Raw genomic sequence first — 47,901 nt, forward strand, 5'->3', positions numbered from 1 at the left:
GTGCCGGAGACCGCCTGACCGGAGCGGGCGATCACCCGGCTGCTGAACCCGCCCGCCCTTGAATGCCGGGGCGCGGGGCGCCCCCACACCCCCGCCGGACGCGGCAGCTTCGCGCCGCGGCCCATCGCCCACGGAGGCGTCCTGTGAGTCGGCCCGGCTTCGAGCCGTCCGTCGAGGCCGCCCGGGCCACGGACGCGATCCTCGACGACACGCTGCACGGTTCCCACCGCGGCGTCGTCGTGGACTCGCCGCCCGGGGCCGGGAAGTCCACGCTCGTCGTGCACGCCGCGCGGGAACTCGCCGCCGCCGGCCGGCCGTTGATGGTCATCGCGCAGACCAACGCCCAGGTCGACGACCTCGTCGTCCGGCTCGCCGAGAAGGAGCCCGCACTGGCGGTCGGGCGACTGCACAGCAATGAGCCCGATCCGTACGACAAGGCCCTCGACGAGCTGGACAACGTCCGCAAGTCCGCCAAGGCCGGAGATCTCGCCGGGCTGGAAATCGTCATTTCGACCGCCGCGAAGTGGGCGCATGTCCAAGGCGTCGAGCCCTGGCGGCACGCCATCGTCGACGAGGCCTACCAGATGCGCTCCGACGCGCTGCTCGCGGTCGCCGGACTCTTCGAGGCTGCGCTGTTCGTGGGTGACCCCGGTCAGCTGGACCCGTTCTCGATCGTCGGCGCGGACCAGTGGGCCGGGCTGTCGTACGACCCCTCCGCCAGCGCCGTCTCCACGCTGCTGGCCCACAATCCGGAGCTGCCGCAGCACCGGCTGCCCGTCTCCTGGCGGCTCCCGGCCTCCGCCGCGCCGCTCGTCTCCGACGCGTTCTACCCGTACACCCCCTTCCGCAGCGGCACCGGCCCCGGCGACCGGCGGCTCGCCTTCGGGCTGCCCTCGGACGGCTCGGGCCCCGACAGGGTGCTCGACGAGGCGGCCGATTCGGGCTGGGGCCTGCTGGAGCTGCCCGCGCGCCACACGCCTCGTACGGACCCCGAGGCGGTACGGGCGGTGGCCCTGGTCGTCCGTCGGCTACTGGACCGCGGGGGCGTGGCGACCAGCGAGCGGTCCGAGGAGCCCGTCCCGGTGACCGCCGACCGGATCGCCGTCGGCACGGCCCACCGCGACCAGGCGGCTGCCGTGCGGGCGGCGCTCGCCGAGCTGGGCGTCGCGGACGTGACCGTGGACACGGCGAACCGCCTCCAGGGCCGCGAGTTCGATGTCACCGTCGTCCTCCACCCGCTCTCCGGCCGCCCGGACGCGACCGCGTTCCACCTGGAGACGGGCCGGCTGTGCGTGCTGGCCTCCCGCCACCGGCACGCATGCATCGTGGTGTGCCGCGCGGGCGTCACCGACCTGCTGGACGAACACCCGTCCACGGAGCCGGTCCAGCTCGGCGTCACCGCCAAGTTTCCCAACTCGCCGAACTATCAACCAAGTGCCGATGGGTGGGAAGCCAACCACGCGGTACTAGAGCACCTGACCCCGCACCGTGTGCCGTGGCGGCTGTAGCAGTGCTCAAACTCGCCTGCTGCGTGATCACACACCGGCAAGTCCCCTCACTGAGCTGTTGACAGCAACGTCTCGTTGCTGTGTGTGACGAGAGGAGTGTCCGCCCCGGGGCCGATGCTGTCCCTACGAAGATTCCCGTTGACTGGTTTCTGCCGGGGAGGCGGGCGTGGCGCTCAGGGACAGGAGCTGGGGGCGTTTTGCGGTGCGGCCCTCGCCGGAGGACTGACCGCGCAGACGGCGTCCGAGCCAGGGGCCGAGGAATGCGGCCGCCCAGCGCAGTTCGGCTCCTGCGGCTTGCCAGCCTGCGGGTACCGCCTGTGGCGGCAGGGGGAGCGTCCAGGCGTCGTCGCTTCCGGGCAGGTGGATGGCTTGCGCGACGGCTGCGGCGATCCGCTCGTGGCCGAGGGGGCTGGCGTGGAGTCGGTCCGCGCTCCACAGCCGTGTGTCGGTGGCGACGGCCTGCTGGGCGGTTTCGGCGACCGCGACCCCGTGACGGGCGGCCGCAGCGCGGATGTGAGTGTTGAGGTCGAACACGCGGGACCTGATGGGCCGGGCAAGGGGCGCGATCTTCCCCACGTCAGGGAAGGTCAGGGTCACTACGTGGGCCCCTGCGGCCGTGAGCGCGGCGAACATCTCTTCCAGGTGCCCGGCCACCTCTGCGGCGTTGAACCGGGGCCGGAGCAGGTCGTTGACCCCGGCGACGACGGTGGCCAGGTCGGGGCGCAGGGCCAGGGCGGGCCCCAGCTGTTCCGTGCGGACCTGGCCGGCGACACGTCCTCGGACGGCCAGATTGGCGTACCGAAGCCCGAGGTTGACGGCGGCGAGGTGCTCGGCGAGCCGGTCGGCCCAGCCCCGTAGGCCGACGGTGTCGTCCCCATCGCCCAGCCCTTCGGTCTGACTGTCGCCCAGGGCGACGTAGCGCAGGTACTCACCGCTCGGCATGAGTCGTCTGCCTTTCCCGCAGGACCGCTGCGATCCGCAGGCACCAGTCCCGGTGGTCCTGCTCGAAGGACAGGCCGCGCAGGCACGTCAGGTACGGCCCGATCCGATCGCCTCGGCGGAGGAACTCCTCCTCGTCCGTATCGCCGCGCAGCTGCCGCAGCAGCTTGCCGAGAAGCTCGATCTTGGCCTCGGCTGCGGACGCTCGCTCTTCGAGCTGCTCGATCACCGGCACAGTGCCGATGCGGTCGGCGGCCTGGACCTTGACGAGCAGATCGTCGCGGATGAACGAGGGCTTCGATACAGCTGCGGCGAACTTCTCCAGCTCGGCGCGACCGGCGTCGGTGACCCGGAACAGCCGCTTGTTGGGCCGGCCCTCCTGGACCACCTGCCGACCCGCGACCAGCCCTTCCTTCTCCAGCTTGGCCAGCTCGGCGTACAGCTGCTGAGGCAGGGCATGCCAGAAGTTCGCGACGCCGACGTCGAACGCCTTCGCCAGCTGGTATCCGCTGTACTCGCCGTCCAGCAGCGCCGCCAGCACGGCATGTCGCAAGGCCATCGAAAGCAGCCCCTTCCCTAACCTCGTCCACCACACTGCACCATACGCAAGAAAATGACTAGTCACATCGTTGAGTATGAGGAGGGGCTGCGAGTTCGTTACGCCTACGCTGCCGTTACGATCTCTCCCCCTACCCACACGGCGGTCTTGTCTTTGGCGAGGGCCGCGTGGACGTCTTCGGGCACGTTCAGCGCCCTAGTGATCCCGTCCGCTCCCAAGTCGGCACGGATTCCGGCGGCTTTCGCCATTCCGGCGATGTCTCCAAAGTCCAGGAAGAAGGAGTACCGAGCCCAGGGCGCCAGATCGCGAAAGACCTTTACCGTAGCGCCGTGCAACTTCAAGAGGAGTTGCTTCTCTTCATCATTCTTCCCTTCCCAGAGGTCGCGCCACGTCTGCCCAGTCGCGCGGTACTCGTTCTCCCTCGCTTCGTATTCCTCCGCCGCAGCCTTCAAGCTGTCGCGCTTGCGGGTGAGCGTTGTGCGCATCTGCCAATATTCCACTTGGTCTTCCGCCGAGTCATACCGGCCCGCCGTGTAGTCCGCGTTAAGGCGCCTCAGCCGCGCCTTAACGGCTTCAAGTTCCTTCCTCGGGTCAATCATCTGGTCATTGACAAGCTCCATTACCTTGTGGTCGCCAAGAACGCTGAGGAAGGATTCGTTCACGAAGTCTTCGACCAGTGCGCCCGGTACGTTCAGCGGCCCCTGGCCGCACACCCCGGATGTGAGCGCCCTCGCGCACCGATACGTCTTGTACTCGTAGACTTTTCCGGCACTCGGACCGGTCCTCTTCGTGATGGTCTTGTACGCCTTATGGACGCCTCCGCCGCATCCGCCGCACTTTCCCACGCCAACGAGCATCGCGACACTCTTAGAGGGCGTTTAAGTAGTTTTGGCCCGATAAGAAACCTTTGCCTCTGCCTGCCTTTGGGGGGATTGCCCTGTAGACGCAGATCGTCACCACCGGGCTCATGCGCGTCGCCGTCCGTCTCATCCAAGTTCGGCATCAGAAGTCCGTCTGGTTTGAGAACACCGCAGAATCGCCCAAGGCTCAGCGGAACCGAATCCTCCGGCTCGTTCGTGCTCACGCTGTGCCGTGAGCACGCGAAAGCCGTACCCCAGCGACCTGTCCGACGCCCGGTGGGCCTTGATCGAGCCGACGCTGACGGCCTGGAGGAAAGCCCGGCTCGACCGCAGGCCCACCGGCCAGCCTGCCAAAGTCGAATTACGCGAGGCGTTTAACTCAATCCTCTACGTCAACCGTACGGGAATCCCCTGGAAATACCTCCCGCACGACTTCCCGAACCACGGCACCGTCTACGCCTACTACGCCGCTTGGCGCGACGAGGGAATCTTCGCCCAGCTCAACTATGACCTGACCGGTCTGGCACGCGTCAAGGAGGGGCGCAAGCCCGAACCGACAGCATCCGTGATCGACACCCAGAGCGTGAAGACCTCCACCAACGTGCCCCTGACCAGCCAGGGAACGGACGCCGCGAAGAAGATCGTCGGCCGCAAGCGGGGCATCCTCACCGACACGATCGGGCTGATCCTCGCCGTGATCGTCACCGCAGCGAGCCTCTCGGAAAACGCCGTGGGAATACAACTCCTCGACCAGGCCCAGAAGACCTACCCGACCATCTCCAAAAGCTGGGTCGACACCGGCTTCAAGAAAACCGTCATCGAGCACGGGGCCAACCTCGGAATCGACGTCGAAGTCGTTGCCAGAAAGCCGGGAGTCCCCGGCTTTCACGTCGTCAAAAGACGTTGGGTCGTCGAACGAAGCCTCGGATGGATCATGATGCGCCGGCGCCTCGCCCGCGACTACGAGACCCTGCCCGCCAGCTCCGAGGCCATGATCTACATCGCCTCGATCGACAGTCTCACCAAGCGCATAACGGACGAGACCACGCCTACCTGGCGAGGAACTTACTAGGGCATAAAGGTCAATTCCCCTACGTCAAACGCCCTCTTAGTGGTTCGCACCGGACCCTGGTTTTTTTCTAGCTTCTCGACCACGGAATACCACATGGGACGGTCGAGGATAGGCTGAGCCGTTACCATCACCGGCTCGCCATTCATGTCCTCCATTACTTCACCCTTGTAGGTGAACAGCCCAGCAATTCTAGGGTTCTTGAGAACTTCCCGAATCGAATCGGCAGTCCAGCGGGTCCCCCGGGCCGGTTTTCCGGCCATCACAGATACGGTGTCCTGCCACGTCATGACACCTTGCTCGTTCAGCTTCTTCGCCATGGATCGAAGAGAGCGCCCATTCATAACGGCTTGGGCGAACCCTCGGGCCAGCTCCGCATACTCCGGATGCTGGACCAGCCATTTCCCCTTATTCTCGCCGAGCCGTTCGAGTGTATAACCGAAAGAGGGAAGCCCGGCAATCCACCATCCTTTATCAAGCCGCCTGTTCTTCGCGTCCTCGATCCGGAGTTTGATGGTGTCAAGCTCGCCTTCGGCGAATACGGCGAGGATCTGAGCGAACATCTTCCCCATCGGGGTAGACATGTCAATTCCCTCGCTAACCGAGACAACCGATTTTCCGTGCTCTTGCGCCCAATGGAGCACTTCGGAGAAGTGGGCCACTCGCCGACTAAGCCGGTCGATTTTCAGGAATGCGAGGGTGTCCCACTTGTCCGCCCTCTCATCGGTCAGCCAACTACCGAGTACAGGCCGCTTGAACGGACTGAGGCCGCCGGACACTCCGGGATCATCGGCCCAGGCAACGACCCGCGCGTTCCGCAGGGGCGATGCCGCCCAATGGTCAATGCCCTCTTGCTGCCGCTCGATGCTGGTGGAGCCGTCCGCCTGCTGACTGAGGCGCAGAACGCCTAGTACGCGCTCAAGGCGCGGCCTGTCGGTCATGAGACGGCATGCTAGCGGTAGTTGGCATATATTTTGCGGAGTTTCTAGATAGTTGGGAGGCCAACCCCCTCCTGGCGCACCTGGCGGAACACCGGGTGAGCCGGCAGACGCAGGCACACTTGCGTAGGCCGCGACAATGGAAGGCGGCGATTGGTACGCGATGGACACGAGGTCAACCGAGGGCGGCCCGGGAAGGGGCTCGCACCTGGGCGAGGAGGAGAACCACATGGCGGAACCCGAGCGGAGCGAGCGGAAGCTGCGACCGGCCCCGCTGCTCTTCGAGCCGTCGGAGGCTGCCGCCGACCCCGAGCACTTCTTCGACCTGGAGTCGATCGAGGACCCGCGGGAGCTGCTGGCGCGGTCGACGGAACTGACCCTGGCGTTCCGCGCGGCCACCGACCGCGCCGTGGAGTTCCAGGCGCTCGCGGCCGCCCAGCTCGCCGACCCGCGCCGGTTCGACCGGCTGACCCCCGCGGACATCGCCCAGCGGGCGGAGTGGACCGAGGACTACGCCAAGAAGATGATCGAGTTCGGCCGCGATCTCCTCCGCAACACCACGCCTTAGCCCGCCGCCCCGGTGCGCCGGCCACGCCGACGGGCGGCGTCCGGCACAGCGGCCCGAAGCCGTGAGAGGCGCACGCCCCAACTTCGCGTCTGGCATATGGCCGGGGCACAAGATACACCTCCCGCCCCGCCCTGTCCTCATTTCCGCCAACCCTCAGAGATCGACTCGTCACTCCGGGTAAGTCTTGTTCCATGAGTGCATGGCTGCAAGACGACTCCTTGCTGACCTCCGGCTCCGGTGACGACGAGCGCCGGACCGACACCTTCGCCCTCCTGCGCGACGAGGGCAGGCACCACGTCGCCCAGGTCACACCGCCCGGCGCCAGCTGGCTCGTCTCTGCCGTCGGCCATCCGCGCTCGATGCTCGCCCTCTGGGAGACCCACCCGCACGCCCCCGCCGTACTCCCCTGCGGCTCCGTCTTCGACGTCGTGAACGTGCCCGCGATCTTCGGCCGCCGCCTCCTCGACCGGCTCTGGGAGGAGGGACCGGGATCCGGCCCCGTCGCCATGCACCGCGGCCGGATGCTGCTCTTCGCCGCCCCCGGCACCGCGCACCGGTTGCCGTCTCTGCTCGGCTGGGAGGAGTGGGGCGACTCCGTACCGCCGATGCTGTGCCACGGCGCAGGCGACGCGGTCACCGTTCCACCGCTGGCCCAGGGCCGCGCCGCGACGAGCAGCCCGCGCTGGCTGGTGGCCCCCGACACCCCGCACCCGTGGCTGCCGGGGCCCGAGGTGGTGCTCTGGGCGTGTGTGCGGGCGGTCCGCGCGGCCTCGGCCCCCAGCGTCCGTATATCGATTTTTCCTGGCGCCGATCAGGATGCTAAGGTCTACGACGTCAGCAGGCGCCGCTAGCTCAGTTGGTTAGAGCAGCTGACTCTTAATCAGCGGGTCCGGGGTTCGAGTCCCTGGCGGCGCACAGACGGGAGAAGCCCCTCGTGAGAGCGAGGGGCTTTTTCGTGCGCCAGGACGACCGGACGCCGGACGGACGACCGCGCCCCGCCGGCCGACGGACCTGCGCCCGCCACGGACGCCCGCCACCCCGCCCCGGCACCGCAGGACCCGCACCCCCGCGGCGCACCGCTACATCGCGGTGATCTTGACCGTCCACGCGCCCGACCGTGTACGGTCCGCCACCTCCACCCTCGCTCGCTCCCCCCGCGCCCCCGGCGTCGTGAACGTCTCACCGACGCCCAGCGGCGCATCCGCCAGCGGCGGGTACACCGACGTGTCCCAGCACGCCGCGCTGTCCGGGTGGGTGTCGACGACCTCCGCCGGGCCACCGCCCGAAGCCGTCTCGGCGTGCACGCGATACAGCAGCACCCCCTCCCTGCAGGTCGCCTCGTCGTTGCCCGTCGAGCCGCGCACCTCGATCGCAAGGGCCGTGTCCGCGCCGGTCCGCACTACCGCAAGCCGCGTGCCGAGGCTCCCGCCCCGGGCCGGCGCGGCCGCGATCGGCTCCAGCGTGATCCACTGGGCCTTCGTCACACACCGCACGGCCCGCCTGTCCAGCCAGCCGAGCTTCCACTTGTGCCAGCCGAAGAGATCCGGGGCAAGACCGAACTGGCTGCCCATCACATCCCAGTCGCCGACGTACGTGTCCCAGTCGCCCTTGCCGTCCGTCGGCCGGTGGTAGAGGTCAGGCAGGTCGAAGACATGCCCGGTCTCGTGGGCCAGCACATTGCGGTCCGGCGGGTGGCGCTCGAAGACGGTGACGACCCGTTCGACGTCTGTGCCGTCGGCGTGCACGGGTTCCTCGATGTTCACGACCTTCGTCGCGTCGGAGTCGACGCCGGGCGCGTCCGGGTCGGCGACCAGGTAGACGATGTCGTAGCGGGAGAAGTCGACCGTCGGGTCGGCCGCGGTGATCGCGTCGTGCAGATACCCGGCGCGCTGCCCGGCGTCCCAGTCACGCCTTATCCCGTACGCCGTCGAGGCCTTCGGCATCGCGACCCACTGGCGCTGCGAGTGCGGGCGCAGCACGAACTTCCCGTACGAGGCGCGCGCGAAGAATGTGCTGGTCGCCGGGAAGTGGTCGGCCGCGAGTTCGTTCGGCGCGGCCAGCGGCACGGAGTCCGGGAACGACAGGAAGATCATGACCGCGTCCAGCTGCCGGACCGGGCGCGGGTAGTCGGCGTTCCAGGTGTCCACACCCAGGGAGTGGTGCGCGGCCGTGCGGGGCAACGCGCACGGCCCCAACGCCGTCTTGGCCACCGCGGGGCCGGCCACGAGCGAGGTGGCGGCGATCGCCATGAGGGAGGTGAGGACGGCGGCGGCGCTGCGCAGGCGCACGGGTTCCACTCCCTCGGGTGTTCCCTCGGACGACTGCTGACCCTCCACGTGGACCTCCGGCTGCGGAATGGGCGACACCTCCCCCACCTTGTGATGGTTTTTGGCGATACGCCCTGTTCCGCTGCCCCACCCGGGTGACCGACCTGACACCGGCTCGACACCGACCCGAGACCCGACGACACTCCGATGGCTCACGGAACGTCACATTCGGTCGTCGTGGATCGACTCCGGTTCAGACCTGTGCAGAAACGATCGGCCGAAGGCCGTGAATGCGCTGCCTCACGGCGGCGTAGCTGGAACGGCCCAGGGCCAGCCTCTATGATCGGCAGACTTTCCCGGCCACTTCCCTACTTGTCGCCGGAATTCTTGCCGGATTTCTTGCTGATCACATCGGCACGACCCTGTACGACACGACTGCACTGCGGGAGCGAGCGGTGAGCGGAACCTCCGAAGGAACAGGGCCCGCGGGAGTCGCAGTCCCCGCCAAAACACGGCTGCCGCTCACGGAGCGTAATCTCCCGGGCCGGACCGTCGCCGAACTGCGCGACTACCGGGCCGCGTTCAACGCCGCGCACCTCGCGATGGCGGTCGTCGACCACGAGGGCCTCGTCGTCACCGCCAATGCGGCCCTCGCCGCGCTGCTGGGCACCGAACCCGAGACCCTGCAGGAACAGTTCGCGGCGGACCTCGTCGACCTCGCATCGGACCGCCGCACCTGGCACGCGTACCGCGAAGTGCTGCGCGGCCGCCGGTCCCGGTTCCGCTGTGCGCGCCGCCTCAAGCACCCCGACGGGCGCACGCTGTGGGCGGAGGTGACCGTCGCGCCGGTGCCCGACAGCCGCAATGCGCTGCTCTCCATCGCGGACATCAGCGACCGGCGCGAGCTGCACGCCCGGCTGCGCCATCTCCAGATGCACGACCCGGTGACCCGGTTGCCCAACCGCACGCTGTTCTTCGAGCGATTGTCGGCGGCGCTCGAGTCATCGGCGTACGACCATGGCTCGACCGGCCGGATCGGCCTCTGCTATCTCGACCTCGACGGCTTCAAGGCGGTCAACGACACGCTCGGGCACCGGGTCGGCGACCGGCTGCTGGCCGCGGTCGCCTCGCGGCTCACCGAGTGCTCGGACAGCTACGGCTACACGTGCAGCGGCGGGCACCTGGTGGCGCGGCTCGGCGGCGACGAGTTCGCGATCCTGGTCGAGGACTCCATCGGTACGGAGCAGCTCGCCGATCTCGCCGGGGCAGTACTGGCCGCGCTGCAGCAGCCGTTCGACCTGGCCGGGCAGCGCCTTTCGGTCTCGGCGTCGATCGGGGTGGTGGAGCGGACGGTGTCCGGGACGACCGCCACCGGGCTGATGCAGGCCGCGGACACGACTCTGTACTGGGCGAAGGCGGACGGCAAGGCCCGCTGGACGCTCTTCGACCCCGAGCGCAACGCGCACCGGATGACCCGTCAGGCGCTGTCCTCGATGCTCCGCCCGGCCGTGGAGCGCGGGGAATTCACGCTGGAGTACCAGCCGCTGGTGGGGATGGCTGACGGGGTGACGCGGGGCGTGGAGGCGCTGGTGCGCTGGAACCACCCGCAGTTCGGCACGCTCGCGCCGAATCGGTTCATCGGCATCGCGGAGGAGGACGGCTCGATCGTCCAGCTCGGGCGGTGGGTGCTGCGTACGGCGTGCCTCCAGGCCCGCCAGTGGCAGAAGGACCACCCGGACGCGCCGCCGCTGTTCGTGAGCGTCAATGTCGCCGTACGCCAGGTCTGGGACTCCGACCTGGTGGCGGACGTGGCGGGGATCCTGGCGGAGACGGGACTCGCGCCGCATCTGCTGCAGCTGGAGCTGACGGAGTCGGCGGTGATGGGCTCGGCGGGCCGCCCGCTCCAGGCGTTGCAGGCGCTCAGCGACATGGGCGTGCGGATCGCGATCGACGACTTCGGGACGGGGTACTCGAACCTGGCGTATCTGAGCCGGCTGCCGGTATCCGTACTGAAGCTCGACGGATCGTTTGTCCGCGGCTTCCAGGACGAGGCGCATCCGAACCCGGCCGACGAGACGATCGTCGAGGCGATGGTGCAACTGGCGCACCGGCTGGGCCTGACGGTCACGGCGGAATGCGTGGAAACGGCGGGCCAGGCGTCACGACTGCGGCGGATCGGCTGTGACACGGGCCAGGGCTGGCTCTACTCGCGGGCCGTGGCGCCGGAGCAGATCGCGGAGCTGATCGGCGTCGGCGCGCTGTCGGTCTGACGCCGGACCCGGGCGACTGGGTGGGACACCGACCGCCTCCGGCCGATTGGTCATGCCGGGCGGGGGCGGCGGCCTGTGGGGGGATCGTGGATCAGCGAGTCAGCAGGCGCCCAGGTCCTGCCAGACGCCCCAGTCGCCCGTCGTGCCCGGCTCTTCGCCCTGGGTCCACCACTTCGCCTTCCAGAGGTGGCCCTTGTGGGAGACACCTGCGTACCGCCGGTGTACGCCGGCGTGTTGGACCAGGGCGCGGCCGTGCAGCCCGTCGGCGGGTCGGTCGGGGTCGGGCAGGAGGGCGACGGGGTCGGGTCCGACGGGGACGGGTCAGGGTTCGGGGAGCCGCCGACCGCCGTCACGATGTCGTTGAACAGCGTCGCGTTCGCGTCCAGGCCGAGCAGCGAGTACATCATCGCGCCCGCCAGGCCCGGGTGTGCGCGTCGTCCGCGTTACTCGGATCCCGGCAAGTCGTAGGCGTCCGCGATCAGTTCGTAGGAGCGCAGCCGCGCATCCCCGCCGTGCGCATTCGCCGTGATCATCAACTCGTCCGCGCCGGTGCGCTTCTGGAGGTCGTCAAGACCCGTCCGTACCGCGTCCGAAGTGCCGTGGACGACGTTCGTCAGCCAGCTGTCCACGAACTCCCGCTCCATGGGGCTGAATTCGTACGCCGCCGCCTCATCGGGCGTGGGGATCAGCCCGGGACGGCCGGTGCGCAGCCGGACCATGGACAGCGCGCCGGTCAGGACCTGGCGGCGGGCCTCGTTCTCGTCGTCCGCGGCAAGGGCCGAGACACCGATCAGCGCGTACGGGGCGTCCAGCACCGCGGACGGCCGGAAGGACTCGCGGTACAGGTCGAGTGCCGGGATGGTGTTCTGCGCCGAGAAGTGGTGGGCGAAGGCGAAGGGCAGTCCGAGCACGCCGGCCAGCCGGGCGCTGAAGCCGGAGGAGCCGAGCAGCCAGATCGGCGGGCGGGCGCAGCGCCCCTGAACCGGTCCTGGCACCGCGTGGATGCGGGCGTACGGATGCCCGTCCGGGAAGTCGTCGTCCAGGAAGCGGGTCAGCTCGGCAAGTTGCTGCGGAAAGTCGTCGGCGCCCTCTCCCCTGGCCTCCGGCATGGGGGACCCCGGCCTGTCGGTGCGTCGCAGGGCCGCGGCGGTCGGGCCGTCGGTGCCGGGCGCCCGCCCGAGGCCCAGGTCGACGCGGCCCGGCGCGAGCGCCTCCAGCGTGCCGAACTGCTCGGCTATGACGAGCGGCGCGTGGTTCGGGAGCATCACGCCGCCCGAGCCGAGGCGGATGCGCTCGGTGTGGGCGGCGAGGTGGGCGAGGATCACGGCCGGGGACGAGGAGGCGACGCCCGGCATCGAGTGGTGCTCGGCGACCCAGTGGCGGTTGAAGCCGCGGCTCTCGGCGAGCCGCGCGATGTCCACGCTGGTGCGCAGGGCGTCGGTCGCGGTGCTCCCGCTGCCGACCGTCACCAGGTCCAGTACGGACAGGGGCACCGGTGCCGTTCCGTTCGCCGTGCCTCGAATCGCGTCACGCGAAATCGCGTCACCCTGAATGGCGTCGTCCACCGGTGCAGCCCTCCTGCGCATGGAAATACGTACAGCAAGACCTAACAGGAGGTCCTCTCCGCTTTATTCCGCCCGGTCACTGCGGATTCATTCCGGCTTCGCGAACAGCGTGCCGAGCCTCGGCCCGAACACCCACGCCTTGCGCTCCGCCAGCCGCAGGCCCTCCCACACCGTCACCTGGTTCGCCGTGAGGACCGGCTTGCCGAGCAGGTCCTCCAGATCGGGGAGGTACGCCGCGGTATGCAGGGCCGTGTCCGGCAGCAGCACCACCTCCGCGTCGGGGTGGTCGCCCGCCCTCGCCAGTTCCAGCACCTCGTCCCGGCCCCAGGTGCCGACCTCGGCCGCGGTGACGATCCCGCTCGCCCGGTCGGAGACCACCTCGGCCCCGGACGCCTTGAGGAAGGCGGTGAAGAGGGCCGTGACGTCCTGCGGGTAGGTCGCGGCGACCGCGACGCGCACGGCTCCCAGCGCCCGTACCGCATGGGCGAAGGCGAAGGACGTGCTCGACGCCGGGAGCCCCGCGGCCAGCGCCAGCGAGCGGATCTGCTCGCGCGCGCCCTCCCAGCCATACACAAAGCTTCCGCTGGTGCACGCCCACACCACCGACTCCGCACCCTCCAGCCGGAGCTCCTCCACACCCGCGGCGAGCCGCTCCGCCGACCCCATCCGCAGCAGCGCGTCGACGCGGTGGGCGTCCTCGCCGATGTCGGTGTGGACGACGGGCAGTCTGATGTCGCTGTCGAGCAGCGTCTCGAACCGGGGGTAGTCGTCCTCGGCGGAGTGACCGGGGTAGAGAAGTCCGACCGTCGTCATGTCCAGCCTTCCTGTTCTTCGGGCTCGGTCGTCGGCGCGGTGGTCTGCCCAGCCGGCGGCTCGGGGTCCAGCAGGAGCGCCTGGTACGGACCGACCGCGTGCACCCCGATCCGGCGCAGCGCGGCCCACATCGTCACCTGGTTCGCGGAGAGCACCGGCATCCTCAGTTCGGCCTCCAGCTGCGGGATCGCGTCGTACGTCGGCAGGTTGGTGCAGCTGATGAAGAGCGCGTCCGCCGCGCCCACCACCGCCTGCCGCGCCATGTCCACCACCGACCGGTACGGCACCTTCCAGATGTGCCGGGTCAGTCCCAGAAAAGCGCGGCCCGTGACCGTTACCCCAGCTTCTCCCAGATACACCTCCAGTGCCTGGGTCACCGACTCCGTATAAGGCGTGACCAGGGCGATACGGCTGGCGCCCAGCTCCTCGAGCGCTTCGAGCAGAGCGCCGGAGGTGGTCACCGAGTCGACTTCCCCCGCCGAGGTCATCGCCTCGCACATGGCCCGCTCACCGGCGAGACCGCCGACGAAACTGCCCGACGTGCAGGCGTAGGCGACCACCTCGGGCTCGGACACGCTCAGCGCCTGGACCGCCTCGCGAAGTGTCTCGTGCTCGCTCACCAGGCGGGCGAGGTCGAGGGAGACCTCGACGGGCACATAGGGCGTACGGGTCAGGCGCAGCGATACATCGTCGGGGACCCAGCGCCACAGTTCACGGTCCAGCGCAAAGTCGAACGGAGCGACCACCCCGACCCCGCGCTGGGGCTGTGGTCCACCGAGAAAGGAGACATCCATCGCAGGCCCCCATAACGTGTTGTTGACGACGGTAGGTTCGGGTGCGAGCGTGGTCAATCCGTACATGTCAGACGTTACGAAACGGCTTCCGCTTGATGTCCGAACCCACTCTTCTCGTGCTGACCGCAGACCCGCCGCCCCGTCTCGGGCGGCTGGCCGGACGGGTCCACGTCCAGTACGCCGACGAGCAGACGCTCGCCGCCCGACTCCCGTACGCAGACGTCCTGCTGGTGTGGGACTTCCTCTCTGAGGCGGTGCGTGCCGCCTGGCCGGGCGAGGGGCCGCGCCCGCGCTGGGTGCACACCCCGAGCGCGGGGGTCGACCGGCTGCTCTGCCCCGAGCTGATCGCTTCCGACACGGTGGTCACCAATGCCCGGGGGGTCTTCGAGGAGCCCATCGCCGAGTACGTCGCCGGTCTGGTCCTTGCCATGGCGAAGGACCTGCCCGGCACCCTGGAGCTCCAGCGGCAGCGGCGCTGGCGCCATCGTGAGGGCCTGCGGGTGGCGGGCACCCGGGCGGCGGTGGTGGGCGCGGGCCCGATCGGCCGGGCCGTGGCCGGCACTCTGGAGGCCCTCGGCGTCACCGTGGCGGTCGTGGGCCGCACCGAGCGGCCCGGCATCCATGGCGCGCAGGACCTCGATCCGCTGCTCGCGCGCGCCGACTGGGTGGTGTGCGCGGCGCCGCTCACCGATGCGACGTGCGGGATGTTCGGCGCGCGGCGCTTCGGTCTGATGCAGCCCTCGGCCCGGTTCATCAATGTGGGGCGCGGTCAGCTGGTCGTCGAGAACGATCTGGTTGCCGCGCTCAACAAACGGTGGATCGCGGGCGCGGCCCTCGATGTCTTCAGCTCCGAGCCGCTCCCGCCCGACAGCCCGCTGTGGGACGTGCCCGGGCTGATCGTCTCCCCGCACATGAGCGGCGACACGGTCGGCTGGCGCGACCGGCTCGGCGAGCAGTTCGTCGAGTTGTACGAACTGTGGGAGGCCGGAAAGCCGTTCCCGAACGTGGTCGACAAGAAACGTGGGTACGTCCCCATGCATGATGTCTGAGCTGACTGACCTCACCGCACGCCAACTGCTCACCGGCTACGAGAAGGGCGACTTCTCCCCCGTCGACGCGACCCGCGCCGCGCTGGAGAGGATCGAAGTGGTGCAGCCGCTGGTGAACGCCTTCGTCCGGGTGGATGCCGAGCAGGCACTGGCCCAGGCCGAGGCGTCCGCCGAGCGGTGGCGCCAAGGAGAGCCGCAGGGGCTGCTCGACGGGGTGCCGGTCACCGTGAAGGACCTGCTGCTGCAGCGTGGCGTCCCGACCCTGCGCGGCTCCACGTCCGTTTCCGCGGAAGGGAGTTGGGACGAGGACGCGCCGTCCGTGGCGCGGCTGCGCGCGCACGGCGCGGTCTTCCTCGGCAAGACGACGACCCCCGAGTTCGGCTGGAAGGGCGTCACCGACTCCCCGCGGCACGGGGTGACGGGCAATCCGTACGACATCACTCGCACGGCGGGCGGCTCCAGCGGCGGCAGCGCGGTGGCGGTGGCGCTCGGGGCGGGTCCGCTGTCGGTCGGCACGGACGGCGGCGGCTCGGTCCGCATCCCCGCGTCCTTCTGCGGGATCTTCGGGATGAAGCCGACGTACGGACGCGTGCCGCTGTATCCCTCCAGCCCGTTCGGGACGCTCGCGCACGCGGGCCCGATGACGAAGGACGCCGCGGACGCCGCGCTGATGCTCGATGTGATCAGCGGCGAGGACTGGCGGGACTGGTCGCACCTGGGCCCCGCGGACAGCGTCCGCGGCACCTTGGCGGACGGGGTGAAGGGGCTGCGGATCGCCTACTCGCCGTCGTTCGGCGGACAGGTGGCGGTGCGCCCAGCGGTCGCGTCCGCGGTACGGCGGGCGGTAGCGGCGCTGGCGGGCCTCGGTGCGTACATCGAGGAGTCGGACCCCGACATCGCCGACCCGGTGGAGCCCTTCCACACCCTGTGGTTCAGCGGCGCGGCCCGGCTGCTGCAGCACCTCGGGCCCCGGCAGCGCAAGGCACTGGACCCGGGGCTGCGGGAGGTCGCCGGGGCCGGGGCACGGCACAGTGCGCTGGAGTATCTGGCGGCCGTGGACGTCCGGATGGATCTCGGCCGGCGGATGGGTCGGTTCCACACGTCGTACGACCTGCTGATCACCCCGACCCTGCCGATCACCGCGTTCGAGGCGGGGGTGGAGGCCCCGGCGCGCTCGGGGCACCGCCGCTGGACGGGGTGGACGCCATTCACATACCCCTTCAACATGACCCAGCAGCCCGCCGCGACGGTGCCGTGCGGGGTGGACGAGGACGGGCTGCCGGTCGGCGTCCAGTTGATCGGCGCGCGCCACGCGGACGCGCTGGTGCTGCGGGCCGCGCACGCGCTCTACGAGTCGGGGGCAGCGGCGATTCCCGCGCCTACGCTCGCCGGAAGCTGAGCGTCTCGCCCAGCGCGCCCGCGCGCCACAGGTCCTGGCAGGCCTCGGCCATCCGGTCGAGGCCGTCGACCACGGTGCCCCAGACGATGCCGGGGACCCAGCCGGTGTCGCCGTTGAGCAGCAGGTTGTTGCGCTCGTAGAAGAGGGCGAGGTCGACGACGGTGGGCCGGCCGTGGTGGGCGGCCCGCTCTCCATACCCGTACGACGCCGTGCCCAACTGCACGTCCGAGAAGGTGAAATAGCACAAATCGCCCGGAATGGGGGTCACCGTCGGGTTCTCCAGCGGCGGTTCATGCTCCGCGAACGCCGGAAAAAGTGCATAGATCTCATTACGGGCATACTTCGCGTGGTAGACGTCCCCGGCGAGCGGCAGCGCGTCCCACACGGCCGCGCAGGTCAGCGGGGCCTTGTCGGTGAGGAGTTTCGCGGTGCACCGCACACCGCGCTTGTCGAGGGCTACGGTCATGTATCGGTCGGCCATTTCATACGCATACCCCGCGTGGACCCGGGTAGCCGCGCCGCCATGGCTCGAACACCACTGACAGAATCGATTCGCAGACGCACAGTGCTGCTCGGCACCGCTGCCGCCGGCGCGCTCGGCGCCGCGGGGGCGGCCGGCTGCAGCCGGGTGCCGTCGGGTGATGCCCTGGCCCGGCTCAAGTCCCAGCGCACGGTGCGCCTGGGCATCGCGGGCGAGGTGCCCTACGGCTATGTGGACGACCAGGGCGAGTTCACCGGTGAGGCTCCGGAGCTCGCCCGGGTGATCTTCAAGCGGCTGGGGATCGACAACGTCCAGCCGGTCGCCACCGACTTCGCCTCGCTCATACCCGGACTGAACTCCGAGCAGTTCGATGTCGTCTCGGCCGGGATGTACATCAACAAGGAGCGCTGCGCGCAGGTCATCTTCGCCGACCCCGAGTACCAGATGCTCGACTCGTTCATCGTGCGCAAGGGCAATCCCAAGAACCTGCGCACCTATGAGGACGTGGTGAAGGCGAAGGCGAAGTTCGCCACCGGCACCGGCTATGCGGAGATCGAATACGCCATCGCCGCCGGCTTCCCGGAGAAGGACATCGTCATCCTCCAGGACCAGGTGGCGGGGCTGAACGCGGTCGAGGCGGGCCGGGTCGACGTGTTCGCCGGCACCGCGCTGACCGCCCGCGAGGTGGTCAAGAAGAGCCGCAAGGCCGAGGCTACCGAGCCGTTCGCGGCCGTCGTCGACGGCGAGAAGAAGATCGACGGCGGCGGCTTCGCCTTCCGCCCCACCGACACCGAACTGCGTGACGTGTTCAACGTCGAGATACACAAGATGAAGAAGAGCGGCGAACTCTTCCGCATACTGCGGCCGTTCGGCTTCACCAAGAACGAGATGACCACGCTCACTGCCGAGGAGCTGTGCCGATGACAGCCGGACTCTGGCAGAACTGGGTCCTTCCGGGCATCTGGATCACTGTCCAACTGCTGGTGTACAGCGCGGCGCTGGCCGGCATCGTCGCCTTCGCGGTCGGCATGGCCCGCACCCACCGCTCGCCGTTCGTCCGCTTCCTGGCGGGCTTCTACACCGAGATCTTCCGCGGCACGTCCGCGCTGATCCTGATGTTCTGGCTGTTCTTCGTGCTGCCGGCGCTGCTGGGCTGGCAGCTGGTCCCCATGTGGGCGGCGGTGCTGGCACTGGGCCTGTCCTACGGTGCGTACGGCGCGGAAATCGTGCGCGGCGCGCTGAACTCGGTGGCTCCGGCGCAGCGTGAGGCGGGGGTCGCGCTCAGCTTCACCCCGTGGCAGCGGATGCGGCTGATCCTGCTGCCGCAGGCGGTACCGGAGATGCTCCCGCCGTTCTGCAACCTGCTGGTCGAGCTGCTCAAGGGCACGGCGCTGGTGTCGCTTCTGGGCGTGGGCGACGTCTCCTTCGCGGCGTACCTGGTGCGGCTCGCGACGCAGGAGAGCGCGCAGATCTACACCGTCAGCCTGGTCATCTACTTCGTGCTCGCGTTCGGTATCACGCGCTCCATGAAGGCTCTCGAGAAGAAGACCAAGAGCAATATCGGCGTCGCGATCTCCGGAGGTGGCGCGAAGTGAACTGGGACTGGTCCGCGGTAGCGGACTTCATGCCGCGCTTCTGGGACGGCGTGCTCGTCACGCTGCAGATCCTGGTGCTCGGCTCACTGATCTCCTTCACGCTCGGCCTGGTCTGGGCGATCGGATTCAAGGCGCCGACCCGTTTCGTACGGTGGCCGGTGAGTGTCGTCACGGAGTTCATCCGCACCACGCCGCTGCTGGTGCAGCTCTTCTTCCTCTTCTTCGTACTGCCGGAGTGGGGCGTGCAGTTCTCGGCGCTGACCACCGGCACGATCGCGATCGGGCTGCACTACTCGACGTACACCGCGCAGGTCTACCGGGCCGGTATCGAAGCCGTGCCGGCCGGTCAGTGGGAGGCGGCGAAGGCGTTGAGCCTGCCCGCCCACCGCACCTGGTCCGCGGTGATCCTGCCGCAGGCGATCCGGCGCATCACGCCGGCGCTGGGCAACTACGTCATCGCGATGCTGAAGGACACACCGCTTCTCGCCGCGATCGGCGTACTGGAGATGCTGCAGCAGTCGCGGCTGGAGAGCGCGTCGACGTTCCAGTACACGGAGCCGCTGACCGTGATCGGCATCGCCTTCATCCTCATCGCCTACCCGGCTTCTCTTCTCGTACGAACCCTGGAGCGCCGCCTTGTCCGCTGACACCCGCCCCGACACTTCTCCCAACTCTTCCGACACTTCCAAGGAACTGATCCGCTTCGAGAATGTGACGAAGCGCTTCGGCGACAACACCGTGCTGGACAACCTCTGTTTCTCGGTACAGCCCGGAAAACATGTGACGCTGATCGGCCCGTCCGGCTCCGGCAAGACCACGATCCTGCGGCTGCTGATGACTCTGGAATCGCCCGAAGAGGGCACGATCCAGGTGAACGGGAACCGGTTGTTTCCGGCCGCCGAGAAGGAGCGCCGCGAAGCGCGCAAACAAATCGGCATGGTCTTCCAGCAGTTCAACCTGTTCCCGAACATGACCGCCCTGCGGAACATCACCGAGGCGCCGGTGCGCGTGCTCGGCATGTCCAAGGACGAGGCGGAGGAGCGCGCGAAGGAGCTGCTCGACCTGGTGGGCCTCGGCGACCGCTGCGACGCGAAGCCGAACCAGCTGTCGGGCGGCCAGCAGCAGCGGGTGGCGATCGCGCGGGCGCTGGCGATGCGGCCGCAGGTACTGCTCCTCGACGAGGTCACATCGGCGCTCGACCCTGAGCTGGTCGCGGGCGTGCTGGACGTGCTGCGGGACATAGCCCGCTCCACCGACATCACTATGCTGTGCGTGACGCACGAGATGAATTTCGCCCGGGACATCTCGGACGAGGTGCTGATGTTCGACGCCGGAAAGGTGATCGAGTCCGGATCGCCGGAAAAAATCTTCTCCGAGCCGGAGCACGACCGTACCCGCGAGTTTCTCGGCGCGGTGCTCTGACCATTCACTCCGATGAATAGGTGTGACTGTGGCATATGCCAGGGTGCTGCGCCCCAGCCCATGAGGCTGGGGCGCAGCATCAAACTCGCCAACAGGCGCCCCCTAAACGGCCCTTGGCCGGTATCGTGGTACGAAAGCTTGCGGTCACAACCTGCTAGGGGGAAACCGTGGCGCTGAAGCCCGAGCCGACCGCGCCGTTCCACTCGGTGCAATACGTCTTGCGTGTCCTGGAAACGATCTCGAAGCATGGTGGCGGTGTCACCGACGTCCAGATCGCACGCGAGACGGGCCTGCCGACCGGCCACCTGGCCCCCATGCTGGCGATGCTGCGCCGCGAGGGCTATGTGGAGCAGGTCGCGGACGGCACCTACGTGATCGGCGACTCCCTGATCCTCCTCGGCTCAGGCATCACCCGCCAGCAGGCGCTGGAGACGAAGATTCAGGAGACGCTCACCGAGCTGCGGGACTCGGTCGGGGCTGCGGTCTACATCAGCCGGTACATCGACGGCGAGGTCAAGATCACGCAGTACGCCGACGGTCCGCGCGCTCCCAAGGTCAACGAGTGGGTCGACTTCCGCTCGGCCGCGCACGCCAGCGCGGTCGGTAAATGCCTGCTGACCCAGCTGGACGTCAACGGCCGCCGCGACCACCTCTCGCGCCACAAGATCGCCCGCCTCACATCGCGGACGATCACCAGCGAGAAGCTGCTCTTCTCGAAGCTGGACAGCCAGCCCCCGACGGTCCCGATGCTCGACCTCCAGGAGTACGCGGTGGGCACGGTCTGCGCCGCGGTCCCGCTGACGGCGGGCGCGGCGGTCGGGTGCCTGGCGCTCTCGCTCCCGATCGAGCATGCCCACCGGCTGCGCTCGGCGGCGGACACGCTGAACCGCAAGGCGGCGCCGGTGGTGCTGTCGCTGGCGATCTAGCCGGGCGGCGGCGGGTCTGGAGCACCCCTGCGGACCAGGTAACATTTTTCGAGTCAGCAGGCGCCGCTAGCTCAGTTGGTTAGAGCAGCTGACTCTTAATCAGCGGGTCCGGGGTTCGAGTCCCTGGCGGCGCACTCGCGATCATGTCGCTGGCCTGGGCGTTCTCGGTTTCCGAGGGCGCCCTTTCGCGTGTGGTGATCGCGTATGGGGCTGGGAAAGGTCGGGAGTGCTCGTACGGACCCGGAGGGGCGCCGGCGCATCGACAAGTTCGCGCGCCAGTGCGCCGCCACGAGGTGCCCGGTCCTCCAGCGGAAGGCTGGGCTGTCCAGGGCGGCTCCGGCGCCGTGATCACACCAGCCACCGCAAGATCATCTCGCCCGTGACCAGAGGCGTTACCCTGCGCGAAATCCTGACTCAGGACACTAGGAAGGGGTCAGCATGACTAGCTCCGGGCCTGGTCGGCTGAAGGAATAGGAGACCTTCTCGAGTTCCGTGGCTTCTACGGTGAGCCGAAGTTCGAACCGATCGGGTAGCAGGTAGTACGTGGCGTACTCCACAAGGCGATCCTCCGCATCCATCGTCGCCCGTTGCAGGACCAGAAGCGGGTGCCCCGTTGCGACGCCCAGCGGTCGCGCCAGGTCGTCCGGTGCACTTTGGCTCGTCAGCGTTATGCGGCCATAACTGAGGGTCAGTCCCAAGTTGTCCTGGAGCACCTGATAGATGGGGTGCTCCTCGATCTCGGCACGAGAGATCTGCTGACCGAACGGATCGGGCACTGTGATGTCCGCTATGGCTTGTGGCGCCCCGTCGATCGTATAGAGCCGACGCACCATCAGCGCTCCGTCCGCCGGATGAGCCACGTGTGGCGACAGCTGAGGCTCGCTGACCCACTCGAAGCGCAGGATCTTGCCCTCAGGGCGCTTCCCGACGCTGGCGAAGATCGAAATGAAGGGCCTGAGCTGGTCCAGTGGGTGCACGATGCGCCGAGGTGCCACGAACGTCCCGGCGCCCTGGCGGCGTACCAGTAGTCCCTCCTCGACGAGCCCACTCAGCGCCCGGCGCACCGTCGTCCTGCTCACCCCGTAGCGGCTGACCAGCTCTTTCTCGGTCGGCATCTGACTGTCCGGTGTCATCTGCGACACCTGTTCGCGCAGGCGCTCGGCCAGCTGCTGATGGATGCTCGCGCTACCCCCGGTCAGGCCAGAGTTGTCCTTGGTTGACATTGCACACCCCGTTGACTTGTACCTTGTTGTATGTTCTGCTGCTCGCCGTCAGGATACCAATAGATGCGGAGGGGCGATGCATATAACTTCGTCGGAACGCGAGATGTTGGATGGTCGGTACGGTGACGCGCTCGCCGACATCCTGCGCGAGCAGGTCAGTGTCGGAGAGTTCTTCGGCGCGGAGCGGTTCGTAGAGATCACCAACGCCCATTTCATGGGTGACCGTGAGGTGTTCGGTCAGGCCGGCACCAACTACCTGCAGCGGTTGGCCTCGGCCGAGGTCAAGGTCCGGGTGCCCACCACGCGCAACGCGCAGTCGGTCGACTTCGAGCAGGCGCACCTGTTCGCCCAGTCCCCCGAGCTGGTCGACGGGGAGAAGGAGACTCGGACGCTGCTGCGGAGTCTCGGCGTGTCCACGGTGAACACCTGCATCGGTTACCAAAGCGTTTACCAGCCGAGGCTGGGTGAGCACGTGGCCTGGGGTGACACCGGCACGGTCGCATACGCGAACTCGGTGCTGGGTGCCCGCACGAACTACGAGTCTGGCGCGGCCGGCCTCGCGGCGGCCCTCACCGGACGTACCCCGGAGTACGGGTTCCACCTGGATGCGCACAGGCGGGCCAACGTCCGCGTGCGGGTCACCGCCGCGCTCCCCGACCTGGCGGACTGGGGCGCACTGGGCGCCGTCATCGGCGAGCGGTGCCGCGGCTATTGGAATGTTCCGGCCGTAGAGCTCGTGAACCGGGCGGGGCCGGTGTCCGACGAGCTCAAGCACTTCGGCGCGAGCCTGGCCAGCTTCGGCTCGATGGCGATGTACCACGTCGTGGGCACCACTCCGGAGGCCTCGACCTTCGCCGACGCCAACGGTGGCCGCGAACTGGTCGACGAGTTCGAGGTGACGCAGGACGACATCGACGCCATGTTCGCCCGGGACCTCGCCGACGGGGGCGATGTCGATCTGGTGGTGTTCACCGCGCCGCAGCTGTCCTTCTTCGAGATCAAGCGGATCGCCGAGAGACTTCAGGGGCGTAAGGTCGCCGACTCCGTCCGTCTGATCATCACGACCAACAGCCTGACCTGCGAGGCCCTGCGCGAGCAGGGGCACATGGACGCCATCGTGGAGGCCGGTGGCATCGTGCTGCGGGGAACCTGCTGGTACGTGATGGACCCAGCGGCGCAGCGCGAGCACTTCGGCTGGCGCAGTCTGGCCACCAACTCGGCCAAGCTGGTGAACATCATCCGGGCCCACGGCTATCAACCCGCCTTGCGTCGCACCGACGAATGCATCGATGCCGCACTGACCGGAAAGGTGGCCGGGCGATGAGTGATCTGGTCTTCCACGTCGCGCAGGCGACCGGCCCGCTCGTCGAAGCCCCGGCCGTCGTCAGTCCGGTACCGTTCAGTGCTCGCTACGACCTGGATCGAACCACCGGTGTGATCTCCCGCGAGGACCATCCGCTGCGCGGGGAGTCGGTCAAGGACAAGATCCTGATCGCGCGCGGGGTGCAGGGCGGTGTGGCGGCGGGCTGGGCCTTTCTGTCCATGCGCGGTCTCGGTGTCGGGCCGAGCGGGCTGCTCTTCGGTGCGACGAACCCGGTCATGGTTCAGGGCGCGGTCACCGCCGGCCTCCCGATCGCTGCCGGTGTCGACCCCGCCTTCTTCGACAACGTGTCACACGGTGACACCATCCGGCTCGATCCAGCGAGCCACACGGTCACGATTCTTCGGAACTAGCACGCGCGAACCCACAGACCCCCGCACAGGAACCGCAGGGTCCCGTGCGAGCCGACCGCGGATCTCGGGGGTCTTGTGGGTGGCGTAGTTGCCGAAGACGAGGCGCACGACCCATTCGGTGGGACCCGGTTGGTCGAGTGCCGTGGTGGATGTTTTCGTGGGCGGCACTCAGCGCCTTGCCCGTCCCGCCCGCCCCACAGGCCGCACCGATCTCGACTCGGCGCGGCAACACTTGCGCACCCTTCTCCTGCCACGCCCACCGCTGCGGCGTCCCTCGTTGATGTCCGGTGGGCACGAGCTCCGCGATCGGCCCGGCCTGTCCTCGCCATCGACGGCGGCTATCGGTGCGTACATCGGGAATCAACGAGTTAGGGACAAAGATGTCACTACTTCAGATATTCTCCATCGTCCTGCTTGTCGCCGCGTTCGCCGTCGCGATCTGGCGGCACATCAATGTTGGTCTGGCGACCGTTCCGGCAGGCTTCATCCTCACTATGGCGGCCGGGCTGCCTGTCGAGACGTACTTCAAACACTTCCCCGGCAGCCTGGTGATCCTCATCGTCGGAGTCACGTACCTGTTCGGGCATGTCCATCGAAACGGGGCCATCAACCGGCTGATCGGCATCACCGAACGCGCCACCGGGAGGCGGGACTGGCTCCTGCCGTGGATCATGTTTGCGGTCGCCGCACTGCTCAGTGGCATCGGAGCGCTTCCGGCCGCCGCCCTCGCCATTGTCGTCCCCATCGCCATGCATGCCGCCCAACTGCGCGACATCAGTCTGATGCTGATGGGCATTGTGACCATTATGGGCGCGCTGGCCGGCGGTTTCTCACCGATCAGCGTCTGGGGTCAGCTGGTCGGTACCCTCGCTACCGAGTCTGACCGTCCGGTGTCCTCGATCGGACTGTTCGTCATCGAATTCGGTCTCAATCTGGTGGTGGCGGTAGCCGCGTTCCTCATCTTCGGTGGCATTGGCTTGATGCGGCGCAAGGCCACGCCTGAGCCGAGGCCGTCAGAAGAATCGTCCGCCTCGTCCGAGCAGACTGGCAGGCTCACGCTCTACCAGGTCGCTTCGCTGGTCGGGCTCGTCGTCTTCGTCGGTACGGTGCTGGTGTTCTCCGTCGACGTCGGGCTGACGGCATTCGTCGTCGCGCTGATCCTGCAGTTGGCGTTTCGACCGGCCGAGAAAGAGATCATCCGCGACCTGCCCTGGTCGGTGGTGCTGGTCATCAGCGGCGTCCTGCTCTACGTCGGGCTACTCGAAGAGCTCGGCACGTTCGACGCGATCGCGAATCACCTTGAGGGCATCGACAGCCTGACTCTCACCATCCTGGCGCTGGCTTTCGTCGGTTCCCTCTTCGCGTCCTTCGAGTCATCGGCGGTAGCTGTCCTGGGCATCGTGATCCCGGTAGCGCTGCAGGTCACCCAGGGCGCGACCGAGACGGTACTGCTGCTCATTCTGTGCGCGGTGTCCTGGGCGATCGTGACGGTCAACCCCAGCCCGTACCACCTCAGCGGCGGCCTCGTGCTGGCCAGCACCCCCGAGGCCGCACGACCCCGGCTGTTCCGGCAACTGCTGGTGTGGTCGCTCGGCGTAGCAGTCGTCGTCCCCCTGATCGGCTGGACCGTCCCCCTCGTCGCCTCCGGTTGAACCCGGAGTAAGGCATCTGAGACGTCTCGCGCAACTCGTCAGATCTGAAATCCATCCGCTACGAGGAAGTGCCGCATGGCAGTTGACCGAAGGACGACCGACGAAGAGGCGGACACGGCTGTCGAGGAGTTCGAGCCCGACTACCGCTTCACGCTGGCCAACGAGCGCACCTTCCTGGCATGGCTGCGGACATCCCTGGCCCTGCTGGCTGCCGCGGTCGCCCTGGTGCATTTCGTGCCGGAGCTGCTCGTTCCCGTCGTACGGCATCTCGTCGGAGGCATCCTGTTCGCGCTCGCCATCTTCACGACCGGGGCCGGGCTGCACAGATGGGGAAGGGTCGACGCCGCCATGCGGCGAGGCCTGCCGCTGCCACGGCATCGGATACCGGTGTGGCTCTCAGCCGGGCTGATACTCGTCTCGGTGCTCGGGTTCGCGTTGGTGATGAGCGGCGTGGTGTCGGGTTGAGCGAGCCGATCCCGCTCAAGTCCCCGGAGGACGGCCTGCAGGCCGAACGCACTTCATTGGCGTGGAGCCGCACGGCGTTCGCTGTGCTCGCGAACGGTGTTCTGATGCTCCTCCGGGACCTGAACCAGTTCACCGGGCCTCTACGGCTACTCCCCGCCATGATGGCCATCGTCGTCGCCCTTGCCGTGTATGTCGTCGGCAGGCAGCGGCAACGAACGTTGCGCCAACGACCGCTGCCCGCCGTCGTCACCGCACGTCGCCACGTTCAGGGGGTCGGAATCGCGGTACTCCTCCTGATCCTCGCAACGATCGCTGCCCTGCCGGGTTGATGGCTCCTCACGATGAGTGTCGAGGCGTCCTCTCACAGGGTGCTTGACCAATTTTCCGGGTTCTGTTCAGTCGACCAGGGGTCGACGACCGAGGAGGTGGCAATGACGCCCTTGCGACTACGTGCCGAGTTCATCGAGGTCATGGGAGCCGACTGCGTGGTGGACGACCCGGTGGAGCTTCGCTCCTACGAGTGCGACGGACTGACGGGATACCGGGTCATTCCTTCCCTCGTTCTGTTGCCGCGCAATGCGGCGGCGGTCGCGGCGGCAGTGCGCATCTGTGCGCGGGAGGGGGTGCCGTTCGTCGCGAGAGGGGCCGGGACCGGACTGTCCGGTGGTGCCCTCCCTGTCGCTGACGGAATCGTGATCTCGTTGCAGCGATTGAGGTCGGTCATCGACGTCGACCCGGTGAACCGGCGGGCGATCGTCGAGCCCGGGGTCACCAACCTCGACATCACTCGCGCCGCGGCACCGCACGGCCTCTACTTCGCGCCGGATCCGTCGAGCCAGCAGGTCTGCACGATCGGTGGCAACGTCGCCGAGAACTCCGGGGGCGCGCACTGTCTGAAGTACGGGTTCACGGTGCACCACATCCACGAGATCGAAGTGGTGCTGCCCGACGGGTCTATCACCACGCTCGGTGGAGACTCGCCGCACCAGCCGGGTTACGACCTGCTCGGAGCGTTCATCGGCTCCGAGGGCACCCTCGGCGTGGTCACCCGAATCACGGTCAAGCTGCTGCCCCGTCCGGCATCGGTGCAGACCCTGGTCGCCGACTTCCCGTCTGTCGAGCAGGCCGGTGACACCGTCACCGCCATCATCGCAGCGGGCATCATCCCGGCGGCGGTGGAGATGATGGACGCCTTGGCCATCGAGGCCGTCGAGGCGGCGGTGGCCGCGGGCTACACGCTCGGAGCCGCCGCGGCGCTGATCGTCGAACTCGACGGCCCGGCCGACGAGGTCGCGGTCCATCTCGAAGAGGTGCAGAAGTTGTGCCGCGACAACGGCACCACCGCCCTGAACCTGGCGGGTACCGCCGACGAGCGGGCCAAGATGTGGAAGGGCCGGAAGGCAGCGTTCGCCGCGGTCGGCCGGATCAGCCCGAACTACTTCGTCCAGGACGGCGTGGTCCCGCGGACCCGGCTGGCCGAGGCGCTGACCCGGATCGACACCCTTGCCGACGAGGCAGGTCTGCGGGTCGCCAATGTGTTCCATGCCGGGGACGGGAACCTGCACCCGCTGGTGCTCTACAGCGAGGCCAACGGCGAGCACGAGCGGGCGGAGCACCTGTCGACGTCGATCGCCGAGCTGTGCGTCGAGCTCGGCGGGTCGCTGTCCGGCGAGCACGGGATCGGCACGGACAAGGCGTGCTCCATGCCGCGCCAGTTCACCGAGTCCGATCTGGCCACGATGGCGCTGTTGCGCACCGCCTACGACCCGGCCGGTATCTGCAATCCCGGAAAGCTCCTGCCCACGCCACGGCTGTGCGGCGAACGCCCCGGGCCACACCACCCGCACCCGCTTGAGTCCGCGGGCCTGATCGAACGGATCTGACCGTGAACGCGACCCCTACCGGGGCAGGCGCTGGTTCGCTGAACGCGACACCCGGAATGACGCTTCGCCCGACGTCACTCAACGAGTTGCAGACGGCCCTCGCCGACACGACTCGCACACACCCCAGGCTGTTGATCGCCGGCAACGGCACCGCGGTCGACTGGGGCGGATGCCCCGAGCAGGCGGACGCATCGGTCGACGTGACCGGGCTGTCGGGCGTGCTCGTCTACAACCCCGCCGACATGACGATGGCGGTCCGTGCCGGGACACCGCTCGCTGTCGTCCAGGAGGAGTTGTCGAAGAGCGGGCAGCGGGTGGCCTTCGACGCCGCGCGCGTCGCCCGGGGCGCCACCCTCGGAGGGCTGCTCGTCACGGGCGACGGCGGGCCCTCCCGCCAGTCCTACGGAATCCTGCGCGACCTGGTCATCGGCGTGACCGTGGTACTCGCGGACGGGTCCGTCGCACGGTCCGGCGGGCACGTCATCAAGAACGTCGCCGGCTACGACCTGGCCAAGCTGTTTCACGGGTCGTTCGGGACGCTCGGTGTCGTCGCCGAGGTAGTTCTGCGCCTGCATCCGCTGCCGCGTGCCGAGGCGACTGTCGAGGTCCCGGGCACCGCCGACGAGGCCTTCGCCTCCGCCGGGCGGATCGTCGGATCGGCGCTGGATGCCGCTGCCCTGGAGTGGGTTCACGACGAGGACGCCGGCGGACGCCTGCTCGTCCGTCTGGAGGGCACTCCCGACGGCGTGACCGAGCGTGTCGTGGCCGTCGCCGCGCTCGTCGACGGCCGGGCGCGGACGCTCGAGGTCGACGCGGCGGACGCCGCCTGGCGGTCGGTCGCGGCCGTGGCCGACGGCACCGACGACGACACCGTGCTGCGGGTCGGCTCGCTGCCATCGGACGGCCCGGGGATGGTCGGCCTGATCGCGGCCGTCGCCGCGGAATCGAAGGTCGACGTCGCCCTGAGCAGCACGATCGCTGCGGGCGTGCACACGGTGCGGCTGCGCGGTGGCGATCGGGGAGCGCATGACCAGGTGCTGGAGGCGCTGCGCCCCATGGTCGGTGCCGCGTGCACCGTGCATCGGCGGGACGGGCTCGGCCCGGACACCCCGTCGTGGGGGACCCCGCCGCCCACAGTCCCGCTGATGCGCGCGGTCAAGCAGCAGTTCGACCCGCAGTGGCGCCTGGGCAACGGGCGTTTCGCGCCCTGGCTCGCCGCCCCCGGACATCGAGAGAAGGAGAAGTCATGACCGAGATCGCAGATGCCGGTACTTCGGGCTCGTTCGACGAGCACCGCCCTCCCCGGCGCGATCTGCTCGATGACTGCGTGCATTGCGGCTTCTGTCTGCCGACCTGTCCGACCTACGCGGTCACCGGCGAAGAGATGGAATCGCCCCGCGGGCGTATCTACCTGATGGACCTCGCCGCCCGCGGCGAGGTGAGCCTGGACGAGGCGTTCGGGAACCGGATGGACTCGTGCCTGGGCTGCCTGGCCTGCGTCAGCTCCTGTCCCTCCGGCGTGCAGTACGACAAGTTGATCGAGGCTGTGCGACCTCAGGTCGAGCGGCACGTGCCCCGCACGTTCGGCGACAAGCTGTTCCGCAAGCTGATCTTCATGGTGTTCCCTTACCCACGCCGGCTTCGGTTCGCCGCGCTGGGCGGGATCGCATATCAGCGCCTCGGCATCCGCGCGCTGCTGCACCGGCTGGGTGTGATCGACGCATTGCCGCCCCGGCTGCGCGCGATGGAGGCGCTGTTGCCCGAGACCACCGTGCGGAAGCTCTTCACCCGCACCGCCCCGTTCACGCCGTCGGTCGGCGAGTCCCGGCTGCGTGTGGGCATGCTGGCCGGCTGCGCCAACCGAGTCTTCTTCGGCGACGTCAACGCGGCGACCGTCCGCGTGCTCACCGCTGAGGGCTGTGACGTGTACGTGCCGCAGGAACGTCAGTGCTGCGGCGCGCTGTCGGTCCACGCGGGCCAGGAGGAAGACGGCCTGACGCGGGCGCGGGGGACGATCGACCTCTTCGAGCGCTACGAGCTCGACGTCGTCGTCGCGAACGTCGCCGGCTGCGGCTCGACGCTCAAGGAGTACGGCGACCTGCTCCGCGAGGACCCGGAGTACGCCGAGCGCGCCAAGGCGTTCGCCGCCCGGGTCCGGGACGTGAACGAGTTGGTCGCCGAGTTGCCGCAGCACGCGCCACGCAACCCCATCTCTACCAAGGTCGCCTACCACGACGCTTGCCATCTGGCCAATGCCCAGGGCGTCCGCAGCCAGCCCCGCGAGATCCTTCGGGCGATCCCCGGACTCGAGGTGTCCGATATCGCCGAGGCCGAGTTGTGCTGCGGCTCGGCCGGCATCTACAACATGGTGCAGCCGGAGAAGGCCGAAGAACTCGGCAAGCGTAAAGCAGCGAATATCGAAGCCGTCCAACCGGACGTCGTCGCCACCGCCAACGCCGGCTGCCTTCTGCAGATTCGCCGGTTCCTCGACGCCGGCGTGCCCGTCGTCCACCCGATCCAACTCCTCGACGCCTCCATCCGGGGTGTCGACCTGCTGAGGAAGGAGACGGAATGACCATCGCTACCACGGCGGGCGACGGCGGGATCATCACCTGGCCCGGCCACGGAGTTCCGGGACAGCGTCGGGCTGGAGGAGCAACTCGGCGTGAGCGGGTTCAACGCCCTTTACGGCAACCGCGTCGAGGGAGGCGGCCCCGCGAGCAGGACGACCTCGCGGTCTCCGGGCGCCGTGGCCGGTTGGTGCCGGGACGAGACCGAGTTCGCCCTACCCAGGGAGCCAAGCCGTTCCTGTCGTCCCGCCCGTGCGCTCAGCGTCAGCCGCGCGACGCCGAGGAACCCGAGCCTGTGGTTCACAGCCTCGTTGGGTGCGAGCCTCGGTCGGAATGTGTCAGAGCCGACCGGTGATCGCCTGGAGACCGATACCGGCCGCGCCGACGGCGATCCAGAGGATTGCGCCCAGCAGCAGGGGCCGCGGACCCGCCTCGCGCAGCTGAGAGAACTTGAGCGACAGACCTATCCCCGACAGGGCCAGGGTGATCAGGAACGTGCTGATCACTGGCAGTACCGGATGCCATGAGGCAGGGATTCCGCCACACGTGGCGACAGCCGACGCGGTCAGGAATCCGACGATGAACAGCGGGAACGCACGCCATATCCGCCTGCCGGCGCCCTCGTTCGGCCGGACATCGAGGGCCCGCCGGCGATAGGTCCGCCACATCACCAGGGCCGCACAGATCGGCACGATCATGAGACTGCGGGTCAGTTTCACCACCACCGCGTACGCTCCGGCCTCGGTTCCGTAGCTGTAGGCGGCGGCGACGACCGAGGACGTGTCGTTGATCGCGGTGCCGCTCCACAGCCCGAACGCCTCCTGCGACAACCCGAGCAGGTGGCCCACCGGAGGGAACAGGAGAACCGCGGCGATGTTGAACGTAAAGATGGTGCCGAGGGCATAAGCGACCCGGGCCTCGGCGGCGCCCACGGCGGCGGTGACCGCGGCGATCGCCGAGGCTCCGCAAATTCCGGTTCCGGCTCCGATCAGCAGCCGGGTCTCACGGTGGATGCCCAGCAGTCCGCCGATGGCCCGGGCGCCGCCCAGTGCCACGGCCAGCGTGCCCAGCATGACCGGCAGCGACCCCACCCCCACGTGCAGCACCTCGCTCAGGGGAAGTCCGGCTCCGAGCACGATGATGGACGCCTGCAGAACCTGTCTGCCCACGACCGCGTACCCGGGGCGCAAGCGCTCGACCGGTCCGGGTGGGGCGATACGCCTCAGCAGGGCTCCGGCAAGGGCACCGACCACGATCCCGAACACCGGGCCGCCCACGGTCGGGACGAGATGGCCCAGCCAGGTGGCGGGCAGCGCGACCGTCACAGCGACGGCCAGCCCCGGCAGAGCGGCGCCCGCCGCTCGCCGGGCGCGCCTCGTACCGGCGAGTACGTGTGGCAGTGGCTTGACCAGCAGGACGTACGACGATTGCATGGCGTCTCCTTCATGGATCCGTACTGCACGATCGCCGCGTCCTGCCGGTCACCGGTAGAGACCAATTCCCGAGGAGGTCATAAGCAGTGCTGATGGGCCTTCCGCCGGGGACACCGGAACTCAAGATGCTGGGCCTGCTGGTCTCGGTCGCGGAGACCGGCAGTCTCGGACAGGCCGCCGCACGCCATGGGATAAGCCAGCCGGCGGCGAGCATGCGGATCAGCGCCCTGGAACGCCAGCTTCGGCTGGTACTGATCGAACGCGGCCCCACGGGGTCACGAATGACCCCGGCCGGGACCGCTGTCGTGGACTGGGCGCTGCCGGTGCTCGATGCGGCCCGAGCGCTGGTCAGTGGTGTAGCCGCGCTCCACGCGGACCAGCAGGGCCGGCTGCGGGTCGCCGCGTCGATGACCATCGCGGATCACCGGGTGCCGGGGTGGCTGATCGCTCTGCGCGCCAGGATCCCGGAGGTCAGGGTCGCCTTGCGAGTCGGCAATTCGTCGCAGGTCGCGGATATGATCCGGAGCCGTGAGGCCGACCTCGGCTTCGTCGAGGGCCCGCACGCACCACACGGCCTTCGCAGTCGCGCCATCGCCAGTGACGAGCTGGTCGTGGTGGTCGCGCCGGGACACCCCTGGGCCAGGCGCCGAAAGCCGCTACCTCTGCGGACACTGGCTGCGACTCCCTTGATCGTGCGCGAACAGGGCTCAGGCACGCGCGACGCCGTATGGGAAATCCTCCGCCGGTCCGCGGCAACCCTTCCCCTGCCTTCACCTGAAACGCCCCCGCCCCATACGTCTTCGGCGGGGGCTGCCCCAGCGGGCCCTTCCGCCGGCCGGAGGCCGCAAGGTGCCGCCGGAGGCACGCCCGCCGGTTCTGCGGGCCGCGCAGAGCCCGCCCCGCCTGCGGCGGAACTGGGTTCCACCACCGCGATCAAGTCCGCCGTGTCCATGGGCGACGCGCCTGCCGTGCTGAGCCGTCTCGCCGTATCCGCCGAACTCGCTGACCGGCGGCTGATCAGCGTGCCGCTGGAGGAGCCCGCACTGATGCGACGGCAGTTCCGCGCCGTCTGGCTGCGCGAGACGTCACCGACGGGGCCGGCGGCCACGCTGCTGGCCCTTGTCTCCGGCAGGTAGCAGGCAGGGACTCAGGCCCTCATGCGCGACGGACGTCGGGGGGGGCGTCAGCCTGCGCCCACCGGGACCCCGACACGAGTGCAGGCAAGCCCTCCCGTCGGCGAGAGCCCTGGCGATACCAGCCCGCTCGTGCCTCTTTTCCCAGGTCAGCGAGGTGCACGCAGCGAAGAGACTGGCGTAACTGATGCGTAATTCCGGCAACCGCTCAGCGTAACACGCCATGCCCAGCATTCCGGCCATGACAGGGATCATCGCCAGTGGCAGAGCCGCAGGAAGCCGTGTCGCACCAGTACGGCGCATCCGGGACGTGCTGCGCACCCGCATTCTCACGGGCATATACGGAACCCGGCCGTTGCCCTCCGAGGCGGTGTTGGCCGCCGAATTCCGGGCCAGCCGCAACATCGTCCGGGACGTCCTCGCGCTGCTGCGCATGGAGGGCCTGGTCGACCGTATTCCCGGCGTCGGAACGTTCGTCGTGTCGGGAAAGGCCGTGCAGGGACTGGACCGGCTGCGCGGACTCGCGGAGAGCTTCGACACCGGCCCGGACCGAGTCGTCAACCAGGTACTGCTGGCGGACACCGTGCCCGCCACACCCACCGTGGCCGAGCGTCTTGAGCTCAGCCCGGGCACCGAGGTGATTGCTCTGGAGCGGGTGCGGCTGCTCGACGGACAGCCCCTCTCACTGGATGCCAGCTACCTGCCCGCGGACATCGGCAGGCCCCTGCTGCAGATGGACCTGGCACGGCACGACGTCTTCGAGCTTCTCGAAGGCGAACTGGGCCTTCCCCTGGGCGCCGCCGCACTGTCCATTGAGGCGATCGCCGCCGACCGCACGGTCGCCGATCTCCTGCGGGTGCCCGACGGCTTCCCCCTCCTGTTCTTCGAACGGCTGACATACACAGATGCGGGCCGGCCGATCGATCTCGAGTTCGTCCGATTCCGCGGCGACCGGATGTCCCTGGCCGGCTGGCTCCACCGCACCCCCGACCCGCTGCTGAACCACCCTGCCTCCGAAAGGGGCTGACTTCCGTGCAGATCCCACCTCAGTCGCAACGGCGCGAACTCGCCTGCGACGTCCTCATCGTCGGCGGGGGCACCGCCGGCACGATGGCGGCCCTGACCGCGGCCGCGAACGGCGCGGACGTGCTGCTGCTGGAGAAGGCCCACGTACGTCATTCCGGTGCCCTGGCCATGGGCATGGACGGGGTGAACAACGCCGTGGTTCCGGGCAAGGCGACCCCCGAGGACTACGTCGCGGACATCACCCTCGCGAACGACGGCATCGTCAACCAGCGCACCATCTACGAGACCGCGACCCGCGGCTTCGGCATGGTGCAGCGGCTGGAGGGCTACGGCGTCAAGTTCGAGAAGGACGAGCACGGCGAGTACGCCGTGCGCAAGGTGCACCGCTCGGGCAGCTATGTGCTGCCGATGCCCGAGGGCCGCGACGTCAAGAAGGTTCTGTACCGCACGCTGCGCGCCCGCCATGTGCGGTCCCGGGTCACGATCGAGAACCGGATCATGCCGGTGCGGGTCCTCACCGTGGACGGCCGGGCGGTCGGTGCGGTGGGGTTCGACACCCGGTCCGGAGAGTTTGTCACCATCTCGGCCGGCGCGGTCATCCTGGCGGCCGGAGCCTGCGGACGCCTGGGCCTTCCGGCCAGCGGCTATCTGTACGGCACCTATGAGAACCCGACCAACGCCGGCGACGGCTATGCGATGGCTTATCACGCCGGCGCGGAGCTCTCCGGTATCGAGTGCTTCCAGATCAATCCACTCATCAAGGACTACAACGGGCCGGCGTGCGCCTATGTGGCCAATCCCTTCGGGGGATACACGGTCAACGCCGATGGGAATCGATTCGTCGACTGTGACTACTGGTCCGGCCAGATGATGGCCGAGGTCAAGCGCGAACTGGACAGCGCCCGCGGCCCCATCTACCTCAAGCTCAGCCATCTGCCGGACGCCACGATCAACCAGATCGAGGGCATCCTGCACACCACCGAGCGGCCGACCCGCGGCACCTTCCACTCGGGCCGCGGCCACGACTACCGCACCCGCGACATCGAAATGCACATCTCCGAGATCGGGCTGTGCAGCGGGCACTCCGCCTCGGGCGTATGGGTGGACGAGCACGCCGCGACCACGGTGCCGGGCCTGTACGCCGCCGGAGACATGGCTTGTGTGCCGCACAACTACATGATCGGCGCCTTTGTGTACGGCGACATCGCCGGCGAGCACGCCAGTGCCTTCGCCACCTCCGCCGGCCGGCCCGCTCTGCCCGAGGACCAGATCGCCGCGGCCCACGAACTGATCTACCGGCCACTGTCCAACCCCGACGGCCCGCCCCAGCCGCAGGTGGAGTACAAACTGCGCCGCTTCGTCAACGACTACCTCCAGCCGCCCAAGACCGAGCGCTACCTGACCCTCGGCCTTGAGGCGTTCGGGCGGATGAGCCGTGAGATCGCCGGCATGGGAGCCCACACACCCCACGAGCTGATGCGCTGCGCCGAGGTCACCTTCATCCGTGACTGCGCCGAGATGGCCGCCCGCGCCTCACTGGCCCGCACCGAGAGCCGCTGGGGCCTTTACCACCAGCGTGCCGACTGGCCCGAGCAGGACGACGCAAGCTGGTTCCGCCATCTGAACCTGCGCAAGAGCGGCCCGGCAGACAACGCGGAGATGGAGACGCTGACCCGGCCGGTGGCGCCCTACATCGTGCCCGTGCCCGGTTTCACCCGCCCGGACGGGGTGCCGGACGCGCCCGCACCGGCCGGTGCCGACCTGGCGGCGGTGTGGGGATGAGCACGCCCACACAGCGCCCCCATCGCATCCTCGCGCTCCTGGAACTGGCCGATGAGTCCCCGACCACCGAGGAACTGGCGGAGTTCCTGACCGACACCGACCCCGATGTGCGCCGCACCGCGCTGACCGTGCTCAGTGAGGCCGCCGAATCCTGGGAGGAGCCGTCGTCGGTCTTCGCCGCGGCCCTGCTGGACTCCGAGGGGACTGTCCGCCGGACCGCCATCGAGCTGCTCGGCGAGCTGCGCGAGGTGCTGGTGTCCGGCGAGAGTTTCACGCGGTCGCTGCGCGAGGCGTGCGGGCACCCGGAGGCCGACGTCCGCGCCGCCGCCGTGGGCGCGCTGTGGCGTCACCGGCTGTGCGGCGTTGAGGAGTTGACCGCACTGCTGCCCGACCCCGACGAGGCGGTGCGCTGCGAGATCGTTCTCGGACTCGTCTCGCTCGACGCGCTCGACGCCCTGGCAGGAGCCGCGGCCGATCCGGCCGCCGCGGTGCGACTCGCCGTGGCCCGGGGGCTGGCCGCCGTCGGAGACCCGCGCGGCGCCGCCACCCTGATAGACCTCGCCCGGGACGCCGATGTCCTGGTCCGCGCCGCCGCCCTGGCCGCCATGGCACACACCGGCTGCACCGAGCACGCGGCGGCCCTGGCCCGTACGGCACTGGCCGACCCCGCCTGGCAGATCCGGCAAGGAGCGGCGGCCGCACTGGCGGTCGCGGACCCCGGGGAGGCGGTCTCACCGCTGATCGCCGCGACCCGGGACACCAACCTCGATGTACGCAAGGCCGCCGTCCGGGCCCTCGGGGGCCTGGCGGCGGGCCGCCCGGAGGTCCGGGCGGCGCTCGAGGAAGCCGTTACCGACGTGGACGCCGATGTCCGCGCCTTCGCCCGCATGGGCCTCACCGAATCCCCGACCAACGGACATGCTGAAGGAGACCACTGATGGCGCAAGCAGCGAACCGAGTCGACGTACCGGTCACCATCGACGAATCCAAGTGCATCGACGGATGCACGCTCTGCGTGGACATGTGCCCGCTGGACTCACTGGCCATCCATCCCGACACCGGCAAGGCGTATATGCACGTCGACGAGTGCTGGTACTGCGGTCCGTGCGCGGCCCGCTGCCCGGTCGACGCGGTCACGGTCGACATCCCGTTCCTGCTGCGGTGAGCGGAGCCTGACGTGGACGCCTTCCCGCACCCGGTCCCGCCCCGGACCCGCCGCCGCGGGACGCCGGTGCTCGCAGTGCTGACCGTACTCGGACTCGGTGCCAGTGCCTGCGGCACCGGGTCCGCGGCCGACTCCTCCACCGTGGTGGTCAACATCGGCTACCAGTCCAAGACCATCAACACCGTCACCGCCGGCACCCTGCTGCGTGAGCGAGGCACCTTCGAACGCAAGCTCAATGCCATCGGCAAAGCCAAAGGGGTGCGCTACAGGGTCGTCTGGCAGGACTTCCCGTCGGGGCCCCCGCTGACCGCGCAGATGATCGCCGGCAAGGTGGACATCGGCTCCATGGGCGACTACCCGGTCCTCGTCAACGGCTCGAAGACCGCCGAGTTCCCCGACGCCAGATCGGAGTTGGTCGCCGTCACCGGCTACAACCTGCGGGGATCGCTCAACCAGGTAGTGGTGCCGAACGATTCCTCGGCGGAAAAACTGACCGACCTGCGAGGCAAGGTACTGTCCACCAGCGTCGGCTCGGCCGCACACGGAATGCTGGTCAACGCCCTGCGGAAGAACGGGCTGGGCCCCGACGACGTCAAGTTGCTCAACCAGGAACCGGCGGTCGGCGCCTCGGCGCTCGATGGCAAGCAGGTAGCCGCACTCTCCCAGTTCGTGCCCTGGCCGCAGCTCATGGTCTTCCGCAAACAGGGCAAGCTGCTCTACGACGGCGGGTCCAACGGCGTCCCGACCTTCCACTCCGTCGTCTCCCGGAAGGCTTACACCGACGATCACCCCGACGTGATGCGGGCCTTCCTGGAGTCGGTACGGGACACGACGGACTACCTCAACCGGAGTCCGCTGACCGCGGCGCAGCAGGTCGCCAAGATCACCGGTATCGAACCGGAGGTGGTCTACCTCTACAACGGGCCGAGCGGCCTGGTGACCTTCGACCCGACGATCAAGCAGCCGTTGGTCGACGCCCTCGCCGCCGACCTGCCGTTCCTGAAGGACCTTGGCTCGGTCAAGAACCTGGACCTGCGCAAGTTCGTCAACGACAGCTATCTGCGCAAGGTCTACGGCTCCTCCTACGACACCGCCCGGAAGAACATCACCTCCCCGAGCAGTCTCAGCGGTCAGGACCCGGTCTGCCACAAGCCCGTCAAGGACCCGCGCACCGCCTCCGAGGTGTGGTTCAGCGGCGAGAAGTCGACCGGGGTCGCAGCGACTCCGACCTGCCTGCTGCGGCAGATCGCCGCGCACGACGGGGGCGTACGCGCCGCCTACGTACCGGATACGACGCACGGAACCCGGATGTTCGCGTCCGCCGCGACCTGGGTGCTCGACCCTGGCGGATCCACGGACTCCCGGCTGCTGCCGTTCGCGGTGGCCGCCGACGCGGATTCCTACCTGGCGGGCCGCTCCGGCGCCCGCAAGCTCGACTACGCGGCGGCACTGGCCGCTTCCTGAGCAGCAGCGATCGCAGGAAAATCGCAGGAAAGAGGACGCATGACAACAACTCCCGTCACCCAGCAGTCCCTCACACCCACCAGTGATCCGATCGCCGTCACCCCGCGACCGCGCCACGGTCTGCGTGCCGGTCTCCGCCCGCTCGTCAAGCCCGGAGTACGGTCCCGCCGACTGGCCGCCGGGGCACTGGCCGCGCTGCCACTGGCGGCGGTACTGCTGCTCTGGTACTTGTTCACGGCCAACGACGTCGTCCTGTGGCTGCGCTTCGACAAGGTACCCGGCCCGGTCGAAGTGTTCGACACACTCCAGGGGCGGCTCGCGTCCGGCAGCTACTACCAAGACCTACTGGCGAGTCTGCGCCGGATCCTGCTCGGCTTCGGGCTCGCCGCGGTGAGCGGGGTGGGCATCGGCATCGCGATCGGACGCTCGCGGGTCGTCCAGGCGCTGGTCCGGCCGCTCATCGAGGTCGCCCGGCCGATCCCGGCGATCGCACTCGTGCCGCTGGCGATCCTGATGTTCCCCACCGGCGAGCAGGGCATCGTGTTCATCACCTTCTTCGCGGCGTTCTTCCCTGTGGTGGTGAGCACCATCCACGCGATGAAGACACTGCCCAAGGTATGGGAGGAGGCCGCCCGGACGATGGGCGCCCGCCGACTGTCCGTACTGTCCCATGTAGTGCTCCCCGGAGCGATGCCCGGCATCTTCTCGGGGCTGTCGGTCTCCATGGGCGTGGCCTGGATCTGCGTGATCAGCGCCGAAATGATCTCGGGACAGTTCGGCATCGGCTACTACACCTGGCAGTCCTACGGGCTGCTCGACTACTCCGGCGTGGTCGTCGGCATGCTGTCGATCGGCATCCTGGGCTGGGGCACGGCCTGGCTGGTGGAGCGGCTCGGGTCCCGGATCAACCGCTGGCTGCCGAGGAACGCCCGATGAGCGCCGGAGCGCGGGTCCGGCTGGAGGGACTGAAGCTTGCCTTCGGCGACATGCCGGCCGCCGAGATCGACCTCGACGTGCGGCCCGGAGAGATCGTCGTTCTGCTGGGGCCCTCCGGCTGCGGGAAGTCGACCATCCTGCGCGCGCTGGCAGGGCTGCTCAAGCCCACCGCCGGGCGCGCGGAGGTCGACGGGAAGTCGGTGGGTGAGACCGACACGGCATGTGCCATGGTCTTCCAGGAGGACGCGCTGCTGCCCTGGCGCTCGGCCGCACGCAATGTCGAATTCGCCCTGAAACTGCGCGGAGTGCCCCGGGGGCAACGGCGCCGGCAAGCCGAAGAGCTGCTGGCCCAGGTCGGTCTCGAGGGCTTCTCCGGCCATCTGCCGGGCCAGTTGTCGGGCGGTATGAGGCAGCGTGTCCAGCTCGCCCGGACCCTGGCCACCCGCCCCCGCGTGATGCTGATGGACGAGCCGTTCGGCGCACTGGACGCCCAGACCCGTTCGGAGATGCAGCAACTGCTGGTCTCGGTCTGGCGCCAGTACGAGACCACGATCCTGTTCGTCACCCACGACGTCGACGAGGCCCTGTTGCTGGGCGACCGGATCGTGCTGCTCAGCCCCCGCCCCGCCGTCGTGCGCACGACCGTCGACATTCCCGGCCCCCGGCGCCCAGGCGCGCAGTTCGAACCCGAATTCGCCCGTCGCCGCTACGAAATCCTCGCCTCGATCGGCGACGCGCCCCCCGCCGCGCTCTCCCCCGAAGGCGCCTGAATTCCCTGTCGTCCGAACCGCTACAGCAAAGGAGTCACCCCATCATGACTTTCGTCATCGGGGCCGCGTGCGTCGACGTCATGGACCGCGCCTGCGTCGACGAGTGCCCGGTGGACTGCATCTACGTCGGGGAGCGCATGGCCTACATCAACCCCGAGGAGTGCATCGACTGCAGCGCCTGCGAACCCGTCTGCCCGGTCGAGGCGATCGCCACAGTGGAGGAGCTCGCACCACAGGAGGCGGACTTCGTCACGGAGAACGCCCGCTTCTTCTCCGAGGCGCTGCCCGGGCGTGCCGAGCCGCTGGGTTCGCCCGGCGGTGCGGCCGAATTCGGCCCGATCGGCGTCGACACGCCCTTCGTCCAGAGCTACAACGCGCCATGAGCGGCATCCGCCCCGCACGGACCGAGCGGCTCGACCGGGTGGTCATCCGGTTCGCCGGTGACTCCGGAGACGGTATGCAGCTCACCGGCGACCGGTTCACCTCAGCGGCGGCGGCCTTCGGGAACGACCTGGCCACGCTGCCGAACTTCCCCGCCGAGATCCGCGCCCCACAGGGCACCATCCCCGGAGTCTCGTCCTTCCAGGTGCACTTCGCGGACTACGACATCCTCACCGCCGGAGACCGGCCGGATGTGCTGGTGACGATGAACCCGGCCGCGTTGAAGGCCAACCTCGCCGACCTGCCGCCGGGCGGGACGGTGATCGTGAACACCGACGAGTTCACCCCGCGCAATCTGGCCAGGGCCGGCTACGGCTCCGACCCACTGGAGGACGGCACCCTGACCGCCTTCCAGGTCCACCAGGTGGCCATGGCGACGCTGACCCGGGGCGCGCTGGCGGACACCGGCCTGAGCAAGAAGGACGCGGAGCGGGCGAAGAACATGTTCGCCCTGGGCCTCCTCTCCTGGATGTACCACCGGCCGACCAACGGGACCGAGCGATTCCTGCGCCAGAAGTTCGCGCGCAGGCCCGAGATCGCCGAGGCGAACATCCTTGCCTTCCGGGCCGGCTGGAACTACGGCGAGACCACCGAGTCGTTCGCGGTGACTTTCGAGGTCGCACCCGCGACGGCGCTCCCTGCGGGCGAGTACCGGCAGATCACCGGCAACACCGCCCTGGCGTACGGCATCGTCGCGGCCGGGGCGCGGTCGGGGCTGCCGGTGTTCCTCGGCAGTTACCCGATCACCCCGGCCAGCGACATCCTGCACGAGCTGTCCCGGCACAAGGACTTCGGTGTGATCACGGTGCAGGCGGAGGACGAGATAGCCGCGATCGGGGCCGCGCTGGGGGCCGCGTACGGCGGGGCGCTGGGCGTGACCACCACGTCCGGTCCCGGTCTCGCCCTCAAGAGCGAGACCATCGGCCTGGCCGTGATGACCGAGTTGCCGCTGCTGGTGATCGACGTGCAGCGTGGCGGGCCGTCCACCGGACTGCCCACCAAGACGGAGCAGGCGGACCTGCTGCAGGCGATGTTCGGCCGCAATGGTGAATCCCCGGTGCCGGTTCTCGCCCCGTCCACCCCGGCGGACTGCTTCGACACCGTGCTCGACGCGGCCCGCATCGCCCTCACCTACCGGACACCGGTCCTACTGCTGTCCGACGGCCATATCGCCAACGGCTCGGAGCCCTGGCTCGTTCCCGACGCCTCGAAACTGCCCGACCTGAGCGTCGAGTTCACCACAGAGCCCAACGCCCCCGACGGGTCCGGCGGTTTCTGGGGCTATCTGCGCGACCCGTGGACACTCGCCCGGCCCTGGGCAGTGCCCGGCACCCCCGGGCTCGAACACCGGATAGGCGGCCTGGAGAAGGCCGACGGCACGGGCGACATCTCGTACGACGCGGACAACCACGACCGCATGGTGCGGCTGCGTCAGGCCAAGGTCGACGGGATCGCCGTACCCGACGCCGTGCCGGACGACCCTTCCGGCGGGGCCGAGGTCCTGGTCGTGGGCTGGGGCTCCTCGTACGGGCCGATCGGCGCCGCGGCACGCCGCGTTCGCAGGGCTGGATACGCCGTCGCGCACCTGCATCTGCGCCACCTCAACCCCCTTCCGGCCAACCTGGGCGAGGTCCTCTCCCGCTACCAGCGGGTCGTGGTCCCGGAGTTGAACCTCGGCCAGCTCGCGCTGCTACTGCGTGCCAAGTACCTGATCGACGCCATCTCGTACACCAAGGTCGCCGGTCTGCCGTTCGGGGCGGAAGAACTGCAGGGCGTGTTCACCGATGCGATCGAAGGAGTCCGATATGACCACCATTGACCTCGGCCTGCCGGGCATCGGCGGGCAGGCGCTGGTGCCCGCGGCCGAGACGAAGCTGTCAGCGAAGGACTTCAAGTCCGACCAGGAGGTGCGCTGGTGCCCAGGCTGTGGCGACTACGCGGTCCTGGCCGCAGTGCAGGGCTTCATGCCCCGGCTGGGGCTGAGGCGGGAGAACACCGTGTTCATCTCGGGCATCGGCTGCTCCAGCCGATTCCCCTACTACATGAACACCTACGGGATGCACTCCATCCACGGCCGCGCCCCGGCCATCGCCACTGGTCTGGCCGTGGCCCGTCCCGATCTGTCGGTGTGGGTGGTCACCGGAGACGGGGACGCCCTGTCGATCGGTGGCAATCATCTGATCCACACCCTGCGGCGCAACGTGAATCTGAAGATCCTTCTGTTCAACAACCGGATCTACGGGCTCACAAAAGGCCAGTACTCACCGACCTCCGAGACGGGGAAGGTCACCAAATCCACCCCCATGGGCTCGGTCGACGCCCCCTTCGACCCGGTGTCGCTGGCCCTGGGCGCCGGTGCCACCTTCGTGGCCCGCGTCCTGGACTCGGATCGCACGCGGCTGACCGAGGTGCTCACCGCCGCCGCCGAACACCGAGGCACCGCTTTCGTGGAGATCTACCAGAACTGCCCGATCTTCAACGACGGCGCCTTCGACGTACTCCGGCAGGCCGGCGAGAGGGAGCGGCGCCTCATCCCGCTGCGGCACGGCGAACCGGTTCGCTTCGGCGCCAACGGGGGCACCCCCGGAGGCTCCGGGGGAGAGTACGGCGTGATCCATACCGGTTCCGGAGGGCTGGGGACGGCGAAGGTCTCGGACGTCGGGGAGGAGGCGCTGGTGGTGCACGACGCCACCCTGGAGGACCCTTCCTACGCCTTCGCCCTGTCGCGGCTGTGCTCGCAGGACCTCAGCCACACCGTCACCGGGGTCTTCCGTTCCGTGAGCCGCCCGGCGTACGACGACCAGGTCCGCGCCCAGATCGACCAGGCCAGGACCGCGGCCCCCGCCGGCCTCCAGTCCCTGCTCACAGGCAAGGACACCTGGACCGTCGTCGGCTGACCCCGCGACACGTCCGCTCTCACACCCAGCCCCGGATTCGGAGTTCTCCTGTGACTATTGCACCGGCCCACCAACACGCCGCCCCGACCATGGACGCCGTCCGCCAGGCGCTGTCCGGGGTCCTCGACCCGGAGATCCAGCGGCCCATCACCGACCTCGGGATGGTCAAGGAGATCACGGTCGGCGCCGACGGCGCAGTCACCGTCGGAATCTATCTGACCGTGTCCGGCTGCCCGCTGCGCGACCGGATCACCGCGGACGCCACCGCCGCCGTATCCGCGCTGCCCGGCGTGCGCGAGGTGCGGATCGAGCTGGACGTGATGAGCGACGAGCAACGCACCGAGCTCCGCATGAGTCTGCGGGGCGACACGGCGGAGCCGGTGATCCCCTTCGCCCTGCCCGGTTCCCTGACCCGGGTGTACTGCGTCGCCTCCGGCAAGGGCGGGGTCGGCAAGTCCAGCGTCACGGTCAACCTGGCCGCCGCTATGGCCTCCCGCGGTCTGTCCGTCGGCGTGGTGGACGCCGATATCCACGGCCACTCGGTCCCCCGGATGCTGGGGGCGACGACCGGCCCCACCCGGGTCGAGAAGATGATCATGCCTCCCCGGGCGAGTGGTGTGAAGGTGATCTCCATCGGGATGTTCACCCCGGGGAACGCACCGGTGGTGTGGCGCGGCCCGATGCTGCACCGCGCGTTGCAGCAGTTCCTCGGCGAGGTGTACTGGGGGGATCTGGATGTGCTGCTGCTCGACCTGCCGCCCGGCACCGGCGACATTGCGATCTCCATCGCCCAGTTGCTCCCGAACTCCGAGATTCTCGTGGTGACCACACCGCAGATGGCCGCGGCCGAGGTGGCCGAGCGTGCCGGGGCCATCGCCGTGCAGACCCGTCAACGCGTGGCTGGGGTGGTGGAGAACATGTCCTGGTTGCGGCTGCCGGACGGTTCGACGACGCAGCTCTTCGGATCCGGCGGCGGCCGGTCGGTCGCGGAGTCGCTGTCCCTCGCCATGGGCACGGAAGTCCCCCTGCTCGGTCAGGTGCCGCTGGACCCGCGCCTGGGCGGGGCGGGCGACGCCGGTACGCCGTTGGTGCTGACGGAACCGGAGGCTCCGGCAGCGGTGGTGCTCCGTGACATTGCGAAAAGGCTGTCCGTACGCCCACGCGGCCTGGCCGGTTGCCGGCTCCCGTTCAGCCCGTCGTCGAGCGGGCACCCCCACCAGGAGCCCCGTAACGAGTCCTGACCGTGACTGTTCGGGATCGATGATCCGAAACCCAGCCCCGGCACGCCCTGTCCCTACCGGCAACCCTCTGAGGGATGAGCTCCAACAACCGACCACGGTTGTACGCGGGCACCATTGGACGGCGAGACCCGGATGAAGCGCCTGGCCGATGCAGAGGTTCGCTTGTCCGATCGCTTCCCTCTCGTTGAACTGGCCCCCTATCCGGCAGGAGTTGACACAGCCCGGACGGCCGGCCAGCGAGCTCTTAATCAGCGGCCCGGGGGTCGAGTCCCTGGCGGCGCACTCGCGATCATGTTGCCGGCCCAGGCGCTGGTGAAGTCGGCGCCGGCGATCAGGGCGCTCGGGACGGTGACACGCTGCAGTGTCCGGAGTCCGATCAGTTGCACCTCGTCCGTCGGGGCACGAGCGGCTGCAGGATCGCTTGACATGTCAGGCCGCCAGGGCGGGAGTTCGCCTCCGCCGGCCGGTGGCGAAGGTCGCGGCGTACACAGCGGTGGCGACGGCAAGGATGGCGAAACTGGGCGGCATGCCGGGCAGCGCGTAGCTGAGGCCGAGCCCGGCCCACATCTCCGCGACAGCAAGAGCGGCGGACAGGGCCAGTGCACGGTGGGGGCGGTCGGTGAGGCGCTGGGCAGCGCCGGCGGGGGCGGCGAGCAGGCCCAGGATCAGTAGTGATCCGACGGCCTGGGTGGCCTCCGCCGCGCAGGCGCCGACCAAAGCCAGGAAGCCGAAGCCGAGGATCCGTACGGGCACACCGCGGGCGGCGGCGACTGCTCCGTCGACGGAGGCGAACAGCAGCGGGCGGGCGATGGCGATGACAGCCGCGCAGATGCCGGCCGCCACCAGCGCCGCGGTCAGGGCCTGGGCGGCGGACAGACCGAAGATCGACCCGAAGAGCACGTTGACGCCGACGCCGCCGCCGGCCGCGCTGCGGGAGGTGGTGTAGAGGGTGAGGAAGAAGACGCCCATGCCCAGGATCCAGGAAAAGACGCTGCCGATGGCGATGTCGTCGGGCCGGCCCCGGCTGCCGAGGGTGCCGAGCAGCACGGCGATGATGATGGTGGCCGCGAACAGGCCGAGGCGTAGGTCGTAGCCGAGGGCGAGGGCGGCCAGGGCGCCGGTGAAGGCGACATGGCTGAGTGCGTCGCCGGTGAAGACCTGGGCGCGCAGCACCAGGAAGTAGCCGGTCAGGCCGGCCGCGGCGGCGATAGCGGTGCCGGCGAGCAGGGCGTGCTGGAAGAACGGGTGCGCGAACGCGGCGGCCCATCCCGATGAGGCCAGGACCGTCGTCGTCATGCCGGACCTCCTGCCGGTACGAGGCCGGGGAGCCGGTGGACGGCCAGGCGGCCCAGCCGGGCCAGAACGTAGCCGGCGAACGCGAAGGTGGTCACGTAGAACCCGATGGGGTAGGGCGAGTAGTAGGCGGTGATCAGGCCGAGCCAGGTCACCGCGAGCGAGATGAACACGGACAGCGCGAGGCTCACGGCGGGCCGGGCGGTCAGCGTCTGCGCGGTGGCGGCGGGCATCACCAGCAGGGCGAACACCAGCAGAGTGCCGGTGATCTGGCTCGCCTCGGCGGCCGCCGCCCCCAGCAGGATCAGGAACACCGTGGACAGCAGGCGCACCGGCACGCCCCGCCCGGCGGCGACATCGGGGTCGACGGAGGCGAATACCAGCGGGCGTCCGATCACGGCGAGCACAGCCAGGACGACGACCGCCGCCGCCAGCAGCACCCAGACCTGGGTGGTGCTGATGCCCAGGAAGCTGCCGAACAGCAGCGAGTTGACGCCGCCCAGCAAGCCCTTGTACAGGGCGGTGAACAGAAAACCGCAGGCGAGCAGGAACGCCTGGACGGTGCCGGTGAGCGCCGACTCGTGCCCGTCGGCGTCCCGACCGGCACGCGGGATCGCCGCGACGACCACCGCAGCGGTGAGGCAGAAGGCGAAGTAGCCGTACGTCGCGCTGATGCCGAGCAGGGTGGCACCGGCCGCGCCGGGGAAGCCGACGACGGCCAGGGTGTGCCCGGCGAAGCTCTGCCGCCGCAGCACCATGAACCACCCCATGACCCCGGCAGCCACGGCCACCACGGTGCCGGCCCGGAAGGCGTTGACCATGAACGGGTACGCCCACATCTGCTGCAGGTCGGCCAACGGGTTCCACGACCAGTCCGGGTAGGCGTCGGCCAGAACGGTCAGCGGCATCATGGCCGCCTGTCCCGGGCATCCGGCACGGTGTGCCGGTCGGTGTGCAGGGCGGGTGCCTCTGGTTGTCCGACGACCACGAGCCGGCCGTCGGAGGTGCGCAGCACCTCAATCGGTGTGGCATACAGCCGGGACAGGATCTCGGAGGTGATGACCTGCTCGGGGTGGCCCGCGACGGCACCGCCCTCGGCGAGGTACACCACCCGGTCCAGGCGGGAGAGGATCGGGTTCACGTCGTGCGCGACCATCACCACGCTCACGCCCTCCTCCCGGCAGATCCGGCCGACCAGCGCGGCCACGGCGGCCTGGTTGGGCAGGTCGAGGCTGTCCAACGGCTCGTCGAGCAGCAGCAGTTCCGGGCGGCGTACGAGCGCCTGCGCGATCAGCAGCCGCTGCTGCTCGCCGCCCGAGCACCGCCCGATCGGCCGGTTCGCGTACGCCGACGCCCCGACCAGGTCGATCACCTCGGCAATCCGCTCCCCGGCGGCCTTGCGCCGGGCGCCGGACAGCCCCGGCAGCCCAATCCCCCAGCGGTCGCCGTCCCAGCCCAGCCGCACGATGTCGGTGCCGCGCATGCGCAGCGAGGCGTCGAAGCTACGGCGCTGCGGCAGGTACCCGACGCGCTGTCCGGCCCGCCCGGGCCGCTCGCCCAGCACCCGCACCTCCCCGGAGGCGGTCGGCAGCACGCCGAGCAGGACCTTGATCAGGGTGGACTTGCCCACCCCGTTCGGGCCGAGCACGGCGACGAACTCGCCCGCGCCGACGTCCAAGTCGACCCCGGACCACAGAGTGCGCCCGCCGACCCGTACCGCCGCACCGCGCAGCGACACCACGGCGAACTCGTCGGCTACCGCCAGAAGGGC

The 47,901-nt window shown here is 69.1% G+C and carries 44 protein-coding genes, 2 tRNA genes and 2 pseudogenes; 33 read left to right on the forward strand and 15 right to left on the reverse strand.

The window, feature by feature from the left end:
* The first annotated feature begins 143 nt into the window (after positions 1–143).
* On the forward strand, positions 144–1,508 hold the full coding sequence (locus tag ACWDO5_RS17810) for an AAA family ATPase (RefSeq protein WP_450531248.1): 1,365 nt from the start codon (positions 144–146) through the stop codon (positions 1,506–1,508).
* Between the two features lie 123 nt (positions 1,509–1,631).
* On the opposite strand, the gene ACWDO5_RS17815 is transcribed toward ACWDO5_RS17810, so the two are convergent.
* From ACWDO5_RS17815 to ACWDO5_RS17825, 3 genes are all read right to left on the reverse strand, one after another.
* A complete protein-coding gene (locus ACWDO5_RS17815; protein WP_450531249.1) occupies positions 1,632–2,450 on the reverse strand; it encodes an SGNH/GDSL hydrolase family protein in 819 nt (272 codons plus the stop codon).
* Complete coding sequence (locus ACWDO5_RS17820) at positions 2,437–3,006, reverse strand: PadR family transcriptional regulator (RefSeq protein WP_450531250.1); 570 nt, start codon at positions 3,004–3,006, stop codon at positions 2,437–2,439. Before ACWDO5_RS17820 ends, ACWDO5_RS17815 begins: the two co-directional genes overlap by 14 nt.
* A gap of 104 nt (positions 3,007–3,110) precedes the next feature.
* Entirely contained in the window at positions 3,111–3,863 is a 753-nt protein-coding gene (locus ACWDO5_RS17825; protein ID WP_450531251.1) for a hypothetical protein, read from the reverse strand.
* A 235-nt stretch (positions 3,864–4,098) separates the two neighbouring features.
* Here ACWDO5_RS17825 and ACWDO5_RS17830 point away from each other — a divergent pair, with 235 nt between their 5' ends.
* The gene (locus ACWDO5_RS17830; protein WP_450531253.1) at positions 4,099–4,938 is read left to right on the forward strand and encodes an IS5 family transposase; all 840 of its coding nucleotides are present in this window, start codon (positions 4,099–4,101) and stop codon (positions 4,936–4,938) included.
* Here the strand turns inward: ACWDO5_RS17830 and ACWDO5_RS17835 are convergent.
* A complete protein-coding gene (locus ACWDO5_RS17835) occupies positions 4,935–5,876 on the reverse strand; it encodes a recombinase family protein (protein WP_450531254.1) in 942 nt (313 codons plus the stop codon). The genes ACWDO5_RS17830 and ACWDO5_RS17835 overlap by 4 nt on opposite strands.
* A gap of 226 nt (positions 5,877–6,102) precedes the next feature.
* Here ACWDO5_RS17835 and ACWDO5_RS17840 point away from each other — a divergent pair, with 226 nt between their 5' ends.
* From ACWDO5_RS17840 to ACWDO5_RS17850, 3 genes are all read left to right on the forward strand, one after another.
* Positions 6,103–6,441, forward strand: coding sequence for a hypothetical protein (locus ACWDO5_RS17840; protein ID WP_381197951.1), 339 nt, complete (start codon positions 6,103–6,105; stop codon positions 6,439–6,441).
* Positions 6,442–6,632: 191 nt separating this feature from the next.
* The gene (locus tag ACWDO5_RS17845; RefSeq protein ID WP_450531256.1) at positions 6,633–7,292 is read left to right on the forward strand and encodes a bifunctional DNA primase/polymerase; all 660 of its coding nucleotides are present in this window, start codon (positions 6,633–6,635) and stop codon (positions 7,290–7,292) included.
* Positions 7,283–7,356 (forward strand) — tRNA-Lys (locus ACWDO5_RS17850). The genes ACWDO5_RS17845 and ACWDO5_RS17850 overlap by 10 nt, the downstream gene beginning before the upstream one ends.
* Positions 7,357–7,520: 164 nt before the next feature.
* Here ACWDO5_RS17850 and ACWDO5_RS17855 read toward each other — a convergent pair.
* A complete protein-coding gene (locus ACWDO5_RS17855) occupies positions 7,521–8,777 on the reverse strand; it encodes a M6 family metalloprotease domain-containing protein (protein ID WP_450531302.1) in 1,257 nt (418 codons plus the stop codon).
* A gap of 446 nt (positions 8,778–9,223) precedes the next feature.
* Here ACWDO5_RS17855 and ACWDO5_RS17860 point away from each other — a divergent pair, with 446 nt between their 5' ends.
* Complete coding sequence (locus ACWDO5_RS17860) at positions 9,224–10,978, forward strand: putative bifunctional diguanylate cyclase/phosphodiesterase (RefSeq protein WP_450531303.1); 1,755 nt, start codon at positions 9,224–9,226, stop codon at positions 10,976–10,978.
* Positions 10,979–11,077: 99 nt separating this feature from the next.
* Here ACWDO5_RS17860 and ACWDO5_RS17865 read toward each other — a convergent pair.
* The 4 genes and pseudogenes from ACWDO5_RS17865 to ACWDO5_RS17880 form a co-directional block, all read right to left on the reverse strand.
* Positions 11,078–11,400, reverse strand: a pseudogene (locus ACWDO5_RS17865) (carbohydrate-binding protein); the annotation flags it as partial.
* Positions 11,401–11,421: 21 nt separating this feature from the next.
* Entirely contained in the window at positions 11,422–12,543 is a 1,122-nt protein-coding gene (locus ACWDO5_RS17870; RefSeq protein ID WP_450531258.1) for an LLM class flavin-dependent oxidoreductase, read from the reverse strand.
* An 87-nt stretch (positions 12,544–12,630) separates the two neighbouring features.
* Positions 12,631–13,356 (reverse strand): maleate cis-trans isomerase family protein, encoded by a 726-nt coding sequence (locus tag ACWDO5_RS17875; RefSeq protein WP_450531260.1) that lies wholly within the window; start codon positions 13,354–13,356, stop codon positions 12,631–12,633.
* Positions 13,353–14,150, reverse strand: coding sequence for a maleate cis-trans isomerase family protein (locus ACWDO5_RS17880; protein ID WP_450531261.1), 798 nt, complete (start codon positions 14,148–14,150; stop codon positions 13,353–13,355). Before ACWDO5_RS17880 ends, ACWDO5_RS17875 begins: the two co-directional genes overlap by 4 nt.
* A 95-nt stretch (positions 14,151–14,245) precedes the next feature.
* Here ACWDO5_RS17880 and ACWDO5_RS17885 point away from each other — a divergent pair, with 95 nt between their 5' ends.
* Together ACWDO5_RS17885 and ACWDO5_RS17890 are read left to right on the forward strand one after the other, a co-directional pair.
* Entirely contained in the window at positions 14,246–15,199 is a 954-nt protein-coding gene (locus ACWDO5_RS17885; protein ID WP_450531263.1) for a D-2-hydroxyacid dehydrogenase, read from the forward strand.
* Complete coding sequence (locus tag ACWDO5_RS17890) at positions 15,192–16,598, forward strand: amidase (protein ID WP_450531304.1); 1,407 nt, start codon at positions 15,192–15,194, stop codon at positions 16,596–16,598. Before ACWDO5_RS17885 ends, ACWDO5_RS17890 begins: the two co-directional genes overlap by 8 nt.
* On the opposite strand, the gene ACWDO5_RS17895 is transcribed toward ACWDO5_RS17890, so the two are convergent.
* On the reverse strand, positions 16,579–17,079 hold the full coding sequence (locus ACWDO5_RS17895; protein ID WP_450531265.1) for a DUF3830 family protein: 501 nt from the start codon (positions 17,077–17,079) through the stop codon (positions 16,579–16,581). The genes ACWDO5_RS17890 and ACWDO5_RS17895 overlap by 20 nt on opposite strands.
* A 42-nt stretch (positions 17,080–17,121) precedes the next feature.
* Between ACWDO5_RS17895 and ehuB the strand changes: the two genes are divergently transcribed.
* The 6 genes from ehuB to ACWDO5_RS17925 all read left to right on the forward strand — a co-directional run bounded on the left by ehuB (position 17,122) and on the right by ACWDO5_RS17925 (position 21,156).
* The gene (gene ehuB, locus ACWDO5_RS17900; protein WP_450531266.1) at positions 17,122–18,003 is read left to right on the forward strand and encodes an ectoine/hydroxyectoine ABC transporter substrate-binding protein EhuB; all 882 of its coding nucleotides are present in this window, start codon (positions 17,122–17,124) and stop codon (positions 18,001–18,003) included.
* Positions 18,000–18,674 (forward strand): ectoine/hydroxyectoine ABC transporter permease subunit EhuC, encoded by a 675-nt coding sequence (gene ehuC, locus ACWDO5_RS17905; RefSeq protein WP_450531267.1) that lies wholly within the window; start codon positions 18,000–18,002, stop codon positions 18,672–18,674. The genes ehuB and ehuC overlap by 4 nt, the downstream gene beginning before the upstream one ends.
* Positions 18,671–19,321 carry an ectoine/hydroxyectoine ABC transporter permease subunit EhuD gene (ehuD, locus tag ACWDO5_RS17910; RefSeq protein WP_450531269.1) on the forward strand — a complete coding sequence of 217 codons (651 nt, stop codon included), beginning with the start codon at positions 18,671–18,673 and terminating at the stop codon, positions 19,319–19,321. The genes ehuC and ehuD overlap by 4 nt, the downstream gene beginning before the upstream one ends.
* Positions 19,311–20,096 carry an ectoine/hydroxyectoine ABC transporter ATP-binding protein EhuA gene (gene ehuA / locus ACWDO5_RS17915; RefSeq protein ID WP_450531270.1) on the forward strand — a complete coding sequence of 262 codons (786 nt, stop codon included), beginning with the start codon at positions 19,311–19,313 and terminating at the stop codon, positions 20,094–20,096. The genes ehuD and ehuA overlap by 11 nt, the downstream gene beginning before the upstream one ends.
* A 167-nt stretch (positions 20,097–20,263) precedes the next feature.
* Positions 20,264–21,022 (forward strand): IclR family transcriptional regulator, encoded by a 759-nt coding sequence (locus tag ACWDO5_RS17920; protein WP_450531272.1) that lies wholly within the window; start codon positions 20,264–20,266, stop codon positions 21,020–21,022.
* A 60-nt stretch (positions 21,023–21,082) separates the two neighbouring features.
* Positions 21,083–21,156, forward strand: a tRNA-Lys gene (locus tag ACWDO5_RS17925).
* A gap of 288 nt (positions 21,157–21,444) precedes the next feature.
* Here ACWDO5_RS17925 and ACWDO5_RS17930 read toward each other — a convergent pair.
* The gene (locus ACWDO5_RS17930; RefSeq protein WP_450531274.1) at positions 21,445–22,245 is read right to left on the reverse strand and encodes a GntR family transcriptional regulator; all 801 of its coding nucleotides are present in this window, start codon (positions 22,243–22,245) and stop codon (positions 21,445–21,447) included.
* A 76-nt stretch (positions 22,246–22,321) separates the two neighbouring features.
* Here ACWDO5_RS17930 and ACWDO5_RS17935 point away from each other — a divergent pair, with 76 nt between their 5' ends.
* The 8 genes from ACWDO5_RS17935 to ACWDO5_RS17970 all read left to right on the forward strand — a co-directional run bounded on the left by ACWDO5_RS17935 (position 22,322) and on the right by ACWDO5_RS17970 (position 30,554).
* Positions 22,322–23,569, forward strand: a complete 1,248-nt coding sequence (locus tag ACWDO5_RS17935; protein ID WP_450531275.1) for an aconitase X — start codon at positions 22,322–22,324, stop codon at positions 23,567–23,569.
* Positions 23,566–23,979 carry an aconitase X swivel domain-containing protein gene (locus tag ACWDO5_RS17940; protein ID WP_450531276.1) on the forward strand — a complete coding sequence of 138 codons (414 nt, stop codon included), beginning with the start codon at positions 23,566–23,568 and terminating at the stop codon, positions 23,977–23,979. The genes ACWDO5_RS17935 and ACWDO5_RS17940 overlap by 4 nt, the downstream gene beginning before the upstream one ends.
* A gap of 380 nt (positions 23,980–24,359) precedes the next feature.
* Positions 24,360–25,631 (forward strand): SLC13 family permease, encoded by a 1,272-nt coding sequence (locus ACWDO5_RS17945; protein ID WP_450531278.1) that lies wholly within the window; start codon positions 24,360–24,362, stop codon positions 25,629–25,631.
* A 75-nt stretch (positions 25,632–25,706) separates the two neighbouring features.
* Complete coding sequence (locus ACWDO5_RS17950; protein ID WP_450531279.1) at positions 25,707–26,096, forward strand: YidH family protein; 390 nt, start codon at positions 25,707–25,709, stop codon at positions 26,094–26,096.
* Complete coding sequence (locus ACWDO5_RS17955; protein WP_450531281.1) at positions 26,093–26,425, forward strand: DUF202 domain-containing protein; 333 nt, start codon at positions 26,093–26,095, stop codon at positions 26,423–26,425. The genes ACWDO5_RS17950 and ACWDO5_RS17955 overlap by 4 nt, the downstream gene beginning before the upstream one ends.
* Before the next feature lie 102 nt (positions 26,426–26,527).
* Positions 26,528–27,979, forward strand: a complete 1,452-nt coding sequence (locus ACWDO5_RS17960; protein ID WP_450531283.1) for an FAD-linked oxidase C-terminal domain-containing protein — start codon at positions 26,528–26,530, stop codon at positions 27,977–27,979.
* Positions 27,980–27,981: 2 nt separating this feature from the next.
* On the forward strand, positions 27,982–29,229 hold the full coding sequence (locus ACWDO5_RS17965) for an FAD-binding oxidoreductase (protein ID WP_450531285.1): 1,248 nt from the start codon (positions 27,982–27,984) through the stop codon (positions 29,227–29,229).
* Positions 29,226–30,554, forward strand: coding sequence for a (Fe-S)-binding protein (locus ACWDO5_RS17970; RefSeq protein WP_450531286.1), 1,329 nt, complete (start codon positions 29,226–29,228; stop codon positions 30,552–30,554). Before ACWDO5_RS17965 ends, ACWDO5_RS17970 begins: the two co-directional genes overlap by 4 nt.
* Positions 30,555–30,887: 333 nt before the next feature.
* On the opposite strand, the gene ACWDO5_RS17975 is transcribed toward ACWDO5_RS17970, so the two are convergent.
* Complete coding sequence (locus ACWDO5_RS17975; RefSeq protein ID WP_450531288.1) at positions 30,888–31,982, reverse strand: YeiH family protein; 1,095 nt, start codon at positions 31,980–31,982, stop codon at positions 30,888–30,890.
* Positions 31,983–32,074: 92 nt separating this feature from the next.
* Here ACWDO5_RS17975 and ACWDO5_RS17980 point away from each other — a divergent pair, with 92 nt between their 5' ends.
* From ACWDO5_RS17980 to ACWDO5_RS18030, 11 genes and pseudogenes are all read left to right on the forward strand, one after another.
* The gene (locus tag ACWDO5_RS17980; RefSeq protein ID WP_450531305.1) at positions 32,075–33,118 is read left to right on the forward strand and encodes a LysR family transcriptional regulator; all 1,044 of its coding nucleotides are present in this window, start codon (positions 32,075–32,077) and stop codon (positions 33,116–33,118) included.
* Positions 33,119–33,356: 238 nt separating this feature from the next.
* Positions 33,357–34,142 carry a GntR family transcriptional regulator gene (locus tag ACWDO5_RS17985; RefSeq protein ID WP_450531289.1) on the forward strand — a complete coding sequence of 262 codons (786 nt, stop codon included), beginning with the start codon at positions 33,357–33,359 and terminating at the stop codon, positions 34,140–34,142.
* Positions 34,143–34,147: 5 nt separating this feature from the next.
* Positions 34,148–36,861: pseudogene (locus tag ACWDO5_RS17990) on the forward strand (fumarate reductase/succinate dehydrogenase flavoprotein subunit).
* Positions 36,861–37,088 (forward strand): 4Fe-4S dicluster domain-containing protein, encoded by a 228-nt coding sequence (locus ACWDO5_RS17995; protein ID WP_175436735.1) that lies wholly within the window; start codon positions 36,861–36,863, stop codon positions 37,086–37,088. Before ACWDO5_RS17990 ends, ACWDO5_RS17995 begins: the two are co-directional and overlap by 1 nt.
* A 12-nt stretch (positions 37,089–37,100) precedes the next feature.
* A complete protein-coding gene (locus ACWDO5_RS18000; RefSeq protein ID WP_450531291.1) occupies positions 37,101–38,552 on the forward strand; it encodes an ABC transporter substrate-binding protein in 1,452 nt (483 codons plus the stop codon).
* Positions 38,553–38,591: 39 nt separating this feature from the next.
* Positions 38,592–39,488 carry an ABC transporter permease gene (locus tag ACWDO5_RS18005; protein ID WP_450531292.1) on the forward strand — a complete coding sequence of 299 codons (897 nt, stop codon included), beginning with the start codon at positions 38,592–38,594 and terminating at the stop codon, positions 39,486–39,488.
* Entirely contained in the window at positions 39,485–40,258 is a 774-nt protein-coding gene (locus tag ACWDO5_RS18010) for an ABC transporter ATP-binding protein (protein WP_450531293.1), read from the forward strand. Before ACWDO5_RS18005 ends, ACWDO5_RS18010 begins: the two co-directional genes overlap by 4 nt.
* Positions 40,259–40,302: 44 nt before the next feature.
* The gene (gene fdxA / locus ACWDO5_RS18015) at positions 40,303–40,641 is read left to right on the forward strand and encodes a ferredoxin (RefSeq protein WP_450531294.1); all 339 of its coding nucleotides are present in this window, start codon (positions 40,303–40,305) and stop codon (positions 40,639–40,641) included.
* Positions 40,638–42,518 (forward strand): 2-oxoacid:acceptor oxidoreductase subunit alpha, encoded by a 1,881-nt coding sequence (locus tag ACWDO5_RS18020; protein ID WP_450531296.1) that lies wholly within the window; start codon positions 40,638–40,640, stop codon positions 42,516–42,518. The genes fdxA and ACWDO5_RS18020 overlap by 4 nt, the downstream gene beginning before the upstream one ends.
* Positions 42,505–43,596, forward strand: coding sequence for a 2-oxoacid:ferredoxin oxidoreductase subunit beta (locus ACWDO5_RS18025; protein ID WP_450531298.1), 1,092 nt, complete (start codon positions 42,505–42,507; stop codon positions 43,594–43,596). Before ACWDO5_RS18020 ends, ACWDO5_RS18025 begins: the two co-directional genes overlap by 14 nt.
* 89 nt (positions 43,597–43,685) lie before the next feature.
* Positions 43,686–44,837 (forward strand): Mrp/NBP35 family ATP-binding protein, encoded by a 1,152-nt coding sequence (locus ACWDO5_RS18030; protein ID WP_450531306.1) that lies wholly within the window; start codon positions 43,686–43,688, stop codon positions 44,835–44,837.
* 429 nt (positions 44,838–45,266) lie between these two features.
* Here the strand turns inward: ACWDO5_RS18030 and ACWDO5_RS18035 are convergent, their stop codons facing one another.
* From ACWDO5_RS18035 to ACWDO5_RS18045, 3 genes are read right to left on the reverse strand one after another with little or no spacing between them, the layout of a single operon-like run.
* Entirely contained in the window at positions 45,267–46,133 is an 867-nt protein-coding gene (locus ACWDO5_RS18035) for a metal ABC transporter permease (RefSeq protein ID WP_450531300.1), read from the reverse strand.
* Positions 46,130–47,041, reverse strand: a complete 912-nt coding sequence (locus ACWDO5_RS18040; RefSeq protein ID WP_450531301.1) for a metal ABC transporter permease — start codon at positions 47,039–47,041, stop codon at positions 46,130–46,132. The genes ACWDO5_RS18035 and ACWDO5_RS18040 overlap by 4 nt, the downstream gene beginning before the upstream one ends.
* Positions 47,038–47,895: a metal ABC transporter ATP-binding protein gene (locus tag ACWDO5_RS18045; protein WP_450531307.1), complete on the reverse strand. Its 858-nt coding sequence runs from the start codon at positions 47,893–47,895 to the stop codon at positions 47,038–47,040. The genes ACWDO5_RS18040 and ACWDO5_RS18045 overlap by 4 nt, the downstream gene beginning before the upstream one ends.
* Between the last annotated feature and the right edge of the window lie 6 nt (positions 47,896–47,901).

It is taken from the genome of Streptomyces sp. NPDC000880 (genome assembly GCF_053599675.1).

What these genes read in the sequence shown, in the direction of transcription:
- ACWDO5_RS17875 (WP_450531260.1), bottom strand. Translation starts at nt 13,356, where the DNA reads ATGACGACGGTCGGACTTCTCTACCCCGGTCACTCCGCCGAGGACGAC.
- ACWDO5_RS17890 (WP_450531304.1), top strand. Translation starts at nt 15,192, where the DNA reads ATGTCTGAGCTGACTGACCTCACCGCACGCCAACTGCTCACCGGCTAC.
- ACWDO5_RS18040 (WP_450531301.1), bottom strand. Translation starts at nt 47,041, where the DNA reads ATGATGCCGCTGACCGTTCTGGCCGACGCCTACCCGGACTGGTCGTGG.
- ACWDO5_RS17980 (WP_450531305.1), top strand. Translation starts at nt 32,075, where the DNA reads ATGGGCCTTCCGCCGGGGACACCGGAACTCAAGATGCTGGGCCTGCTG.
- ehuB (WP_450531266.1), top strand. Translation starts at nt 17,122, where the DNA reads ATGGCTCGAACACCACTGACAGAATCGATTCGCAGACGCACAGTGCTG.
- ACWDO5_RS18005 (WP_450531292.1), top strand. Translation starts at nt 38,592, where the DNA reads ATGACAACAACTCCCGTCACCCAGCAGTCCCTCACACCCACCAGTGAT.
- ACWDO5_RS17950 (WP_450531279.1), top strand. Translation starts at nt 25,707, where the DNA reads ATGGCAGTTGACCGAAGGACGACCGACGAAGAGGCGGACACGGCTGTC.
- ACWDO5_RS17960 (WP_450531283.1), top strand. Translation starts at nt 26,528, where the DNA reads ATGACGCCCTTGCGACTACGTGCCGAGTTCATCGAGGTCATGGGAGCC.
- ACWDO5_RS17930 (WP_450531274.1), bottom strand. Translation starts at nt 22,245, where the DNA reads ATGTCAACCAAGGACAACTCTGGCCTGACCGGGGGTAGCGCGAGCATC.
- fdxA (WP_450531294.1), top strand. Translation starts at nt 40,303, where the DNA reads ATGACTTTCGTCATCGGGGCCGCGTGCGTCGACGTCATGGACCGCGCC.
- ACWDO5_RS17995 (WP_175436735.1), top strand. Translation starts at nt 36,861, where the DNA reads ATGGCGCAAGCAGCGAACCGAGTCGACGTACCGGTCACCATCGACGAA.
- ACWDO5_RS17845 (WP_450531256.1), top strand. Translation starts at nt 6,633, where the DNA reads ATGAGTGCATGGCTGCAAGACGACTCCTTGCTGACCTCCGGCTCCGGT.
- ACWDO5_RS17885 (WP_450531263.1), top strand. Translation starts at nt 14,246, where the DNA reads ATGTCCGAACCCACTCTTCTCGTGCTGACCGCAGACCCGCCGCCCCGT.
- ACWDO5_RS17840 (WP_381197951.1), top strand. Translation starts at nt 6,103, where the DNA reads ATGGCGGAACCCGAGCGGAGCGAGCGGAAGCTGCGACCGGCCCCGCTG.
- ACWDO5_RS17940 (WP_450531276.1), top strand. Translation starts at nt 23,566, where the DNA reads ATGAGTGATCTGGTCTTCCACGTCGCGCAGGCGACCGGCCCGCTCGTC.
- ACWDO5_RS17820 (WP_450531250.1), bottom strand. Translation starts at nt 3,006, where the DNA reads ATGGCCTTGCGACATGCCGTGCTGGCGGCGCTGCTGGACGGCGAGTAC.
- ACWDO5_RS17975 (WP_450531288.1), bottom strand. Translation starts at nt 31,982, where the DNA reads ATGCAATCGTCGTACGTCCTGCTGGTCAAGCCACTGCCACACGTACTC.
- ACWDO5_RS17945 (WP_450531278.1), top strand. Translation starts at nt 24,360, where the DNA reads ATGTCACTACTTCAGATATTCTCCATCGTCCTGCTTGTCGCCGCGTTC.
- ACWDO5_RS17895 (WP_450531265.1), bottom strand. Translation starts at nt 17,079, where the DNA reads ATGGCCGACCGATACATGACCGTAGCCCTCGACAAGCGCGGTGTGCGG.
- ACWDO5_RS17880 (WP_450531261.1), bottom strand. Translation starts at nt 14,150, where the DNA reads ATGGATGTCTCCTTTCTCGGTGGACCACAGCCCCAGCGCGGGGTCGGG.
- ACWDO5_RS18020 (WP_450531296.1), top strand. Translation starts at nt 40,638, where the DNA reads ATGAGCGGCATCCGCCCCGCACGGACCGAGCGGCTCGACCGGGTGGTC.
- ACWDO5_RS17935 (WP_450531275.1), top strand. Translation starts at nt 22,322, where the DNA reads ATGCATATAACTTCGTCGGAACGCGAGATGTTGGATGGTCGGTACGGT.
- ehuC (WP_450531267.1), top strand. Translation starts at nt 18,000, where the DNA reads ATGACAGCCGGACTCTGGCAGAACTGGGTCCTTCCGGGCATCTGGATC.
- ACWDO5_RS18030 (WP_450531306.1), top strand. Translation starts at nt 43,686, where the DNA reads ATGGACGCCGTCCGCCAGGCGCTGTCCGGGGTCCTCGACCCGGAGATC.
- ACWDO5_RS18025 (WP_450531298.1), top strand. Translation starts at nt 42,505, where the DNA reads ATGACCACCATTGACCTCGGCCTGCCGGGCATCGGCGGGCAGGCGCTG.
- ACWDO5_RS17835 (WP_450531254.1), bottom strand. Translation starts at nt 5,876, where the DNA reads ATGACCGACAGGCCGCGCCTTGAGCGCGTACTAGGCGTTCTGCGCCTC.
- ACWDO5_RS18035 (WP_450531300.1), bottom strand. Translation starts at nt 46,133, where the DNA reads ATGACGACGACGGTCCTGGCCTCATCGGGATGGGCCGCCGCGTTCGCG.
- ACWDO5_RS18010 (WP_450531293.1), top strand. Translation starts at nt 39,485, where the DNA reads ATGAGCGCCGGAGCGCGGGTCCGGCTGGAGGGACTGAAGCTTGCCTTC.
- ACWDO5_RS17985 (WP_450531289.1), top strand. Translation starts at nt 33,357, where the DNA reads ATGACAGGGATCATCGCCAGTGGCAGAGCCGCAGGAAGCCGTGTCGCA.
- ACWDO5_RS17970 (WP_450531286.1), top strand. Translation starts at nt 29,226, where the DNA reads ATGACCGAGATCGCAGATGCCGGTACTTCGGGCTCGTTCGACGAGCAC.
- ACWDO5_RS17825 (WP_450531251.1), bottom strand. Translation starts at nt 3,863, where the DNA reads ATGCTCGTTGGCGTGGGAAAGTGCGGCGGATGCGGCGGAGGCGTCCAT.
- ACWDO5_RS17815 (WP_450531249.1), bottom strand. Translation starts at nt 2,450, where the DNA reads ATGCCGAGCGGTGAGTACCTGCGCTACGTCGCCCTGGGCGACAGTCAG.